Here is a 57,671-nt window from a genome sequence, read left to right as displayed (position 1 = left end):
GATCAGGCATATACCGTATCTTCTTCGCAGGTGTATTGGTATGATGATGGTCCGTTTGGGGGCTGCAGAATTCCATTATCATGGAGGATCCTGTACAAAAAAGATAACGAATGGGTGCCGGTAAAAAACACAACTCCTTATGAAATAGCGAAGGATAAATACAATAGCGTGCAATTTGAGCCGGTAAATACTACAGCATTAAAACTGGAAATACAACTTCCAGAAGAAAATGCATCTGGAATTCATGAATGGATTGTAAAATGAGGAAGTTTCTTTTATGCGGGCTATGCTTCTTTGCACAACAGGTGTACGCTCAACAATGGCATTTTGATTTGTCGTTTACCCCGGCAACACAAACAGTGCATGTTCACTTACAGGTAAGTGGTAATACGGCAGATTCCCTGCCGTTGAAAATGCCGGTTTGGACACCAGGGTATTACCAGTTTATGAACTATGCAAACAATGTAACACAGTTCAAAGCTAGTGATCAGCAGGGGAAAAGTCTTGCCTGGAAACAAACAACTCCGAACTCCTGGTGTGTACAAACAACCGGTATTCCCTTAGTCATAATGGATTATGATGTAAAGGCAAACAGGGATTTTGTGGCTGGTAATTACCTGGATAGTTTGCATGCCTTTCTTTCTCCTGCCGGTATTTTTATGCATACAAAAATCCAGCAACCAGTAAGTATAAGTATCCATCCTTACGATAACTGGAAACAGGTAGCGACGGGCATGGATAGTGATAGTTCCTATACCTATTTTGCACCTGACTTTGACGTACTATATGATAGTCCAATTCTGACAGGTAACCTGGATACATTACCTTCTTTTAAAGTGAAAGGAATTCCCCATTATTTTACGGGGTATAAGATGGTAGATTTTGATCATGTACATTTTATGCATGATCTTAAGAAGATAGTAGAGAGTGCTGTCGATATAATTGGAGAGATCCCATACAAACATTATACATTCATGGGTATTGGTCCTGGCAGAGGGGGTATAGAACATTTAAATACGACGGCAGTTTCATTCACCGGTGAAGGACTTGATAACCAGGAAAACAGGATACGGACTTACAGTTTTCTGGCACATGAATATTTCCATCATTACAACGTAAAACGCATCCGGCCGGTAGAACTGGGACCATTCGACTATGAGAATGGCAGTCGTACCGCACAACTCTGGATCTCGGAAGGCTTTACCGTTTATTATGAGTACCTGATATTACGTCGTGCCGGACTTACTACCGGAGAAGAATGTTTACAACAATTAAGATCTAATCTGCTGGCGTATGAAACAAAACCCGGCCGTCTTTATCAGTCATTAACACAGGCAAGCCTGGATACCTGGTCCGACGGGCCATTCGGGCGCACAGGAGATTCCATCAACAAAACTATTTCTTATTATGATAAAGGACCAATCCTGGCACTGCTACTGGATCTGAAAATAAGGCATGAAACCGGTAACAGGAAGAGCCTGGATGATGTAATGCGTACACTTTATCAACGGTATTACAAGCAGTTGCAAAGAGGATTTACCGAAAAAGAATTTCAGCAGGTATGCGAACAAACAGCCGGTACTTCACTGTCTGCATTATTTGAATACGTATCCACTGTGAAAGCGGTAGATTATCAATCTTATTTTAACTATGCCGGTCTGGTTATGGATAACCATTTTGAGATAAAAAAGATAAGCAATCCGGATAAATTACAGACCGCGATTTATAAAAGTATTTTTTAGGAAGATCGGAACATGATAAACTTCATCTTTTTCAGGTCAGATTCTGCCTAAAATCGGTTACTTTGCACTATCATGTCACTTTTCATCACATCATTAAATTCGGGAAGCAACGGAAACTGCTACTATATCGGGAATGACAAGGAAGCTATCCTTGTAGATGCCGGTATTTCCTGTAAGGAAACAGAAAAGCGCATGCGCCGCCTGGGTCTTCACATGGAGAAAGTGAAAGCCATCTTTATCTCTCACGAACATACGGATCACATCAAAGGCGTACAGGTAATCTCCAAAAAATACAAGCTGCCGGTGTATATCACCAATGATACGCTGCAAAATGGTGGGATCAGCCTGAACGAACAAGTGGTTTTATCTTTTCAGGCATATGTACCCGTTCAGATAGGAGATATTGTGGTAACCGCCTTCCCTAAGTTTCATGATGCCGCAGAACCTCACAGTTTTATCGTAGCCTGCAATGACATAAAGATCGGTGTGTTTACCGATATAGGCGCCCCCTGTGAACACCTCATCAAACATTTTCAGCAATGCCATGCCGCATTCCTGGAAGCGAACTATGATGAAGAGATGCTGGAACAGGGCAGATATCCTTTCTACCTGAAAAAGCGCATCAGTGGCGGACATGGTCATCTTTCAAACAAGCAGGCATTAGAGCTCTTTAAAACGCATAAACCCGCTTTTATGAGTCACCTGTTGTTATCCCATCTGTCCAAAGACAATAACAACCCGGAACTGGTATTTAACATGTTCAGCGAGCATGCCGATGGTACCCGGATCATCGTAGCCTCCCGTTATGAGGAAACGGATGTTTATCAGATCAGTCATACCATGACAGCGCCACCGGTTGCCAGGGTAAAACCTCAACAGCTCTCGATGTTTAACTAAGATCATACGGGAGGCTGACCATCATCATAATTCGGAGTAAACAGGTGCAATAATTTTGCAACATGTACAATCCAAATTATATCACAGCAGCAGAAGCCGTAAAATGTGTAAAATCCGGCAACCGTGTATTTGTTCATGGTAGTGCAGCCACTCCCCTTCATCTTTTGCAGGCACTTCAGCACAGACATGGAGAATTACATGATGTAGAACTCGTCAGCATTACAACACTCGGCAATGTTGATTTCGATAACCCGCTTTACCGCAAAAGCTTTTTTGTAAACTCACTGTTTGTATCTGAGGCCACCCGTTCGGTAGCCAACAGCAACGATGGAGATTATGTACCTATCTTCCTTAGCCAGATCCCGCAGTTATTCAAGACGAATATCCTGCCGCCGGATGTAGCACTGGTGCAGGTATCCCCTCCTGACGAACACGGCTATTGTTCTCTGGGAACATCTGTAGATATTGCCCGGGCGGCAGTCGATGTAGCGAAGTATGTTATTGCACAGGTGAATCCGCAGATGCCACGAACACACGGAGATGGTTTCATCCATATGTCTAAGTTTCATGCTGCCGTATGGCAGATAGCCACTTTACCTGAACTGAATTATTCTTTGCAGGCCAATGAGGTTATGACAAAAATAGGCAGGAATGTGGCTTCCCTCATAGAAGATGGTGCCACCTTACAGCTGGGTATTGGTTGTATTCCCGACCAGGTACTAAAGAACCTTACCAATCATAAAAATCTTGGATTACATACAGAGATGTTATCTGATGGAGTAATTCCATTGATCGAAAGTGGAGTGATCAATAACAGTTTGAAGAAACTGAATATTGGCCGTTCTACTACCGCATTCATGGCAGGTACCCGCAAATTGTACGACTTTGTACATGATAATCCTGCTATCAGAGTCATGGATATCAGTTATGTAAATGATACAAGTGTGATCCGTCAGAATCCAAAGGTGACAGCCATCAACAGTGCGATTGAAATAGACCTTACGGGGCAGGTATGTGCAGATTCTATAGGGACATATCAATATTCCGGTATCGGTGGTCAGATGGACTTTATGCGTGGTGCTTCTTTATCAGAAGGTGGTAAACCTATCATTGCATTACCTTCTGTTACCAATAAGGGAATTTCCAGGATCGTTCCTTTCCTGAAGGAAGGAGCCGGTGTAGTAACTACCCGCGGACATGTTCATTGGGTGATTACCGAATACGGTATAACCAATCTCTTTGGCAAAAGCCTGAAACAACGCGGTAAGGCACTTATAGAGATTGCCCATCCCGATCACAGGGAGCAACTGGAAAAAGCATTCTTTGAGCGCTTTCACAAGACAAACTAATTTGCCGGGTGCATGATGCGTTTGCGGTGTTTCATTCCCCATTTGGCCATTTCCCCAATAATATCTTCCAGGGTTTTGCCATAAGGTGTGAGTTCGTATTCTACTGTTACCGGTTTCGTGTCATGCACCGTTCTTTTCACCAGTTCATTCATTTCCAGATCTCTCAGCTCTTTAGACAGCATTTTAGAGCCCACTCCTTCCACTTCCCGCTGCAGTTCCATAAACCGCCTTTTGCCAAAGCTCAGCGAGCCGATAATCGCTATTTTCCACTTACCACTCAACAGATCCAGCGTATCGTGGATGGCTCTTAACTGTTCTACACAGGCCTCTGGCATTTCTGCAGCCTCAATTTTCTTACTCATAACACCTCAGTTGGTTTCCTTGAAGAAAGTACTTTCATATTGGAAAGCACTTCCAAAAGTAAAGTAAGTTGCCGAAATTTGCAATATTACAGATAAACTGTTTGATGATGAGTACAACAGCAAAAATGAAAGTAGAGATATGGTCGGATGTTATGTGTCCGTTCTGTTATATAGGCAAACGCAAGTTTGAAGCTGCTATGAGCAAGTTCAGTGATGCGGCCGGTATAGAACTTGAATGGAAGAGCTTCCAACTGGATCCCACCATAGAGTCTGGGCATGGCAAAGATCTTTACCAGTATCTGTCTGAAAGAAAAGGTATTCCTTACGAACAGGCAGTACAGATGAATAACCAGGTAGCTTCTATGGCTGCTGATGCAGGTATCACCTTTAATCCTGCCAGCGCAGTGGTCGCCAATTCCTTTGACGCGCACCGTTTAATTCACCTTGCCAAGAAGAATAATTTAGGAGATGAAGCCGAAGAACGCTTATTCAGGTCTTATTTTACTGAAAGCAGGGACTTTGGAGATCATGAAACCCTCACGCAGTTAGGCAAGGAAATAGGACTGGATGAAACAACTGTAAAAGAAACGCTTGCCAGCGGAGCTTTTACTAAAGATGTAAATGCTGATATTAATGAAGCACAGGCATTAGGCATAAGGGGTGTTCCCTTTTTTGTATTTGACCGCAAATATGCTGTTTCCGGTGCTCAGGCATCAGAAACCTTCCTGGAGGTATTAGATAAGTCTTTTGGAGAGTGGAGAAAGGCGAATCCCGCAGCAGCACTTGATATTATAGAAGGCCAGGTTTGCACGCCAGACGGAGAGTGTAATTAATTTATTGAAAGAAGAGGGTACATCATGCTTTGATCCACCCTCTTCTTTATTCTAACTTTTCCATTCCTTAACAATGTTTTCCGGTAGTCCGCACTCAGCTAAAAGTGCTGAAAAGTCTTCTGGTCCTATGCTCCAGTCTACCGAATAAGCCATGAATTTAGGACCTGTAGTAACTTCTTTATTCAGCTTATTGGCATTCAATAAATACGCTACTTTTTTGATCATGGATTCCGCCAGTGAAAAATCTTCCAGCTCTTCTACTTCCTGCATAAAAGCAACCAGTAAACGTTCATGTGTATTTGCTGTAAGGTCGATATAGTCATTACTTTCATCAGCTGCAAGTAATTCCTCTAATCTATCAGCGGATTTTTCTATTTTCTTTTGTTCCTTTTCTGAATAGACGGTTAACACAGGGCTATAATCACCTATTTCCTGGTAGTTAATTTCTAAAATACCTAACGGCTCTGTTAACTCTTCATCTACAAGTGTCTTAATAATATCCGTGGCTATTAATGAAGATACCTGTTCTGAAAGTTGTTGCAGTGTAACGTTTTCCGGTACTTTTACATAATCATAAGAAGTACGTTTATCTCCAAATACATTTATTATTTCTTCCAGTTCGCCGGTTGAATTATAGTTGTACTTTTTACGCAGGGAATACTCGCCTATGCCTGGCATGATGTGCAGGCAATCGGCATTGATGATGCGATCTTCTTTATAATCATATGATTCAATTACACAGATTACGGAAGATGCATCTTTCAGCAGTTTGGCTATGATGGCCGTGCTCGCCATTCCCTTGAACTGGCGCAGATTCACATCATTCAGAATGATTGACTGAAAACTAACTTTTCTGGCACCTTCATATTTCACGCGCTGTATGCAGGATGGAAAGGGAGAGTTCTGCTCGTATTCCACGTATTCTATCAATGAATCTGTATATGTGTAATAGCTTTTCTGCTCTTCAAACATGGAAAAACAGGGCTTACCTGATGCATCCAGTCCGTAAGCATAACTATGTTCCGGACGTTCTTCCGCAGAAAGAGGGCCTTGTGCGGGAAATTTCTCCCTGGTATATTTATCCAACCTAAAACGGAGTGTTTCTGCATATACCATCTTCACGAATTCATCCTCCATCTCCTTTCTAAGTGCATATTCATCGTAAGCAGTTAACCATCTGTCTATCAGATCTTGTTTTAATGCAGGTAATGTCATTCGTAATATTTATAATTGCGAAAGTAAGTTATTCTTAATCGCAAACGCCATCATTCATTCCCATCCTTTCCTTTTGTATATCACCCCACGCACTAAGGCTCTGCAAAACAGGAACCAACGATCTTCCATTCTCCGTTACTTCATATTCTACCCTGGGAGGTACTTCCGGATAAACAATCCTTTTGATCAGATCCTCTTTTTCCAGTTCTTTCAATTGTATTACCAGCATCTTTTCTGAAATATCCGGCATCAATTCCTTTAATTCACTGTAACGTATTCTACGTTGCGCCAGCCGCCAGAAGATCTGCATCTTCCATCTTCCCCTGATCACTGCCAAACCATAACCCATCCCACATTTTGCAATCATCTTTTTTTCGTTGATACTATTGGTAGACCCCTGTTTTCTCATTTCTAACTTTTTTGTTAGTAGTTGAAAATATTCACTGTAATCTTTCTTGTGAAACTACAGTTTTACTTTTATCGCTCAAACAATTCGAAGATATGACAAATAAGAAAATTGTAGTAATTACAGGTGTAGGTAGAAAAGAAGGAATAGGATATGAAACAGCGAAACAGCTGTCCCTTGGCGGTTTTCATGTGATAATCACCGCGCGTAATTTTGAAAAAGCAAATCAGCATGCAAAAGAATTACAGCAGCAGGGATTAGATGTTACTCCACTGGAAATGGATGTGACCAGTGATGAAAGTATATCCGCAGCGGCGACTGTTTTGAAAGCAGATTATGGTAAAATAGATGTGCTGATCAACAACGCAGCGATCATGTTTTTTGATCCGTCCGTAACAACAAATAAGGATCTCAATTCCGTTACGAACGAATTTAATACCAATGTAGTTGGCGTATGGCGTGTTTGTCAGCAGCTGATCCCGCTTATTAAGAACAGCGGACGCGGAAAGATCATCAACATCTCAAGTACGATGGGTTCTTTTACCGCTGAGGGATGGGGTATACTGGATTTTGCAAAAGGACCTGTACCATCTTATTCATTGACCAAACTGGCTGTAAATGGGTTAACGATTAAGATGGCGAAAGAGCTGAAAGATGACCATATTCAGGTGAATGCACTTTGCCCTGGTTTTACTGCGACTTATCCCGGTACCAGTGAAATGGGAGCACGTCCTGTTGAAGAAAGTGTAAAAGGGATCATATGGGCAGTTACATTGCCGGATAATGGTCCTACAGGCAAGTTCTTCAATGATATGCAGGAAGTTCCGTGGTAATGATAATGAAAAGAGGGTGGATCAAAGTTTGATGCACCCTCTTACATTTGTCTCATATATTTATTACATGCAGTACTGATGAATCAGTTTTTCAACCTCATCGCCATACATTTTTGTAAATCCCAGTTTTATTGCTTGTATGCTTATTTAGCAATAACATATTCTTCTCTTGACTTTTGAATTACGCTCATATTGGCCAACGCCCATTCCGACAGGCCAATAAGATGAGGTAAAAGACTGTCGCCGGTAGCAGTCAATTTATACTCTACCCTCGGAGGTATTTCCTGGTACATCTTCCGGGACACCAATCCGTCTTCCTCCAGCTTTTTAAGCGTTACCGTCAGCATCTTCTGGGAAATGTCCCCAATCATCTCGTGAAGCTGGTTAAAACGAGTCGTTCCCTTCTCTCCCAGTGTAGTAATAACCAATACCGCCCATTTGTCGCCAATGCGATCCATCACACTTCTTACAGGGCAGGGAATATTTTTATCAAATTTTTTATAATCTTCTAACATAATAATTAATTGATCTTCAATATTACTTACTCCAAGGTAATTGGCATACCTCAACGTACCTTATTGTTTGATATTCAATAACTTAATATCTTTGACTTACCAAAAGTAACTTAGTACCCCAGGGTATGTAAAGGTACTCACATATGGTCATTCTTAAAAATAAAATAGCTAATTATTATGATTCTTGTAACAGGAGCCTCCGGGCATTTAGGAAAACTGACGATCGATTTCCTGCTGAAAAAACAAACATCCAATACTATTGCCGCGCTGGTAAGAGACACAACAAAAGCTGAAGAGCTGAAGGCAACAGGAATAACACTCCGCAAAGGAGACTATGCTGACTATGCATCACTTCTACAGGCATTTAAAGGAATAGATACTCTGGTACTGGTTTCTTCCGGCTCTATGGAAAACAGAGTAGCACAACATATCAATGCGATTAATGCAGCTAAGGAAAATGGTGTAAAGCATATCATTTATACAAGTATGCTGCAGACATCCGAAAAGTCAAAGTTTACTGCGGGTATTGATCATTTTCATACAGAAGTATATCTTAAAACATCCGGAATTCCATATACAGTGTTCCGCAATACTTTTTATGCAGAAGTCATTCCTATGTTTATGGGTGATGCTCTCACAAGTGGTAACTGGTATTTTAATGGTGGCAACACTCAAGCCAACTTTGCTGCCCGCACAGATATGGCTGAAGCACTGGCTAATGTTGCAGTCAACTCATCTGCTCATGCAAGTAAAGTGTATGAAATCACTTCCGGTAAAACTTATTCACTGACAGAAGTAGCAAGCATCATCAGCAAAATAATAGGGAAAGAATTCAACTATACAGCGATCTCCACGGCAGATCAGGCAGCAGCCATGAAACAAGCCGGGTTACCAGAATATGTAATAGAGTTAATAGGAACTATCGGAGAAACGATTGCTGCAGGGGAAATAGACTTAGTAGATCCTTCACTGGAAACCTTATTAAAAAGAAAACCGCTGGGATTGGAAGAAACACTGACACAGATATTGAAAGTGGCGTAAATAAATAAGGGGGGTGCAATGAATGTGCCCCCTTTCATTTATTCCGATTCTTCTGCAACGGTACGCTCCCGTTCCATCCGTAAGTAAGTAACGTTGATATTGAGAATCTCTTTGGCAGGTATAATTACCAAATCACCAGGCAAACTCACAGCCGTTCCCGGTTCATTGATATAAAAACTGGATTTTTCATTGGGAGTGGAAAGCGGGAAATGATCACTTACAGACCTGCTGCGTAAATCCCTTCTCTTTACCTGGGTTAGTACAATATAACCCAGTTCGGTAGACTTAGTCTGGAAGTAATAATTCTCCAGATAACCCGAATAGATCAACGTAGATTCTTTTGAACTGGTAAGTACATCCAGCAGTATAATATCGAAATTTTTATCTGTAGACTTCCCGTCAAATAATTCGTACCACTCATTGGTTACGCCAAGCAGGGAAATGATCTTATTACTAATCCAGTTATTACTAACCGCAGCCCAGCTTGCCAGAAATGCAATACTAAAAGCCACCAACACATATAGCAGGAAATTGATTACATCCCACCCCATCGTTTTATTTACGATTGGAAAGTCCCTGTTTGAATAGATGATATTCAGAATCAGATCATATTTTACATGAAATCCACATTGATAAATAATGGGAAGTAGCAGAATATGCGTACAAATGGGTACTAATATAAAAAGTAAGATGGTATCTGTGATAGTGAGCGCCCCAAGTAATTCTTTTAACTGGCGATGATAGTTAAGGGCTAACCTGAAAGAAATGGCAGGTATAAAAAGAAGGGTTATCAAAAATGCGCCTATTGCTATGTTCATGTATCAAATCAGGGAAGAGAAACGTTTACCTTACGCACAGTATATTCAATTGCTTTTTTATTGCTGGCTAAGGCCGCCTGAAATTTGACAGGTTCCCCGTTTGAAATAAGCTCACGATTATTAAATACGGCATCCGATAATGCCTTAGCAGCCTTACTGTTACGAAGAAATGCCTCTCCTAGTTTACTGATTCTTGCTTTCATAATACACTAGTTACTATACAAATATAGTAAAATTGTATTTATTAGCAATAGTACTGCTGACATACCGTTGTCACCGCTTACCTGTTTCTTTGTGTTATACAGAAGAAACTATTACTTATCTTATTAATTATCAACACATTAATCAGTGATAAATACATTTAAAGGACAACATTGCGAAACGACTACTACCGGTACCCTGTTAAGACAATTGCACATTAACCTGTCCGAACCAATGCTCTTTGGCATAGGTGAGGGACTTGGGTTCATTTTCTGGAATATGAAAATTATGCCATTCCCTTTTATTGGCGGACGCGTAAAACCAGATATATTAACAGAGAATATTGCAAAGAACCTTCATCTTCAGCTAACCGTAAAAGAAACTTCATCAACGGCAAAAGCCTGGGACAATGTTAAGGAATTAATAGATAACGGGAAAATAGTAGGTTTAAAATTGGACTGCTATCACCTCGAATATTTCACAAACCCAATTCATTTTGCCGGACATTATACAGCTATATATGGATATGATAATAATAATGCTTTTCTGGTAGATACCATACAACAGGGAAGCGAAGTAAAAACATCATTAAAGAGCCTGGCATTAGCAAGATCAGAAAAGGGCCCAATGGCATCTAAAAACATGTATTATACACTGGAGAAAGGGAATAGTGAATTTGACCTGGAAACATCCATCATTAAAGCTATCAGGAATAATTGTCAGGATTATTTAAACCCGCCAATCTCAAATATTGGTTATAAAGGAATTTTAAAAACAAGCACAGAAATAATAAAGTGGTTTAAACAGAGCAAAGATATTGAGAATGAGTTTAAATCAGCCGCCATATTGATGGAAAAAGCAGGTACAGGCGGTGCACTATTCAGAAACCTTTACAGGGATTTTTTACAGGAAAGCTATGGCATCCTGAAAAAAGATAAACTGAGAACAGGATATGAAGCATTTAAAGGAATCGCTGCTCACTGGACAACTGTTTCCGGCTTGTTTGAACGAGTGGCAGAAACCCGCGATTTCAGTTATATTCTAAAGGCATCTGATCTTTTAAAAGTCATAGCAAAAGAGGAAAAAGATACCATGGAAGTACTATCTTCTATTTAACCTGTACCTGGTTATGAAGGGGGGCGGAGCGCTGGAAAGATGCCCACCATCCCCCTATCTTATAGTTATACTTTTTGTTTATATACCAGCAGCCTCAACGCATTAAACACCACCAGAACCGTAGAACCTTCATGCCCTATCACTGCCGGGCCAATACTCGCTATTCCCAACAAAGTCAGCGGGATGAGGACCGCTACCATACCCAGGCTGAGAACCAGGTTCTGTTTGATGATGCCATTGGCCTTCCGACTTAAAGCAATTGCAAAAGGCAACTTGTCTAACCGGTCTCCCATCAGAGCGATATCTGCTGTTTCCAGGGCCACATCAGACCCTGCTGCTCCCATTGCAATCCCTACAGTACTGTTTGCCATTGCAGGGGCATCATTTACGCCGTCTCCTACCATTGCTACCTTTCCTTCAGAAGTAATCAGCTTTCTGATGGATTCCACTTTCTGCTCCGGTAAAAGATTTCCCCAGGCATCGGTCAGCCCAATTTGTTTAGCGATTGCATCTGCTACCTGCTGATTATCCCCCGACAGCATAATCATCTTCTTAATTCCACTCTCTTTCAGGTGCTGTAAGGCGGCCTTAGCTTCTTCCCGGGGCGTATCCATCATAGTGACAATACCCAGCCAGGCTTCATCCCTGCGCACAATCATTGAAGTATTGCCTTCGTTTTCCAGTTGGGTCAGTTTATCGGCAAGGTTAAGCGGGAGTGCCCCATCAAACATGGCGCGGTTCCCTATGCGGACCGTACTATTCTGCCATACCGCTTTGATTCCCTTTCCCTGTACTGCTTCAAGTTGCTGCGCGGGTGCTATTATTTTACCATTCAGCCTTTCATTACCATCTGCTACCAGCGCTTTAGCCAGTGGATGATCACTGAGTGCTTCAACAGCCACCACTGCTTCCAGCAAAGCTTCTTCACTAACACCTTCTGCCGGAATTACATTAGTGAGCCGGGGCTTTCCGATAGTGAGAGTGCCTGTTTTATCAAAAGCCAGGGCCGTCAGCGTGCCCAGGTCTTCCAGCGGGCGACCGCCCTTAATCAGCACGCCCTCTCTTGCTGCACGGGCCACACCGCTTAACACAGCGCTGGGGGTGGATATTGCCAATGCACAAGGACTGGCAGCTACCAGCACCGCCATAGCACGATAGAAACTCTGACTGAATGTTTCGTCCCTCACCAAAAATGCAAAACAAAGCAGTATAACGAAAATCAACACTGCCGGTACATAAATCTTCTGCAGTTTATCCGTAAAACGTTGTGTAGGAGATTTCTGCTTCTGTGCCTCATTCACTAATTTGATTAACCGTGACAAGGTAGAATCTGCAGCTGGTTTTGTTACTTTTATTTCGAGAGAGCCGTTACCGTTAATAGAACCGGCAAATACATTGCTGTTCACCTGTTTTTCAACAGGCATACTCTCTCCGGTAATAGGGGCCTGGTTCACGCTACTGTTTCCCTGTACAATCATCCCATCTGCAGGGATCTTACTATTTGGCTTTACTACAATAATATCTCCCGGTTTCAGTTCTTCAATCCCGACTTCCCTCCCATCTTTCAGCAAGGCAGTTTTAGGTGCCAGCTGCGCCAATGCACTGATAGATTTACGTGCCTTATTCATGGCATAATGTTCCAGCGAATGCCCCAGACTAAAGAGGAAGAGCAACAAGGCTCCTTCTGCCCAATCGCCCAGTATAGCTGCTCCCGCAGCGGCTACCAGCATCAGGGAATCAATATCAAAACTACCGGTTCTGATATTTTCAATGGCTTCTTTCGCGGTATAAAATCCACCGAAAAAATAAGCCCCTATATAAAATGCCAGGGGAATCCAGGTTATCCCCGTGATAAATGACAACACAAAACCTATAACCAGTAATCCTCCGCAGAGAAGACTGAAAATAAGTTCTGTATTCTTTCCGAATATTCCACCATGCTCATGATCATGTGTATGGTTGTGATCATGACAATGTTCCTGTTTTTGTTCCTGCACCATTGTTATAATTTAATGATCATTCTTCCTCTTCCTCACTATTCTTCATCTTCGAATATAAGGCATAAGCTCCTTTTAGCACCACCTCAGTATTTGTTTTATCAAAACCTTGTGGTAAAATAATTTCTGTAAATCCCAGTTCGCTACTCCCCTTTTCAATAGCCACCATTTCATACTTATATTTACCCTTAACAATAAAAATATAAGGCTTTTCATCAAACTGGATAACTGCTTCATCCGGCAATGCATCCACCATAGCATTCCCTGTTTCGATCCAGGCCGTCAGGTACATACCAGGAAGCAGTTGTTTGTCTTCGTTATCGAGGTGGCAATGCACCTGTACCGTACGTTCGTCACTGATCTGCCGGCCAATAAGATGTACTTTCGCAGTGCGTTGTTTGCTTTCATTCGCCAGCGTAAACCTTACCCGCTGCCCATCTTTCAGCTTGGGCAAATCCCTTTCATAAACGGTTAGTTCTGCATGCAGGTGTTCTGTATTCACGATCTCAAACAACTTATCACTCGGATTCACATAAGCGCCTACATTAGTATTTATTTCTGTCACGTATCCGGTGATGGGACTATATAAAGAAATGGTATTCTGAATCCTTCCGGCATCCAGTGCTTTCATATCTATATTCAGCAGTTTCAGTTTTTCGCGGAGACCGTTGACCCTTGCATTGACAGAATAATATTCTGCCTTTGCCAGCTGGTATACTTTTTTCGCATTCACATTTTCTTTGGCCAGTTCTTCTTCTCTTTCAAAATCTGCCTGCAGGTATTCCTGCTGACTTCTATTTTCAAGATAATCCTGTTGTAATTGAATGAGATCCGGATGCTGTAAAGTGGCTACTACCTGTCCTTTCCGGATTGGTGAGCCCTGCAGTAATTCAGTGTTTTTGATAAAGGCACCAAAAGGAGCTGCAATAGTAATCAGGCTTTGAGGAGGAACATCCAGTTTACCGTTTGCTTTGATATTACTGCTGATCTGTTTCAATGCGATTTTACCGGTTTCCACACCGGCGTTTTTATATTGAGCAGGCGTTAGTTCTACAGTGGTGGAAGCCCCTTCTTCATTCGGAGCAGCGCTTTCCGTTTTAGGAGTATTACTACAACCTGCGATGATCAAAAACAGGCAACTATATAAGAGGATTTTCATTTTTTTCTTGATTTAATCATTTCCGATAACACATACAAACAGGGCAATACCAGTAACGTAAGGATGGTAGCAGTAAGCAGTCCGCCAATAACAACTGTAGCCAACGGCTTCTGTACCTCTGCCCCACTACCGTGAGACAATGCCATTGGCAGGAATCCTAAAGACGCTACTGTTGCCGTCATGATCACTGGCCTTAAACGGGTATGCGTACCCTTTAGTACGATATCTTTCAGGCTGGTGAGTCCATCTTTCTTTAAACGGTTGAATTCAGCGATCAGGACTATCCCGTTCAGGACTGCCACCCCAAATAAAGCGATGAACCCCACTGCTGCGGAGATACTGAAAGGCATGTCCCTCAGCCATAAAGCCACGATGCCTCCGATAGCTGATAATGGGATAGCCGTATAAATGAGCAGGCTCTGTTTTACAGAACCGAATGTAAAATACAGCAGTACGAAGATAAGCACGAGCGCCACAGGTACGGCCACTTTCAACCGTGTTCTTGCTTCCTGCAGATTTTCAAAAGTGCCGCCATAGGTAATATAATAACCAGGCGCCATTTTTACTTCTGCTGTTATTTTCTTCTGTAGTTCTTTTACGATACTTTCCACATCACGACCGCGAACATTGAACCCGATGGAGATACGGCGTTTCGCATCATCACGCTGGATCTGGTTAGGTCCCACTTTCATGGATATGTCTGCCAGTTCGGTAATAGGCACCTGTGCCCCGTTGGGAGCCGTGATATAAAGTCCCCGCACATCTTCCAGGTACTGCCTGTTTTCTTTATCCAGGCGAACCACCAGATCAAAACGTTTTTCCCCTTCGTATACGATACCTGCGCTTTTACCTGCAAATGCTGTGTTGATCACATCGTTGATAGCTTCGATATTTAATCCAAAGCGTGCAATCAGGTCCCGTTTATAGTCCACCACTATCTGTGGCAGTCCTGTTACTTCTTCAATGTAGAGGTCTTTAGCTCCCTCAATCTTTCCGGCAACGGCCCCCACCTTTTTAGCATAGGCCGACAGCAGGTCCAGATCTTCCCCATAGATTTTTACAACTACATCCTGACGGGCGCCCGTCATTAGCTCATTAAAGCGCATCTGAATTGGTTGCTGAAAACCATATGTCACACCGGGTAAAGCCTCCAGGGCTTCCGACATCTTTTCTGCCAGTTCATTGGTGCTGGATGCTTTCGTCCATCCGGACTTGTCTTTCAGCACTACAATCAGGTCGCAGGCCTCCACCGGCATAGGATCTGTGGGTATTTCACCACTACCGATCTTACCAACCACTTCCCTCACTTCGTCCGGAAATTCTTTTAAGATAATGCCCGCAGATTTATCTGCCGCACTTATTGTTTCAAAAAGGCTGCTGCCTTTGAGCACCCGCATTTCTACGGCGAAATCACCTTCATCCAGGGAAGGAATGAATTCTGCCCCCAACTGGTTAAATAGCAGCAAACTTGCCACCAGTAACAGCAAAGCTGATAACACGATACTCTTTTTGAACCGTAATGCAAACCTGATAACAGGATCGTACAGCCGGTAAAAGAAATCCATTATTTTATCGGAGAACGTGCGTTTATGAGAGATGGTTTTGTTCAGAAACAGGGCGCTCATCATGGGAATGTACGTGAGCGATAAAATAAAGGCCCCCGTAATGGCAAAGGCAACAGTTTCTGCCATTGGCCGGAACATTTTACCTTCTATACCCGCTAATGCAAGTATGGGCAGATAAACGATCAATATGATAATTTCACCAAAGGCGGCGGAGGTCCGGATACGGCTGGCGGATGTATATACCTCTTCATCCATTTCTGTCTGCGTGAGTTTTGCCCGACTTGCACGTAATCCCAGGTGGTGCATGGTGGCTTCCACAATGATCACAGCACCGTCTACGATCAGTCCGAAGTCGATAGCCCCCAGACTCATGAGGTTGCCAGACACTCCGAAAAGGCGCATCATACAGACAGCAAACAGCATGGCCAGCGGGATCACAGATGCAACGATTAGTCCCGCGCGGAAGTTACCCAGCAATAAAACCAGTACAAAGATAACGATCAGTGCACCTTCAGCGAGGTTGCGGGTGACCGTCTCAATAGCGTTATTCACCAGTTTGGTACGATCCAGGAAGGGTTCTATCAATACTCCTTCCGGCAATGTTTTTTCTATCTGGCTGATCCGTTTTTTCACATCGGCAATAACGGCCGAAGAATTGGCACCTTTCAGCATCATCACAATAGCGCCTACCCTTTCCCCTTCCGTATTACGTGTCATAGCACCATAACGGATGGCATGACCGAAACGGACTTTCCCTACATTTGAGATGAGTACAGGGATACCATTAGCATTATTCTTTACCACTATATTGCTGATATCCTCCAGTTTACTGATCAGCCCTTCACTTCTGATGAAATAAGCATTAGGTCTTTTATCGATATAGGCACCGCCGGTGTTCTGGTTGTTTTTTTCCAGGGCAGTGAATACATCACTGATGCCCAGGTTCATACTGCGCAGTTTTTCGGGATCCAGCGCTATTTCATATTGCTTCAGATAGCCTCCCAGGCTGCTCACATCTGCCACTCCGGGAACACCGAGTAATTGCCTCCGTACAATCCAGTCCTGAATAGAGCGCAGATCCATAGCAGAATACTTCTTCTCATACCCAGGTTTGGTATGGATCACATATTGGTAAATCTCTCCCAATCCGGTGGTAAGTGGCGCCAGTTCAGGATCTCCTACTCCTGCCGGGATCTGTTCCCGGACAGTAGCCAGTCGTTCGCTTACCTGTTGTCTTGCCCAATATACATCCACTTTATCTTCAAATACTACGGTAACCACACTCAGTCCAAAGCGGGAAAAGGAACGTACTTCTGTAATATCCGGAATTGTAGCAATGGTTTGCTCCACCGGGAAAGTAACCAGTCGCTCTATATCCTGTGCAGCCTGTGAAGGAGCGCTGGTAATGATTTGTACCTGGTTATTGGTAATATCGGGCACAGCATCGATGGGCAATCCTCGTAAACTCGAAATACCCCATATAATGAGCGCCAATGTAAACAATATTATGACCAGCTTATTCCGTATGGAAAAGCTGATGATCTTATCGAGCATGCAACTGATTTAATTAAAAGAAATAAAGGGTTTATTTACTGTAATGTAGAATTACGCCCGTGGAGGGTTCCAGCAGGCAAAGCTAACGTTTTGAAGAGAAGAAGGTTGAAACTCAGTATAATGAGGTTCATTGATACTAACAACTGCCATAATCTGCACAGGTTTCTCAAGTATCACGGGAACGGAGCAACTGTGACAGCTGAAAAATGGCGAACAGGCCCCCTGTGGTTCCTGGTGTTTACCACTGCTCATTTCCATATCCGCTGTGCACTTGTCGAAAGCGCAACAGGGAATGACTGCCATAAGCAATACATAAATGGATAATATGAGTGTGATAATTTTCAAACCGGGTCAAAGATAAAATATTCTGCAGTTTTGTGGTGGATAAAAGATTGCAACCATATATCGAACAATACCCGGGATACTGTTCAGACGGTATCCGGACGGCACTCAAACAGCTTACGAAAAGGCTCATCCTACGTTAAAAGACGAAGGATGAACGAAGGATGAGCCTTTTCGTAAGCCGCTTGGAATATCTTTGAAGTATGGATGAGGTATCTTTTGAGTGTAATAAGAATGTTTAAATTTTTTACACTGAATTTAAGAAAATGTAATTCCTCAATCGTGTTGTTACCAAACTTATAAAAAGCCATAATTCAATTTAATTGGGACTTTGGGTGAATAAAATCATTCAGAATTTTCCCCACAGTTTTTAAAAAATACATAATATAATGAAAAACAAACAATTATGGTAATTTTATCATTAAACAATATTCATTCATTGGTGATAAAGCAGCAAGATTTTCAGTATATTTGTAATGTTAAATTATCATACGCAACAACAGCTTGTGATAAATTAAAAAGGAAATATAAATTAAAAAAGAAATGATAAAGAAGGTCGTTATACATGCTGAAAATAGTGCCAAAGCGGCTGCCTTCTTTGAGGAATTAAGCCGCAAGAAAGAAGCAACAAGAAAAAAAATCGAAGAAAAAACAGCTCATCTTAAAGAAAGGTTTAAAAAGAATGGCATTTCAAAATAATCCTTACGATTTCATTTCTGAGGAATTGGAAGAAGGAAATGTTTATCTATTTTATACAAATCTGAATAAACTCTACACCGTATATTTTGATCCTTCTGAATACGCCGATTATCTTGATAAATTTCCATTTTTACTTAGTCATGGCTTCGGATTCGGTTTTTATTTTGAACAGATTTCTGAGAAGACCAAAAAAGGAAACGATGATCGTGTTCTACCAACCATTTTTGAAATAGGTCTTGATTTCTTAAATGAAAATCCTACTAATACTATATTGCTCTATCATTGTGACTCCAAAGATAAAAGGCAAACATACAGGCATGAATTATTTGAGGATTGGTATAAAGCCTTACCACCTGAAAAGGTATACATGCATAGCATTGAAGTTAAAATTGCGCAACCCGATGGAGAACTCATTTCCCATTATTTAGGATTTATCACTAATGCATCCAACCCTAATATTGAAAAAGCCATTTTAGAACTGGAAGATTTTGCAATGGATCTTATCAAAATAAAGAGTTCAAAATAAGGAAGAAGTATTTGCTTCTCCCTGTATTTTATTAAATATCATTCCGTTTTTAAACTCTTTACCGGATTTGCCAATGCCGCCTTTACCGACTGGTAACTTACAGTCAGGAATGCAATAAAAATAGCGATTCCCCCTGCTACTACAAACATCCACCAGCTGATATCAATCTGGTAAGCAAAATTGTCCAGCCACTTGTTCATCAACAGCCAGGAAACAGGGAAAGCAATGATGAGTGCAACGGCTACCAATTTAATGAAGTCTTTAGTGAGCATAGCTACAATGCCGGCGGCACTGGCGCCCAGTACTTTCCGGACACCTATCTCCTTAATACGCTTTTGAGTAGCGAAGGTGGCCAGGCCAAACAATCCTAGACAGGAAATAATAACTGACAGTACAGAAAATATGTTAAACAGTTTACCCATTCGTTGTTCGGTGATGTACAACCGGGCAAGATCTTCATTGATAAACCCCTGTAAGAAAGGGAAATCCGGGAAAAGAGGTTGCAAAAGCTTTCTTACAGCCTTCATGTTACGATCAGTATTTGCGGCAGTAGTTTTCACTACAACGAAGCCGGTAACCCCATTGGCATAGCCATCATATTTTTTCAGGATCAGTGGTTCGATATTCTTTTGTACAGGTTTGAAATTAAAATCTTTCACTACACCAATTATTTCTCCTTCATTGTCACTTACTTTTATTTTTTTCCCAATCGCAGTAGAAAGACTCATACCCATTCTTTTCAACGTCGTTTCATTCACTACATAATTCCTCTTATCTGCCAGATCATCTTTTAAAAAGAATCTTCCGGCCAACAATTGTATTCCGAAAACGCGGATAAAATTTTCATCCACCCACATCACAGGAGCAATCAGTAATATTTGCTGATCCATACCTGGCCAGTCTAACTTCTGTCCTGTGGGGAGATCAGTTGGCAGATGACTGATTAATGTATGTTCAGTAAGCTGTGACTGCTGACTCAGGCTTGTTTTTATTGTTTCAGCGTTCTTTCCGAAGTTTCCAGCATCGGGGATCTGGGTATATAACAGGTTATCCTTGTCAAAACCTATATCACGATGACGGATATATTGCAACTGGTTATATACTACCAGTGTACTCACTATTAAGATTACAGAGATGGAGAATTGTAAAATTACCAACCCATTGCGGAAATAGTTGGTTCGTCCGTGCAGGTTCTTTACCCCCTTCAATACTTTTACCGGTTTGAAGGACGACAGGAAAAGAGCCGGGTAGCTGCCGGAAATGACGCCAACAGCAACTGCAGTTGCTAAGAGTGATCCTATAATTTTAAAATTCAGCAGGTTAATGGAGATGGCTTTTGCAGCAAGCTCATTAAACAAAGGCAATAATAAGAAGGTAAGACCAATACTGATCACCAACGCAATGAAAGATAATAACAGAGACTCACTTAAAAATTGAAATACCAGCTGAAAACGCTGTGCTCCTACTGTTTTACGCAGCCCTACTTCCTTTGCCCGTTGTCCGGAAATAGCCGTGGATAAATTCATAAAGTTGATACAGGCTATCAGGAGAATGAATATGGCCACCAGTGAAAAGACGATCACATACTGATTGTTCCCATTCCCCGCTACATCCATAAATAAATTTGAGCGTAAATGAATATCAGTAAGGGCTTGTAACCGATAAGTGCTTTTTGTGTGTGAGTTATCATTCCGGTCATGCATACTGGTTACCTGTTTTTCCAGTGATGCAATGGCAGCAGGACTTCCATCTGCATGTTCTTCTATCCACAGATAATTATATACATCAAAATTACCCCAGGCTTCATTTGCGTTTCTGTTCTTTTCATATTGCTGTTGAGGCAACAGGAGATCGAACTGAAGATGTGAGTTATGCGGCACATCTTTGAGGATAGCACTCACAGTCAATGGTGCTCCTCCAGCATTATTCTCTACACGAATCACTTTACCCATTGCGTTTTCATTGCTCCCGAAATACTTCTTAGCTGCACTTTCTGTCATCACTATTTCATCCGGACGGGTAAGCATGGTAGCCGGATCACCGTGGGCAACCGGAAAGCTGAACATCCGGAGGAAATTCGAATCCGCATAATAGATATTCTTATCATCAAACTTCTGATGGCCGATTGTGATAATGCTATGTAAGTGTGAGATACTCGTAGCCATTTTAACTGCAGGTATCTCTTTCTTTGCCGTTACTCCCATTGGCAAAGGCGTTACCGCAACACTAAGATCCATCAAATGCGCTGTAACGCGATAAATATGGTCAGCATTTGCGTTAAACCTGTCATAACTCCGCTCGTCTTGTACCCACAGGAAAATAAGAATACTGCAGGCCATGCCTGTAGCCAAACCTATTATATTCAATGCTGAAAATAATTTATGCCTGATCAGGTTGCGAAAGGCTGTTTTTAAATAATTCCGGAACATTGACAGATTGTTTACGGGGAGGGAGCCAAAAAAGGGCCATTTCATAAATAGTTGATAATCAGCAAATATACTAATTAATAATGTCCGGGATTGATACGATAAATGTCCATATTCGAACAAAGGGAGGAAATATATTTTGCAAATTATACCAATTGGTATAATTTTACATCGTCTTAATAGTGATTGATATGAGCAAAGCAGAAAGAACCAGGGAATTCATTGTGGAGAAAACGGCTCCTATATTTAATACCAAAGGGTATGCGGGTACTTCTTTAACAGATATGACGGAGGCCACCGGCTTAACCAAAGGGAGCATCTATGGGAACTTTGCCAATAAGGATGAAGTTGCTTTAGCTTCATTTGATCACAACCTTAAGAAAGTGACCAATATAATTACGCAGGAAATGGCAAAAGAAACTACCATAAAAGGAAAGCTACTCGCGTATGCCAGCGTATATGAAAACTCTCTGAAACTGCCCTTCCCTGTAGGAGGATGTCCTTTATTGAACACTGCTACAGAAGCGGATGATACACATCCGCAACTGAAAGAAAAAGTAGCAGAGGCGATTACAGGATGGAAGAATAAAACCATTGCGCTGATCAAACAAGGGGTTGAAAATAAAGAATTCAAAGCACCGGTAAACGCTGAACAGTTTGCACTCACTATGATCGCTATGATAGAAGGCGCTATCATGATCGTTAAAGCAACAGGGAAATTAAACTACCGCAAACTGGTGATGCAGTCAGTCGAAAAAATGATCCGCGATCTGTAAGTGTTTTTTTACCTAATAATATACCGATTGGTATATTACATAAATATAAAAAGATGAAAACAACAAATAACACCATTCTTATTACCGGCGGTAGCGCTGGTATCGGCTTTGAATTAGCCAAATCATTATCTGAAAAAGGTAATCATGTGATCATTACGGGAAGAAATGCTGACAGACTGGAAAAGGCTGCCGCTAAACTACAAAATGTAACATCGATTGTTTCTGATGTAACCAATGAACAGGACGTTGACAAACTGGTAAGTACACTTAACACACAATTTCCGAAGCTGAATGTAGTAATTAATAACGCAGGCAATGCTTATTTATATAAACTGACAGCCGGCGTGAATGCTGTTGCAAAAGCAAAAGAAGAAATGCAGACTAACTATTTTTCTGTGATCAGTCTGAATGAAAAATTACTCCCGCTGTTGAATAAACAGAATGAAGCAGCTATTGTAAACGTGTCTTCTATTGTTGCTTATGCAGCAAATCATGTCCTCCCGGGATATAGCGCAACCAAGGCTGCACTTCACTCGTACACACAATCTCTCCGTATCACACTGCAGGATACAAATGTTAAAGTGTTTGAATTAATGCCCCCACTGGTGAATACTGATTTCTCTGCAGGAATTGGTGGTGCAAATGGCATTCCTCCTCAGGTTGTGGCAGATGAGTTTTTAACATCCTTAGAAAAGGATGAATACGAAATTCGTGTAGCCGGTACGGCCGACTTCTATAAATTCTTTTTATCTGCTCCGCAGGATGCATTGAATATGCTCAATGCTGATAAATAAAAAAATTTGATCCTTATTATACCGATTGGTATAATAAGGATCCTTCTCCCCTTTCAAGCACCCAACCAATGAACAGAACTATATTGCTGATCACCGTTATTGCAGCTGCAGTAATGGAGCTCATAGATACCTCTATTGTCAACGTCGCTCTATCTCACATGAGCGGGAACCTGGGTGCTACCCTGGAAGACACTTCCTGGGTAATCACTTCTTACGCTATTGCCAATGTGATCATCATCCCCATTACAAGCTTTCTTGCTACCAAACTGGGAAGACGGAATTATTACATCGGATCTATCATTGCATTCACATTCTTTTCATTTATGTGCGGACAAGCATCCAATATCTGGATGCTGATCGTATTCCGTTTTTTACAGGGAATAGGTGGCGGTGCACTGTTATCCGTGTCACAGGCTATCGTATTTGAACTGTTCCCGAAAGAAAAACAAAATGTGGCCAGCGCCCTCTTTGGCATTGGTGTATTTATTGGCCCCACAATTGGTCCTACTTTAGGAGGTTACATCACAGAGTATTATTCATGGCCCTGGATCTTTTATATCAATATACCTATCGGAATCACTGCAGCGGCAATCTGTTATTCCCTGCTGCACGAACCGCTGATTAAACAGCAAGCCGGAAAGGTAGACTGGCTGGGAATCTTTTTACTGGCAATCGGCGTAGGCTCTTTACAAACAGTACTGGAAAGAGGCGAAGTGGATGACTGGTTCGAAGCTAACTATATCATATGCTTGTCGGTAGCGGCCTTCTTTGGATTGCTATTGTTCATCTGGTGGGAGCTGACAACAAAAACGCCGGTCGTTAATTTAAGAGTGCTGAAAAGCAAGAACCTAAGTGTAGCCGCGATCCTCACTTTCGTATCCGGGATCGGGTTATTCAGCTCTGTGTTCCTTACCCCGGTGTTCTCACAGCGACTGCTTAATTTCACGCCCACTCAAACAGGATTACTATTATTACCGGGGGCTTTGCTGGCCATCGGCGGACTAATGATCTCTGCCAGGCTCCTGCAACGTGGCATCTCTCCTGTTGTGATGATCACGTCCGGAATGCTTCTTTTCATGCTGTTCAGCTGGCAAATGTCGCAGCTTAGTCTGGATGCAAATGCTCATGATATAACGGTTTCACTTATCTGGAGGGCTATTGGTCTGGCTGTGATCACAGTGCCACTGGCCTCTCTGGCGGTATCCTCGCTGGAGCCAAAGGATATTCCGCAGGGGGCTGCATTGAATAATATGATGCGGCAGTTGGGAGGCTCCTTCGGACTGGCAATTGTAAATACTTATCTCACACAGCGGAATGCGGTTCACCGCTCAGATCTCGTATCCAATATCACAGTGAATAACCCGCTGACTACCAGTCGGCTGACGGGTTATACAAACCTGTTCATCAGCAAAGGGGCAAATGCCTTTGAAGCGCATAACAAGGCATTACGATTGCTGGATATGAATGTTACCAGGCAATCCAGTCTGATGAGTTTTAATGATGCCTATTTGCTGATAGGGCTTGTATTCCTGCTAGCATTGCCCATTTTATTATTGGCATCAAAACGGAAAGGAAAACAGGTACAGGTAGCATTATCTGATCATTAATTGTTCTGTTTGTCACGGATTATTGGCCAGTTGTCAAAAGATATATAACGAATATGAGAAGATGTGTAATTTGGTGATCAATATAATATATCTATGCAAAAATCCCGTACAGATTACCTTGATCACATTAAAGTACTGCTTACCATACTGGTGATTCTTCATCATGCCTTTGTGTGTTATGGCGCTCCCGGTGGATGGTATTACAAAGAACCTACAACGAATCTTGCAGCATTGATTCCCATGACATTGTTCGTGTCCATCAATCAGTCATTCTTTATGGGTTTCTTTTTTCTGTTGTCTGCTTATTTTACGGAACCCTCTCTTCTGCGAAAAGGAACACGGGTATTTCTGCAGGACCGGTTAAAAAGATTTGGCATACCCCTTATCTTTTATTCACTGGTATTATCACCCTTTATGAGTTTTCTCGTATACAGGTATGGTAAAGATCACCCAATCAGTTATTTTCAATACCTGCAGGTATATGATAACTGGATAGAGTTTGGTGTGTTATGGTTTGTAGCCGCACTTCTACTGTTTACATTTTTATTTGTGGCACTCAAAAATATAAAGACTGGAACCCTTCGGTTACCGGGAACAGGCAAAATTTTGTTATTTGCCATTGGTCTGGGGTTGATCTCTTTCTTTGTCAGAGTGGTTTTCCCGGTGGGCTGGGTATTACACCCTGTGGGTTTTCAGTTCGGTCATTTCCCTCAGTATATCACATTATTCATTATAGGGATCATAGCCAACCGTAATAACTGGACAGAACAGCTGCAATACCGTACAGCCAGGAATTTTGGATGGATAGCCCTGTTGATGATCATCATTGGTTTTCCGGTTATGTTCTATCTTAAAACGATATGGCATGGTACTGGTGAAAACTTCAGTGGCGGATGGACCCGTGAGTCGTTTATGTATAGCATATGGGAACAGGTAACGGGCTTCTCTATCATCATTGCCATGACAGGCATCTTCAAACATAAATTTAACGGACATTCAACCTTCCTGAGCAAGCTGTCCAGAGAAGCTTTCGCTGTATATATTTTCCATCCGTTGCCATTAGTGGTTTCTTCGCTGCTGTTAGTTCATTGGACTGTGGCTCCTGCATTAAAACTGTTGGTTGTAGCTCCACTGGGTGTTATCGGAGCCATTCTGCTTGGAAAACTACTGGTAAGAATTCCTGGGGTTAATAAAATTATTTAAGGTTATTCCTGTCCGGGGAAAGTGTTATTGCTTCGGATTCAGGTGGGTACAGCCCGCAATTACTCACCTGAATCCAAAGCAACAGTAATCAGTAATTTTATATCTGTTATAATTGGAAAGAGCTTATTAATAATACCTAATTTTAACGGAGGAATTAAATGAAAAACAACTACGATAAAATAGCGAGGTATTATGATCTGCTGAGCAGAACTGTCTTTCAACGTTCGCTTATTAATGCACAAACATGCCTGTTGCCTTATATTAAGGAGAACAGCGTTATTCTTATCGTTGGTGGTGGTACGGGCTGGATCCTGGAAGAGATAGCCAAAATAAGACCGGGGGGACTACAGATCACTTATGTAGAGATCTCTGAAGGTATGATAAAGCTATCACAGAAAAGAGATTACAAACAAAATAACGTACAGTTCGTTCATCAATCCATTGAAACATTTACTCCCACTTTTTCTTACGATGTAATCCTCACCCCTTTCCTTTTTGATAATTTCCCTGCCGTTAAAGCAACTGTTATTTTTACTAAACTTCATACAACCCTTAAGTCTGGTGGTAACTGGCTATTTGTTGACTTCGTGTATGATCCCCGGCATGGTAAATTGTGGCAGAAGCTATTACTTAAAACGATGTATACCTTTTTCAGGGTATTTTCGAAGATAGAAGCTTCAGAGCTTAATGATATGGAAGGTCTTTTCAACAGGCATCAATATCTTAAGATTTACGAACAATTCCATTATGGAAGATTTATCTGGTCTGTAGCATACAGAAAAGAAAAATAGCGACTGCACTTCCAGGTCGTAATCCCGGTATTATTATATTGTATCATACCCCAAAAATTGACCTCCATTAAGTACATGTACTTAACTCTACCCGATTTCCCTTTTCCCCCACCTTTTTTCCCTAACCCTTTTATACATTCACATTAAACTTAATCTGTCAAACCATATACCTGATGAAACGTATTCTTTTAAAAACAAGTTTGTTTTTACAGGTTGTTGTGTTGATTGTACCAACCAAACAAAGTAATATTAGCCATCTCAGGAGAAATACCAATTATGTTTTTTAGTATCAGAAGGCTTGTTCTGACAGCCATCCTATTTGTCCGTAGCACAACATCTTTTCCACAGGTATTTTTAGATGCTGAAAAAAGCACTTATCATTTAGGTAACACACTTGAATATTTTGAAGATAAGAGCGCTGCCATCAAAGGCACACAGATAATAACCGGTGAATTTGATAATCAATTCAAAAAAGCGCATACAGAAACACTGAATTCCGGGGTAAGAGATGCCGCCATATGGCTGAAGTTCACATTACGGAACCCTCATCCGGAGCAGTATAACAGCTGGATTCTCGCTTTTGACTATCCTTTATTTGATCACATTACCTTTTACGATAAAAGGACTGATGGACAATGGGTAATACATCAAACCGGTGATATGTTGCCTTACAGTAGTCGGGAAATGCAATACCGGAACTTTATATTCACGCTTACGTTACCGGATACGGTACCACATACCTACTACATCAGGATTGCAACAAGCGGCTCTATGCAGATAGGGTTAACCTTGCAAAAGGAGGCAGCCTTTTTCAGGGATGAACTGTATGCAGAACTGGGCCATGGCATCTTCTTTGGTGCATTGATGATTATGCTTTGTTATAATCTGTTCCTATTCTTCAGTCTGAAAGATAAGGCATACCTGACCTACGTGTTGTTCACACTTATTAACCTGTTATTACAGGCAGCATTCAGCGGGCATATTACCCAATATATTCTGGGAGATGCACCCTACTGGGCTAATACCATTATCCCTCTGCTCTTGTCCTGTTCTTCTATTATAACAGTCCTTTTCTGTATCACCTTTCTGAATACCTCGCGGTTTGCAAAGAAAATACATATCATCCTTATAAGCATCATCATTCTGTCAGCTATCAATTTTTTCCTTTCATTCTTTCTTAAAATGGCTGTCAGTCTCAGCATAGCAGAACTACTCATCATGTTCTCCTGTATCACGGCTGGAGTAGCAGGTATCATTAGCCTTCGGAGAGGAAATAATGCAGCACGGTTTTACCTGGTAGCCTGGGCGTTTCTTATAGGAAGCTGGCTCGTTACAGTACTTCGCAATTTCGGCTTTATTGAAGCGAATTTCTTTACAACAAATTGTGTGAGGATAGCCTTGCTGGTGGAAGCTATTATGCTGGCACTTTCCCTTGCAGATAAATACAATCTCTATAAAAAGGAAAAAGAAGCGGCACAACTGGAAGATTTAAGAATACAAAAGGAAGCAATCCGGGAACTGGAACAAAAGGTAACAGAACGTACTGCCAGACTGAATCAATCATTAGCAGAACTAACAAACGCACAGGCGCAATTGGTACAGAAAGAAAAGATAGCATCTTTAGGAGATCTGACTGCCGGTATTGCACATGAGATTCAGAATCCACTGAACTTCGTAACCAACTTTGCAGAGCTTTCAGAAGAACTGGTCAATGAATTAAAAGCAGGAATATATGATAGTAAGCAGCTTGTTTTAACAGACCACTTAAGTAATAACTTAAGTAAGATCACTCATCATAGCCAGCGGGCAGACTCCATTGTAAAAGGGATGCTTTCACATAGCCGGATTAATAAAGGTGAGAAACGCTATGTAATTCTGAATGCTTTAACAGAAGAATCAATACAAATCGCCCTGCAAAGTTTTAAAACAAAGAATAAAGATTTCGATCTGACACTAACCCGGAATTTTGATCACTCCATCAAACAGTTTCATTGCAATCCACAGGAGTTTGGAAGTGTGCTGATGAATATTTACACAAATGCATTCTATGCACTTCAAAAAAAGATTGAAAAGTCAGGAGAAGACTATCAACCGGAATTGACTATTACAACAAGGAATGCCAAACAATGGATTGAAATTATTGTACACGATAACGGTATAGGAATACATCCTCTGTCTCTTGAAAAAATATTTCAGCCTTTTTTCACTACCAGGCCCACTCATCAGGGAACGGGACTTGGATTATCCCTTAGCTATGGCATTATTGTAAAAGGTCTTGATGGCGAATTAACAGTCAGATCAGAAGAAAATGTTTATGCAGAATTTACTATCCGCCTGCCTCATTGATATTTAGGTGAAAACCCTGTTGAAGTAGTGAAAAGCATAAAAAAGAGAAGCGATTGCTTCTCTTTTTTATTTACCAGGTGTCTGCACCGTGAATTGCTTTCATATATATTGGTTTTAATAGTTAACTAGTTTTCCATTTGTATGCTAATCTCGTATATTCCTGCCATATTTCATTGTCATTTTTTATTTTTCTTCGTTCATGAATAAAAAAGAAATAGTCATCATAAAACTCTAAAAATATTAACCTGAAATATTTCTTGGTAAATAATTCATCCAGCAAATCTTCGCTGATTGCCACTGCTATTGATTCGAAATAATTCAGAACACAGATCAATGATTTTCTGTATTCCGAATTGATACTGTTATCAAACTCCTGCATGAAACTTTCAATATCATTCTTTAATAACTGGTATTCATTTTTTAATTCAAATTCTTTACAAATTTTAGAATAGTCCATCATAGGTGACATATGCCACTCCCTTATCACATTATAAGTTGCTGAGCATTTTCTGACCCGGATATCATGACGATTCTTAATCTGGTTCGACTCGAATGTGAGAATAGAATACATCAGTCCTATTATCACCAATCCGCTGTTAATAATCTTAATGATCTCTGATTTTTTAAGATCAGGTTCTTCCAGGCGTAAATAACCGGCAAGAATTACAAGTAAAATAAAGGCGAGAAATATAATTACAACTCTGAAGGCTGTGGTATTCACAGGTATTGTGGGTAACATGACAATGAAAATTTTATAAATCTAAAATAAGAAATTCTGATTGAACTAATTAAAAAAATTTATCCCCCCAATTTCTTAAGCTACATTAAGGGAATTACTCACTATTTTATACGATATTTGTTGTAACAAACAAATTAAAGCTATGGCCAGTAACATCTTACATAAAGCAGAGACACGTGGACATGCAAATCATGGTTGGCTGGATAGTCACCACACCTTCAGTTTTGCTAATTATTACAACCCTGAAAGAATGCAGTTCGGCGCTCTAAGGGTATTTAACGACGATATAGTGGCCGGTGGCAGAGGATTTGATGTCCACCCACACGACAATATGGAAATTATTAGTATCCCCCTGGAAGGCGACCTGGAGCATAAGGATAACCTGGGCAATACAGAAATCATCCGGCAGGGAGATGTGCAGGTAATGAGTACCGGAACAGGAGTATTTCACAGTGAATACAACGCTAACAAGGACAGGCCGGTATCTTTCCTGCAAATCTGGTTATTTCCCAATAAACTGAATGTAACACCCCGGTACGATCAGATTACGCTGGATCTGGCTAACAGCAAAAACCAGCTGCAGCAGATCGTTTCTCCTGATCCAAACGATGCCGGAACCTGGATTTACCAGGATGCCTGGTTTAATATGGGACTATTTGATAAAGATAAAACCATCACTTACCCGGTTAAAAAGGAAGGAAACGGCGTATACGTTTTCATCTTAAAGGGTTCATTTACAGTAAATGGACAAACACTGAGCAAAAGAGACGGTTTAGGCATTACCGGTACAGACAACATCGGCATCACTTCTCTGGAAGATGGGGCCGAATTGCTGATCATGGATGTCCCAATGCTTTCATAAAACATCAATACTTTCAATAACTTTATATAAATAATAAACAATTTATCTATGTCGAGCAAAATAGCACAAACGAAACACCAGGTAATCGATTTGATCAAACATCGCTGGAGTGCCCGGTCTTTCGCCACTCAACCAGTAGCTGAAAAAGATATGCATACCATTCTTGAAGCCGGTTCATGGGCTCCGAGTGCGAATAACAGCCAGCCTTGGCGTTATATTTATGCTCATCATGGTACCGAAGGATTTAATAAACTGTTGTCTGCCCTTGCTCCCGGAAATCAGCCCTGGGCTAAAAATGCGGCAATACTGATAGCAGGGGTCGGTATTAAGGAATTACCAGATACCCAGCAGAAGAACGCTTATTATATGCATGATATCGGAATGGCTAATTCACTTATCTTGTTACAGGCATCCAGCATGGATATCTACGGTCACGTGATGGCAGGATTTAATAAAGTACAGATAGCAGAAGAGTTGTCTCTTCCTGCCAATGAAGAACCGGTGTGTATAATAGCCCTGGGTTATCTTGCTGACGCAGAACTTCTGGAAGAACCGTATAAATCCAGAGAACTGGCTCCCCGCAGCCGTAAGCCACTGGCTGAATTTACCACTTTACTACACTAAGATATATGCAGATCGATCAACTCAACATTCTGGCATTGGGCCGTAATCCGGAGATCCTGCTGGTGATGAACAGACTTCTGAATGCCCCCCCAAAGTGGCATGGTGTAACTGTAAGTACACCGGAAGAGGCACTGGCAGCATTTGCCAGAGAGTCCTTTCATATAGTGCTGCTGTGTTCCGGAATTTGCCCGGAAGAAGAGGCGGGATTGACAGCACAATTGTTACTGCTTAATCCAGCTGTTATTGTAAAACGGCATTATGGGGGTGGCAGCGGATTACTGAAGAACGAAATCCAATTTGTGTTAGATCGCGAAAACATACAACTGGCACCATGAAGAAGAATATTGCGCATATCCTGGCAGGAAAGGAGAAAAATATTACTCCTACAGAGAAGGTATTACAACCCCTTCCCCATCCTGATTTCAGATTTGCAAATCCATTTATCGTATTGCATCATGGTGGTCCGGCTATGATAACACCAGGCTCGGATAACCGTCTTCATCCACACCCTCACAGGGGATTTGCACCGGTTACCTTCCAGCTGCAGGGGCAGGCGCATCATAAAGACAGTACTGGGAATGACCAGATCATCAATGCCGGAGATGCGCAATGGATGTTTGCCGGGAAAGGAATACTTCATAGTGAAGGGCCATCGGATGAACTACATAAGAATGGTGGAAACATTGAACTTTTGCAGTTGTGGGTGAATGTTCCTGCGGTACATAAATGGGATGATCCCCGCTATCAGTTCATCCATAAAGAAGAGATGCCTAAGATCCTGGAACAGGACGGTGTGAACATCCGTTTAGTAAGCGGAACCTTCGATGGCAAAACAGGACCAGTCAATATTTCTTTTACACCGGTGATTACTGCTGTAGGAGAAATAGCCAACGGCAAAGAAGTAGAATTTGAAGTAACGGAAGACTACTGGACACTATTGTATGTGGTACACGGCCGCGTAACAATAGATGAAATCACTCCTGTGGCAGAACATAATTTAGTTGTTTTTAAAAGAGAAGGCAGCCTGTTTTCCATTGCAGCCAACGAAGACAGTCAGATCCTTTTTCTTTCTGCACAGGTGATCGATGAGCCGGTAGCGGCGAAAGACAACTTTGTAATGAATACAAAGGAAGAAACTGATCAGGCAATAGAAGATTACAAAAATGGAGTTTTCGGAACACTTGATTACTAATATACCTATGGACGAAGTAACATTAAGACTTAATCAAAAGAATCACGGTGCTTTTTATTTAATGCAGAATGGTGAGCAGATGGGAGAAATGGTGATAGGAGTATCTGATAAAAACCTGACCGTATTCCATACAGAGATATCGCCACAGGCTGAAGGCAAAGGCCTTGCCATGAAATTACTTGAAGCTATGGTAACATATGCCCGTGAACACCACCTGATGGTGATTCCTCGTTGTGTTTATGTACATGCACAATTTAAAAAACACCCGGATACGTACGCCGATATCTGGCAAAAAGAAACAGGAGAATAACATGCATACAAAGAATATAGTTGCGGCAGGAAAAGAAATAAAAGCAGCTAAAAAAGTACTGATCATGATCCACGGACGTGGTGCCAGTGCGGAAGACATTCTTTCCCTGGCCAACTACCTGGATGTAAAAGATTTTGCACTGATAGCTCCACAGGCAAATGGTGGTACCTGGTACCCCTATTCGTTTATGTCTGCTCCGGTACAGAACGAACCTTATTTATCTGCTGCCCTTTCAGTATTAAAGGAGATCACAGCAGATGTAATTGCACAAGGCATCGCTCCGGAGAACATTTATTTCCTGGGCTTTTCACAGGGCGCCTGTTTAACACTTGAATTTGTAACCAGGAATGCTACTAAATACGGAGGAGCAGTTGCATTTACCGGTGGATTGATAGGCGACAAAATCTATCCCGAAAATTATACCGGAGATTTTGGAGGTACACCAATATTTATCGGTACCAGCAATCCTGATCCGCACGTACCCGTAGAAAGAGTATTGGCAAGTGAGATGATTTTACAACAAATGAATGCGGCAGTAACCGTAAAGGTATATCCTAATATGGGACATACTGTTAGTCAGGATGAAATAACGCTGGCGAATAAACTGGTCTTCAACAATTAGCCCTTTTTATAGAGCGAACTTTTCACTTTACTTAAGAATTCAGGAGAAACACCGATATACCTGGCAATCTGATGCTGGGGTACACGCTGCACAATTTGCGGGTACTTCTCAATAAATGCCAGGTATCTTTCTTCTGCTGTCTGTGACACATTTGCATAGAACCGCTGTTGCAACACACCTAATGAGCGCTGTACCAGGTGCCGGAACAACCTTTCGAAACGGGGCACCTTCTCAAAAAGGGTAGCTTTGTCTTCGTAGTTGATCATCAGGAGTTCACAGTCTTCCAGCGTTTCAATAAACTGCATAGAGGGTTTCCGCTCCGAGAAGCTGGTCAGATCGCTTACCCACCAGTCTTCCACTGCAAACATCAGAATTGTTTCCACTCCTTCTTTGTCAATATAATAAGTACGTATACAGCCTTTCAGGATGTAGGCCTCAAAGTCACACACCTCTCCTTCCTTTAACAGGAAATGTTTCTTCTTTACCTTTCTGAACTGTAGCAGGGAATGAAACACCTCCAGCTCTTCAGGTGTTAATTGTATATCCCTGGCTACAAACTGGTCAATCCGTTCGAACATAAGCAATCTTAAAGTAATGGTTTTGTCTGCAATATTAAGAAAATGTATTGTATTCAGATTTGATATTGCGGATGAACATGCTTAAGCATTTTCACTGGAATAATGCCTTGCAACAATAATAAGTCCATAAAGTTCAATATTTTATATAAAACATGAAATAAATATAGTTTTTCGATTTTATGGAAACAAAACATTGTTGGCGTAAGTTTGTTATAACTTTAAGTAAATCCATATTCAAAAAAACCAATGCGTTATATGAAAAACACATTTCCAGCATAAGTCAATATATGAATACTTACAGCCCCAAACGAAAAACTGGCGTCTATAGATTCCTTCACCTAATCCCATTCAATTTGCACATTAAGGATCATAGTAAAGCCAGTAAATAAAGTAAGGATAACTTAATAAAATAACTCCAATGAGAATTCTCGTAGCCGAAGACGATCAGTTAATTCTTAAAACATTAGAATTCCGGTTAAGAAAAGATGGTCATGAAGTGATTGCCACACAGGACGGACGTGAAGCATTGCGCAAAATCGATGAATTGTTGCCGGATCTGGTTATTACAGATATTATGATGCCATTTGCATCGGGACTGGAAATTACCAGTGCTGTTAAAGAAAAATATCCTGATAGGATGCATGTTATCGTAATATCAGGTATGGGACAGGAAAATGTGGTGCTGGAAGCTTTTCAATTAGGTGCAGACGATTACATCACCAAGCCATTTAGTCCTGTAGAACTCTCCATACGTGTAAAGAGATTTGCTATTCCGGTTAAAATATAGGTTATATGTTACTGGGAATTAAGTTCACTCATCAACTGACAGGCCATTTCCCAGCCATCCATTACCTCTATATAGTTATTATAGTGTGCCTTGTTCTCATGATATTGGCGATAGCCTTTATAGGTGTATATATCTCTATTAAAAACCGGAAAAGGAAAAAAGATATTAAAAGAAAAAATGTTGCGGACAATTTAATTCAGAGAGTATTATTCTCTGATGAAGAACAAAATAACACTGATAAACCACGTTACAAGGGATATAAGCTGGTGCGGGATGCAAACTTCAGAAGAATTCTAACAGCAGAAATTCTCAGCGCCAGAAAGAATATTTCAGGAGCATCAGCAGAACGGCTTAAGCAGATGTATGAGGAGTTACACCTGGAAAAACATGCATTGCTAAATACAGATAGCCGTTATTGGCATATCAAAGCAAAGGGCCTGCAGGAACTGGCGATTATGGAAATGCGGGATTATGTAGATATAATAATCCCTTATGCAGATCACCCTAACGAATTAGTGCGCATTGAAGCACAAGCCGCCATCGTAAAGCTTCAGGGCTATAAAGGACTTCTTTTTCTGGATACGGTTACATATCCTGTATCTGACTGGCAACAGATAAAATTGCTGCACGAATTATCTAATTTCCAGGAGAATCAATCATTCGTGAATATTGAATCCTGGCTTCAATCAGCAAACTACAGTGTAATTATATTTGCAATGCGGATTGCCAGTAATAATCATCTTTTTAATATTCATGACAATATCATGGCCTGCATGGATCATGAAGAGCCGAGAGTACGGTTGCGTGCCATTCAAACCCTGAATGAAATATATACCGAACATACAACGGATGGCCTAAAGAAAAGATTTGCGTTTGAAACACATCATAATCAGATTGCAATTCTCAAGGTACTTCAGACTATTGGTACTGAGCGGGATGTAACTTTTATGTTTGATTATCTTGATAATGATAATAATGAACTAAGATTAACACTGATACGCACGATTGCAACCATCAGTGATCAAAAACTACAGGCACTTGAAAAATTTCCCCGGATAAAAGAGGCTCCATGGGCAGAGATGATGATGCAAATTAAAGGAGAAATTGAAAAATATGAACTGGCAAACATTAATTTTTGACGCACTCACTTATAGTATGCTTGGTTATTCATTACTGCTGTTACTCTGCTATATTTTAATAGGCGTATATTCTGTTGATGAAATTAAAAGGTACTTAAACAAGAACAGTTTTACAGATTATCGATTGCTTGCCGGCTCTACAGAAGCCCCCACTATCAGCATTCTGGCACCCGCCTATAATGAGGGGGCGACTATAACAGAAAATGTACGTTCTCTGCTTTCCATTCATTACAACAACCTGGAACTGATTATAATTAATGATGGCAGCAAAGACGATACATTATCAAAACTCATACTAGCCTACGATCTATTCCAGATTAATTATTTCTATAACGATCAGATATCAACTAAAAAAATACGCGGCGTATACAAGAGTCACAATAAAGTTTATCGAAAGCTAACCGTCGTTGATAAAGAAAACGGAGGCAAAGCAGATGCGCTTAATGTAGGAGTGAATATTGCTTCAAATAATTATATTGTTTGCATCGATGTGGATTGTGTTTTAGAACAAGATGCTATTCTCAAGCTCGCGAAACCTTTTATGGAGCAAACCAGCAAACGGATAATTGCTACAGGCGGCGTGATCAGAATTGCAAACAGTTGTGAAATTGAAAGTGGCAAACTTGTTAAAGTGAGGTTGCCCGAAAAATTATTACCAAGGATACAAACCCTTGAGTATATCAGGGCCTTCTTACTGGGAAGAATGGCCTGGAGTCGGCTTAACGGGCTGTTACTAATATCAGGAGCTTTTGGGGCTTTTGATAAAGAAATTGTTATCAAAGCTGGTGGATATAATCATAACACTGTTGGCGAGGATATGGAACTCGTAGTAAGAATGCGCCGTTTGATGGAAGAATTGAAACAGCCATATAAAGTTAGTTTTATACCCGACCCTTTATGCTGGACGGAAGCCCCTTCATCATATAAAATCCTGGGCAGACAACGCAACCGGTGGACACGCGGTACCATTGAGACACTTCTTTTGCACAAGGTAATGTTCTTCAATCCAAAGTATGGATTATTAGGAATGTTAAGTTATCCCTACTGGTTCTTTTTCGAGTTTCTGGCACCACTGGTTGAATTTATTGGCTTTTTAACTTTTCTTATATGCTGTATGCTGGGAATAGTAAACTGGTCATTTTTTTTAGTTCTGGCAATACTAATTTTCAGTTTTGGATTTTTATATTCTGTTTTTGCAATCCTGATGGAAGTATTAACCTATAACCAATATAATAATAACAGGGACATATTCAAGCTTGTACTTACTGCCATGATTGAACCTTTTATCTTCCACCCTTTTGTAGTATGGTCTGCTATACAGGGTAATATAGACCTGTTAAGGAATAAAAATTCATGGGGTGAAATGACAAGAGAGGGATTTGATTCAAAACATAAAAAGAAATAACTTGGAAAATAATAAGACAAATCGCAGTCTTAAAACCCGTGTTTTAAACTCAACATTTTCCTTCAGCACCTTTTCTATCATCTGGCTGATCCTTCTTTTAATAACCAGTTTAATTGAAATCATCTTCAATGGAATAACACACGGCCTTTCGGGTCAGGCTGCAGCAATGGTTACCAGGGCTATTATCAATGATCTGATATACTGGTTAAAATCTCTTGCCATACTATATCTGATTTTTGCCATTGTTTTTCTTATCAAAGAAAAATCTGCACGGATACTTTATATAGTCTTTATCATCCTTTCGGTACTCATACAGTTCTTCCTGATCAGATATTTCAATCTATCACTATTACCACTGGGAGCTGATCTGTTTGGCTATTCTGTTTCAGATATCCGTCAAACCGTAGGATCTTCCGGCGCGGTTAGTTTATCGGCTATCGGATTGTTTATTCTTTTTGCAGCCATCACATTTTCGTTACTTAAATGGCTTCCACAAAAAATCCGTATTCCTGCTATAGTTGCAAAACTACTGCCTTTGCTGTCAATATTATTTGTTTTAACCGGTATTTTCAGGTTGGTTGAACAGCCTGCTCTTAAAACAGAGTTTGCCAATAACCTTGTTCTTAATAAATCCGATTATTTTTTCAGTTCCTCTTATAATTATTTTTACCCTTCCGGTTATGAAACTGATATATATGCAGACAATTACATTATTGATTTTGTAGGGAAAGGAGGGAAATCTTCTTCATTCCGGTATGTAGATGAAAGCCATTTCCCATTTTTGCATCAGGATAGTACAGCTGATGTATTATCTCCCTTTTTCACAAAACCCACTACTCCTCCTCATATTGTTATTTTACTTGTAGAGGGATTGGGAAGAGCGTTTACCAATGAAGGTGCATATCTGGGTAATTTTACTCCCTTTTTAGATTCCCTGTCCGGCAAAAGCTTATACTGGAAAAATTGTTTAAGCGCAGGAGGAAGAACTTTTGCCGTCTTACCTTCATTACTTGGATCACTACCATTTGAGAAAAATGGATTCCTGGAAACAGGTTCACAGATGCCCAACACTATATCCTTATTGAACTTATTAAATTTCAATGGCTATCAAACCTCTTTTTATTATGGTGGTGATGCGGAGTTTGACAATATGGGAATGTACCTGCGAAAAAATCATATTGATGAATTGGAGGATATACATTCCTTCCCGGCAGGTTATACAAAACTTCCTGCTGTAAATGGCTTTTCCTGGGGCTATAATGATAAAGAATTATTCAGGCATTATTTAACTACCCGCCCCGATGATACAGTACCTCAGTTAAGTGTTATATTAACCGTTGCGACTCACAACCCGTTTGTAATTAATGAGGAAGAAAAGTACCTGCAGCGCTTTGAAGAAAGAATGACACAGCTGAGCTTCAATGATTCCAGGAAGCAGGAATACAGGGATTACAAATTACAATACGCCAGTATATTATATACTGATGACGCTTTGAAGAGCTTTTTTGAAACATATAAGAAACGTCATGATTTTAATAATACTATATTCCTGATAACCGGCGACCACCGGATGCCGGAGATACCGATGAGTGATAAGATAGATCGCTATCATGTACCATTAATTATATACTCTTCTTTACTTAAACGAACTGCACAGATCAGTGCGGTTTCCTCACATTTTGATATTACACCCAGTTTGCTTGCATTTCTGGAACACAGTTACCAGATCAAAAAGCCTTCACTGGCAAGCTGGATAGGCCAGGGTTTGGATACCAGCAGAAATTTCCAGAGCATAAATTTCTATCCGATGATGCAAACGAAAACAGATTTACTGGATTTTGTGATGGATGAATACCATTTGAATGGCGAACAGTTATTCAAGTTATCTGCAGATTTATCGGAGTTGCCGGTTCAGGATGATGACATGAAAAACAAGCTGAAAAATGCGTTTGATCAGTTTAGGAAACGGAATATGAAGCTAATTGATGGAAGCGGAAAATTAATTCCCGATACAATTATTAACAACTACACAAAAAAACGTCCGTAATTGTATCAGAGTTTCTCTGCTGCTTTATCAGACAGGATATGAGCCATCATAGGCTGATAAAAATTCCAGAAAAAACTCTCTCTTTCTGAAGGGTCTTCCTCATTATAAAAAAGCCATTTAAAATAACTGATTCCCATGAAATAGGAAGTAGTGAGATTTATTGGATTGTCGCAAAAATCACCTGAAAAATAATAGAACTGGTAATCGGTGCTTTTATGCATTAATATTGCGGGAAAAGTTTGAGGTATTCCGTACGTTTTCAATTCGTTGTCTCCACTGCTGTTAGTGCTTATAACAAATCTTGATATTGCATGATTGATTGACAGATCGGGGATCATAATATCGAACCAGAAGGGATACTTAATTACTGAAGGTAGAGAAAGCTTATCCTGCCCATATCTGGCAGTCAGAATATGTGGCATAGGATCTGTCAGGTGCGTACTATCTTCCAGTATAACCACAACATCATTATCATTCACGAAAGCAATACCCGCTTTATGAAATGGCCACGTATTATTATGTCTGGCTTTATAATTACGGATCAGCCAGAGGGGAAGTTCTTTATTCACGGTTGTATCGAAACTGCTAAAATACCTTGCGGTCCATCCGCTCCAATACAGTCCAAAGAGTTTTTCAAACTGATCACGTATATCCACTTTGGTTGGAGAAGCAATTGTATTGAATTCTGTTAGTATCAGTTTGTGCCTGGTTTTCATGTTACGAAGAAAATCTACATCCTGCTGGCTCATTCCTCCATATAATATTCCTGACCGTTCCGTATTCTGGCTTTGACTATACCATTCATTTTTATATATCCCGTAGGTATCCGTAAAATAAACAGCATCAGCATCCTCACTTAATTTCTTCAATTCTTCCGGAGAAAATCTTTCCAATCCTTTTAGCCTGAACTTTTCATTTTCAAGAGGGAAGAATCCAAAATAATCCCTGCTGATGGAATAACTTTTAGAAGATGTTTTAGTAAGCCTGTAATGATTCAGCAACCAGTTCAGGGATATATGTTCTTGTCCGCCAGAGGTTAATACTGTTTTATCAATAATGGCCATTACCATCTTTTTTTTAGGCGTGAACATCCAGCCCAGCCACATCCAGAACGGTAATAAAATGATCAGGAGCAATAAAGGTATTATCAGTTTTTTTCTATTCATTTTTCTAAAATCTTCTTTGATAACCTACACCTATATCAAGTTGAATACCACGGGTATCCCGCTGGTACTCCTGGTAGTCAAGACTGACATTCAGATAAATAACATTTAACTTTTTAAGAGAATAGTGAAATCCGCCAGAGATATTGTGTGATTTCAGCTTATAACTTTTGTTGTTATTAAGGAGAATATTATTCCGCGGATCGTCTGGAGAAATGCCGGTGCCAATACCCAGGCGGAAAAAATCATCGGCTCCACCAAAATAGTATCTGACATTTAAAGAGTACGACTGAGAAACAGCGTTATTAGAAGGAGTGAGAAAAGTCCGTAAGTTTAACCAGTAATTTTTATAGTACTTGCCTAATGAAGCTGTATAAATCCATGTTGCATCCCCAAAGTTCAGATACCTGAACCCCGCTTCAGCTTCAAAACTTGCCGGTAGATTGGCATAAAGGGAAAAACCCGCACGATACCTGGGGAAAACACCCACTGTATTAGAATAGCCCCCGTTTACATAGGCATAGAACGTAGGAGAAATATGCGGATAAGCATCTAATTCTACCTGGGTACCATTTGTGCTGAAACGGTTTGCATAATTAATCCTTGCAATAACAGCACCTATGCCGGTTTGACGCGTATAATCAATGCTAGCCAGATGCCAGGGGTTATCAAACCGTTTATCAAATTTCACGAAGTCGTAGCTAATACCGATTTTATTTTTGGAACTGTTATCCTTAATCCGGTCTGCCAGGGACCTTGCCGCAGTATTCCGGGAATCAATTTTTAAAAGGTAGGTAACAACAGTATTTGCTTCCGCAAAACGACGCATGGCATTAAGCAATTTGGCCTTAAGCATCAGCAGGTCTGTTGACTGTTCATGATACTTTAAACCACTATTACATATTTGCAGGGCGGTTTCATAATTATCATTCCAATACTCCAGATTTCCATAAGCAAAAGAAGCATCCTCATTATCAGGTTCTTTGTTTAATACCTGGGTAAATGCAATGCGGGCGCTGTCAGTTTTTTTCGACCACGTATATAAACGTCCTAAAAATATCCGGATATCTTCATAATCAGGACTGTTAACGAGAGCCTGGTTACAAAGCATTATCGCCTGGGGATAATCCTTCTGATCAAAGGCGGCTGTACGGGCACGTTGAAATAATTCATCAGCCGTATAGGATTGTGCCGATACTACAGAAACAGTGACCATTACAATAAAGATCAACAACTTTATTTTCAGATTCATTTGGGGTGATTCGGTGGATATATGTTATTTTTTTTACACAGGATAAAGCACGCAGTAATTGTCTAATATGTTCATTCTCAATTATTTCACTGAAATGAAGTTACAAAGAAAAACTGATTAACTAACAATACCAGGTACTTAAATCGAATCCATTCAGACACAGGAAGATACCGCTCATGTATATATAAAATAAGGTTATTGTTTTATAGCATATTTTTTGTTGGTATCTTGTACTAAATAAGGTTATAAATGGAATCCTCACCGATTAAAAAAAAAGTCATTTAAAGTGGGCACTCCCCTTGATTATCCTGGGGTCTATCGCATTTTTCCCTGCTTCGGATTGGTCCGATAAGGTGACGGATGCTCTTCAACAGTTTGGCCAGCGCTTTCCACAGGAAAAAGTATACCTCCACCTCGACAAAGATTATTATGCTTCCGGAGAAACGATCTGGTTCAAAGCATACATCATGGTACAGGGGATGCCTTCAGTCGGCGCTACTAACCTGTATGTGGAACTACTGGATAAAAACGGGACAATCGTAATGAAAAAACGCCTTGTGGCAGGTGGAGCTGCTGCAATCGGCGACTTTGAGCTACCGGAAAGCCAGAAGGCTGGTCAGTACCAGCTGCGGGCCTACACTGCCTGGATGCTCAACTTTGATGCAGCCTTTCTCTGTTACAGGAATATAGAAGTCTTCGAGCCCCAGAAACGTAATAATCTGCCTGACAGAAAGGATACTACCATAACACACGATTTTGCAGTACAATTCTTTCCCGAAGGTGGTGATCTGCTGAATGACATTTCTTCCAGGGTAGCATTCAAAGCAATAGACCAGAGCGGTTATCCGGTACCCGTGAGTGGAAAGGTACTGAACAGTAAAGGGAAAACCATCGCTACCATAGAAACTATACACGACGGTATGGGTGCATTCGAACTTACACCCGCTGCTGGTGAAAACTATCACGCAATTGTTAAAACAGCAGGTGGTCTGGAAAAGGATATCACATTGCCTGCATCTAAAGCTACCGGGGCCGGACTTAAAATCTTTAACAGGGGCGTCCGCATTTTCTACCAGGCAGTACTCCCAAATCCGACAGATACCTCCTTAGACCGTATGCTGGTGGTAGCACAAATGCAGCAGCAACTGGTATATAAAGCCATATTAAAAGTGTCCGACGGAAGGATCAGTGGCTTCATCCCTACAGACGGGATTCCTTCCGGGATCTTACAGGTCACTTTGTTTGATGTGAATGGTGTTCCCCTGTCGGAAAGACTGGTATTCGTGCGGAAAAAAGACCAGCTGACCATCAACCTGACAAACCCATATATCAATACAGAAGAGAGACAAAGGAATTCGATTGATATAGAAATCCCGGATACCCTCCATACCAGTTTATCGGTTGCCGTTACTGATGCCGACCAGGTAGTGGAAAATCCGGACGAACATAACATCATCTCCGAACTGTTACTTTCTTCCGATCTGAAAGGATACATCTACAACCCAGCCTGGTACTTCCGCGATAGCACCAAAGAGACCGTGGATGCACTTGATCTGGTGATGATGACCAATGGCTGGAGAAGGTTCAACTGGGCAAAGATCATCAACAATGACATGCCCCAGATCAGGTTCCCCTACGAACAGGGAATACTTATTAAAGGCACCGCCTTTTCGGGTAACGGCCGCGTACCTCTTCCCAATGGCAAAGTAGACATGATCCTCAAACATCCGCTGGATAGCACTACCGACTTTACATCAGTTCCTACCAACGACAGAGGCGAATTTGTGTTAACGGGCGTTCAATTCATGGATACCTTAAACATATATTATAAAGGTGGCGATAAAGATAAAAAGTGGAAAGATGTAACTGTAAAATTCAATTCACATTTCTTTGATAACTCTGCTCCGGTTACTTCTCCCTACCCTTTCCGTATACCGGCAGAACTAGATAAAAGCACCCTTACCCGCTTCCTGACTACCGCATCTGAAAACAACAGGGTGAACAGGGCTATCAGCAACAGAACCATTCTGCTGAAAGAGGTGAATATAAGGGAGAAAAAGATTGCGCCACAGGAAACCACGGAAAAAAGATATACCTCCGGGTTGTTCTCCGGTGGCGATGGCTATACGTTTGATCTCACCCAGGAAACAGTTACGTCCTTTAATGTATTTCAGTATTTACAGTCGAAGGTAGCGGGCCTTCAGATTACAGGGGATTACAGCAATCCTTCATTGAGCTGGCGGGGAGGTACACCCAGCTTATTCCTGAATGAGATGCCTGTGGACAAGGATATGGTAAGCAGTATAAATGTCAATGATATTGCGCTGATCAAAGTATTCCGTCCTCCATTTATGGGCGGATTTGGTGGAAGTCCTGGTGGTGCGATTGCTATCTATACTAAAAAAGGTGGTGATAATAAAGACGAAACGGTAAAAGGCTTTGAGCTTTATAAGAAGGGTGGTTATAATATTGTGAAGGAGTTCTACTCTCCAGACTATTCCGTAAGGAAGGAAGTGCATGCTCTGGCAGACAAAAGACTTACCCTTTACTGGAATCCACGTGTGCAGATAGATTCCGCTACTCATAGGGTAAGGATCTCCTTCTATAACAATGATTTCTCTACACATTTCCGTGTAGTGGTAGAAGGTATTGCGGAAGATGGTCGCCCGGGACGAGTAGAAGAGGTTTATTAAGTCACTTTGGGTTCATGTGGGATTAACTATTTTGGGTCTTATCAAGCGTATGGATATTATTTGATGATATCAACGTTGATTCAGGTGGGATTGCGGACTGTACCCATTTGGTAGCAATTCTATCTGGCATTATCAAGCGTATGGGCTTTAGAATATTATTGGACGATGTCAATCGTGGGTCAACTGCCTGCTGATATTGCCTTGAATCAATTGTTTATTGAGCTTGCATTTTTACTATATATTTTATTGTAAAGGGCTATATCATATTTTTGATATAGCCCTTTTTATTAGGTACAACCATAGCTATTCTTAGGCTATAAGTGAATATCAAAAATGTGATGCGCTGTTTTTAACTCACCTCCAATCATTATTAATTTTAACTTTACCTCCGGATTAGAGTACAATCATATGGATTCTCCGAGGGCGGCACGTATAGCGATCACAATATTCTTCTTTATTTCAGGGTTCGGATTCTCTTCCTGGGCATCAAGAATCCCTGATATTCAACACAAGCTAAACCTGAATGAGGCCCAGCTTGGCAGTATCCTGTTTGCCCTGCCCCTTGGCCTGATCCTCACTTTACCAGTTACCGGCATTCTTTTACAGCGTTACAGTAGCCGTAATATTATGATGGTGGGTGCCCTGGTTTTCAACCTGATGTTAGCCCTGATAGGGTTTGCATCCACTTCCTGGCAACTTGTAATTGTATTATTCTGCTTTGGCTGTTCCAGGAACCTGATGAACATCTCCATGAATGCACAATCCATTGGTGTGCAAACACTCTTCAGCAAATCAATCATCACTACATTTCATGGTGTGTGGAGTCTGGCTGGCTTTGGCGGGGCGCTTATAGGCTTATTAATGGTAAACCTGACAGTTCCTACCTCCTGGCACTTCCTGGCAGTAGGGTTATCTATGGTGGTCCTGGGATTCTTTGCATTCCCTACCAGTCTGCATCAGCCACCTTCTACAAGCAGCGGAAAACGCCTGATCCTTCCAGATAAACACCTGTTGAAATTCGGATTAGTTTCCTTTGCAGTTATGTCCTGCGAGGGGACTATGTACGACTGGAGTGGCATCTATTTTCAAAAAGCCGTACATGCACCTAAAGGGATTGTTACAGCCGGTTATGTTGCATATATGATAGCGATGGCAACCGGAAGATTCAGTGGAGATAAACTTGTGCACAAATGGGGCATTCCCACTATAATAAAGTATAGTGGTCTGCTTATATTCTGTGGCCTGCTGCTGGCAGCTTTATTCCCTTCGCCCATTCCTGCGGGGATAGGATTTATGATGACCGGTGTTGGAGTATCCTGCGTAGTTCCACTGGTATTCAGTATGGCCGGAAGATCCAAAAGCATGGGTAGTGGATCAGCCATAGCAGCAGTATCTACAGTGGGATATCTGGGTTTCCTGATGGTTCCTCCTGTTGTTGGTTTTCTTGCAGAAGCCGCAGGACTTCGCTGGTCATTTGCCATCATTGCCTGCCTGGGGATGGTAATCAGCTGGCTTATCAGCCGGGTTAAAGAAGAAGCGTAAACCAGAATAATCCCTTTGGAGGATTGAACTTATATGCTGCATTAGAGAAGAAGTTTAAACATAACTTAAAATATGAACAAACCGGAATGCATCATTTTTGATTGCGATGGCGTATTGGTAGACAGTGAGGTGATCAACAACAGGGTGTTGCTTGAAATGGCATCAGAGTATGGTGTTAGCATGGACCTTACAACAGCTGTAGAAGAATTTAGCGGGATCAGATTAAAAGAAGGGATTAAGATATTACAGCAACGTGCCAATCGTCCTTTTCCGGACAACTTCGAACAGACTTTCAGGGCAAGGACTTATGAGATTTTTAAAAAGGAAATGAAAGCAGTAGAAGGTGTGAAAACATTACTGGACAGTCTGACCATTCCCTTCTGTGTAGCATCCAGTGGACCTGTTGAAAAGATAAAACTGAATCTTACAGTAACCGGCCTCGTTGGATATTTTGAGAATAGGATCTTTAGTGGATATGATATTAACAGTTGGAAACCTGATCCCGGGATTTTCCTGTATGCTGCAGAAAAAATGGAATTCGCACCTGCTGTTTGTGCAGTGATAGAAGATAGTAAGGCGGGAATTATAGCAGCTAAGAGAGGTGGTTTTAACACATTTGGTTACGCTAAACCGTTTAATGCAAAAGAACTGGAAAAAGAAGGCGCAACCGTTTTCTATCACATGCATGAATTACCCAAATTATTATCATTGGATTGATATCCTCACAATTAGCAGAATTGAATCCAAAGTGATGGGAATCATTTATATCATATGAAGAGTGCCAGCATAATTATTGGACCGATAGATCACCAATCCGGCGAAACGCCCATGATGACTGATTGATACAGGACTTCCCTCCAAATATGGAACTCCATCATCATCCTTGGAAATATCCCATTGCTCCCTTTTTAATGCATCTTCTGTATAGATTTCCAGCGCATCAAACAGCTCAGCTTTTTCAACAGCAATTGTATGAATGCAGTAACCTGATTGCAGGCTCCTAAAAGGATAGACATGTCCCTCATATGTGACAGTGCCTGCTGTTACTGAACAATTAAACTTAAGTGGTGCGTAGGTTCTTACCCGTGTGTGGCGGTGTACAATCTTATAGACAGCCTCTTTACAACTCCACAACAGCCATACTGCGGTTGTTGGATCTGCAGAAGCAAGTATAAAAGACTGTTCATCCGCAGTAAAGATTTTATTTAAATACCCCTGGCGTTGCCAGTAACTTTCCCGTTCTGCAAGGTGGAGATCAACAATATCGTTGCCGATCATTGTCCGGCGAGTTTTGATTGTATGATTTCTATAGCGGCCTTTACATTCAGCATCCTCTCCATTGAATCATTATCTACCACGATGTTGAATTTTTCTTCCACATCGAGGATAATATCCACCAGGTTAGCAGAATTGATCTGAAGATCGTTTACGAAATCTGTGTTCTCACTGATGTTATTTAATGCCTCTTCATTTTTCGTATACGGTTTCACTATTTCTTTAATTGCTGCAATTAAGGTTTCTTGATCCATCTATTTATATTTCTTTAAAATTATACAGGCATTTACGTCGCCAAATCCGAAACTGGCTTTGGCAATCAAATTTAATTCTTTATGTATGAGCTGTTGTGGTATTTTTTCTTCATCTACAATAGCACTGATCTCCGGATGCAGATCTTCACAATTGATATTGGGAAACAGGAAGCCTTCATGTAACTGTAAGACTGCCGCCACCAGTTCAATACTGCCGGAAGCACTAAGGCAGTGGCCTATCATAGACTTTAAAGCATTGATATAAGGAAAATCTTTCCCTTTGCGGTTCAGTGCTATACTCCAGTTCTCAATTTCAAGCGTATCTTTCCCTGTGGCTGTCAGGTGACCGTTGATCGCATCAATTTCATGAGCGTCCACTCCTGCATATTGCAATGCCCCTGTAATACAACGCTGCACTGCCAAGCTGTTCGGAGCTGTCATGGTACCATCACCGCGCTGACCGCCGGAGTTGACATATCCGCCCAATACTTCTGCGTAGATTTTTGCATTGCGATCCAGGGCACTCTCCAGCGATTCCAGAAGCAGAGCTCCGGCACCGCTGCCAGGGACAAAACCGCTGGCCGTTGCACTCATGGGTCTTGAACCCGCAGCAGGATGATCATTATGTTTGAAAGTACACACTTTCAGGGCATCAAAACCGCCCCAGATATATGGTCCGCTATCACTGGTACTGCCGGCAAGCATACGCTTTGCCTGTCCGGATACAATACGTTCGTATGCCATCAGCAAACTTTCGGCACCTGTGATACAGGCCGATGAGTTTGTAGTGACCTGATTGCCTAATCCCAGCTTCCCCCCCAGCCAGGCGCTGATACCGCTGGCCATTGTTTGTGGAACGACGGTGCTACCCAATCGACGCACCTGGAGGTCATCTACTTTATAAATGGCTTCTCTTAATTTGTCTACTCCTGCTGAACCCGCACCGAAGATAGTACCACTGTCCCAATCGGGTTCACCTGTATTGTTGATGGGTAACTGCGCATCTTTCCAGGCATCCATACCGGCAATCAATCCGTAGAGAATACCGTTGCTGTTAAAGTTTCTGAGTTCCAGTGGTTCCAGATAGGATAGTTGCAGGTTTTCAGGAACATCGGGTTTACCCGTGATCTGGCAGGAGAACTGCAATGCTTCCAGTTGTGGATCATGACGGATTCCTGAAATGCCTTTTTTAATGGCATCCTTAAAGACCGGGATCCCTACTCCGTTGGGAGCAGCAACCCCTAATCCTGTGATGACAACTCTCTTACGCATTTGTAGGTCTGGTAATGATCATTCCGGAAATAATTCCACTGCAAACCTCTTTTCCCTCACTATTATTCAGTTTCACTTTACATTTCAGCTTACCGAACCGAAAGTATACTTTTTCAGATATTACTGTCACTTTTTCGCCCGGAAAAACCGGTAACCGGAAATGCACTTCTGAGGAAGTCAGGGCAAATGATCTGCCTTTACAGGTTTCCATATCTGCTGTAATGTAAATACCGAGGCACACAAGGCCTATTTGTGCCATTACTTCTGTGAGCAGCACACCCGGCGTAACAGGATATTTTATGAAATGCCCCTTATAGCACTCCATCTCAGGGTGAAAGGTGTAGTGGCCTGTGGCTCCTTCATTATCAATATGATCCAATGCATCTACAAACAGAAAAGAGGGGCCATAAGGCAGACATTCTAATACTTCTTCTTTAGTCATGAATTATTAACTGATATGTGATCCTCCATCAACAGGAATAATGGTACCGCTGATCCATGCAGCTTCATCTTTACATAAAAGATACACAACATTGGCAACATCTTCCGGTGTGGTTAAACGGTGAAAAGGATTTCTATTTTTATCGTGATTGATTAATTGTTCACTTCCCGGAATCATCTGTAAAGAGCGCGTATCTGTAATTCCTGCCTGAATACAGTTGGCCCGCAGCCCCTTTGGCGCATATTCCAGTGCTATATTTCTTGTAATAGCTTCCAATGCTGCTTTAGCAGCAGATACAGCAGCATAGTGTTTCCATGCTCTGTTACTTCCCTCACTGGTAAAAGAAATAATGCGGGCATCAGCTGCGAATAACTGACTGTTCACTATCCCCTGGGTCCAGTCATAAAGACTGAATGCCATTCCTTCCATTGTAAGTCTGAAATCATCTATGCTCAGAATAGGTCCGCTTTCAGATATCATTGCTTTCAGATTACCCCGTGCTATGCTATGCAGCAGGCACCTGACTCTTCCGGCATCTCCCATCTGTTCTTTCAGCTGTACCAGGATCTCTCCACGTTTCTCCGCATTAATGGCATCTGCATTAAAAGAGATCAGGCGAACGCCGGTAGCCCTCACCGAATCAAAGGCAGCATTGATCTTTTCCATATCAATGCGTGGATCGCGGTGAACGATACAGATGTTCATACCATGTGCCGCCAGCTTGCGGGCAGCTGCGAGTCCGAGACCACTGCTACCACCAAGGACAACTGCCCAGTACTGATGAACTTCAAATTCTTTTACCATTGCAATAAGATTCTCTGTGCAGAAAAACCCGGACCGAAGCTCAGCATCAGGCCTTTCTGACCGGTAGGTAACTTCATATCCATAAAACGTTCCAACACATATAATACAGTAGCACTGGACATATTACCGTATAAACGTAATACTTCTTTTGTATCATCAATATTTTTCCCCTGCTCACCGAATAAGGCTTCCACTGTCTGGATGATCTTTCTGCCGCCGGGATGGAAGATCAGATGATCCACCTCCTGGATGGTCATTCCATGTTTTGCCAGGAATGGATGCACAATATCCGGAAAATGTGCGGCAATCCGATCAGGTACTTCCACATCCAATACCATTTGTAAGCCTGTATTGGTAAGTTTAAAGCCCATCATATGCTCTGCATCAAAGAAATGGTACATTCCTTCCGCAATAATTGCTGGTCCCTGGTCCGCTTCATGTGAGGACAGAATCACACAGGCGGCACCATCTCCAAAGATGGCTGCACTCACAATATTCGCCATAGAGAAGTCTTCCAGCTGGAAAGTAGCGGTAGGAGATTCTACTGCGATCACCGCCGCCCGCTTTCCCGGATTAGCTTCCAGAAACTTTTTGGCATAGATCATTCCGGATACGCCTGCGGCACAACCCATTTCTGTTACGGGCAGGCGCACAATATCCTGGCGCAACTGCAAGGCATTGATCAGATAGGCGTCCAGAGATGGAATCATGATACCGGTGCAACTCACGGTGATGATATAGTCCAGATCCTGCGGCTGAAGACCGGCTTTATTCAGGGCATCTCCCAGACATTTTTTACCCAATAGGATCACTTCACGGACATAGATATCATTTTTCTCTTCAAACGAAGTGTTACTAAAAACCTCTTCGGGACTCATAATCGAATAACGCTTATCTACTGCTGCGTTCTCGAAAATCTTTTTTACTTTCCTTACAAAACGGTCTTCCTGGCCGGATAACCAAAAATCCAGGAAAGGCATAATCTCGTCTGTTGTTCTGGAATACTGAGGTAAGGCTTTCGCTACGGCTTGTATTTTAACACTCATAAATTTGAAATTATCCACTGGTAACGGAAAGCCCATTTCCACCTGAGGGTATAATGTACGATATTTAGACTTTCTGACAATTCAAGGATCTCCTTTCTTTTGAATCCCCGGAGAATAGAGGTCAATCCATCTTCCCGTGAAATCTTTCCCAGCCGGAACACAACAGATATCAGATGAAACAATCTGTAAGCCAATGCACTACGGTGCAGATCATTGATAACAATACCTACTGTTGCGTTACTGAGAAACCGGTTCATCAGCTGCAGGATCTCCCCCGTTTTAAAGTGATGTAATGTAAGGGTACACAAAAGGATATCATAGGGCATCCTGTCAAAGGCCTCATCCATCACATCTATACATTCGTAACTAATCTCCGGATAGTTTGCAGACAGGACTGTAGCATGCCTCACCGCAAAGTTATTGGCATCAATGCCCCGCAGTTTCAGTTGCAGTCCATGCTTCCTTCCATATACTGCCAGCTCCCGCAGCATATCGCCATTCCCGCAGCCAATATCAGCAATCACTATTTCCTTTCCGGCAGGCACTTTATTCAGCAATACCGCTACGCCACTCAGAGTAGCCTTATTACCTCCTAACAGGCGGTTGATCTGTGCAATTTCGTCCAGGTTTTCCCGTAGCTCCTCTCCTTCCAGCAGAAAATCATCCATGATCTCAGGAGCAAGTGTCCTTTCACGGGTGTTTATAAACATCAGCTATTTACTTTTAAAGGTCTTCCATGTGTTTGTTTGATGATCACCGGCAGCAACGCAGGGAACAATACCAACCCCTTCATCACAGCAGCCGAAAGCCGGTCTTTCCGGAATAAGGCGGAGAGTATTTTACCAGCTCCTATCCTTTTACCGAACTCTTTTTTCCAGGCTTTGGTATAGTTATTTTCCAGTATGCTACGGGAAGGAATGTTTCCTTCAAAAAACTGCAATACCTGTTCCGAAGCTATTTTGGCGCTGTGAATAGCCATAGCCATTCCATTTCCGCAAAGCGGGTGAATTAAACCAGCCGTGTCGCCCGTCATCAGGATATGACGATCTACCTTTTCTTTTTCTGCAAAGGAAACCTGACTGATGGTTAAGGGACGTTCAAATAAAGGTTCACTGTTCTCAAATATCTGCTGCAGGTGTTTATTTCTATGCAGCACTTCCTGCCGGTGTGTATCAATATTTTTAAACTGTTTAAAGGTATCATAACTCACCAGGTAACAGATATTGATGATCTCATTTTCCACTTTCGAAACGCCGCAATAACCGCCCCGGAAGTTGTGCAATGCCACCAGCCCGTCGGGGAAGCTACCCCGGTAATGGCCTTTTATAGCCAGCCAGGGAGAGCGTTCCTTTAAAAAGGACCTGTCCAGTTGCTGATCCAGTGCGGCACGTTTGCCATATGCGCCAAATACAAAACGCGCTGTCAACATCCCATGATCTGCTGTGCTGACTATAAAGCGGTTATGCTCAAAAACAATATCCGTAACCGTATCTTCCAGTAATTCGCAACCATTATTCACTGCCTGTTCCATAAGGAACTGGTCGAGCGCATACCTGCTGATGCCGAAACCACCCATTGGCAAAGGGGTTTCCACCATTTTGCCGGTAACGGCAGAAATGCTCACGCGATCTATCTGTGCGGGTTGCAGCACAGCAGGATCTGCCCCTAACCATTGCAGGTAAGGCAATACTTCGTTGGAGATATACTCTCCGCAAACCTTATGTCTGGGGAATTGATGCTTCTCGACAACAATAACGTGCAAACCTGCACGAGACAGATGAATAGCACTGGTTAGTCCGGCCAGCCCCCCTCCGACTACAATGACATCGCTTACCGGCTGCATATCCCCTATTTAAATGTGACAGTGAACATTCCGGTACAATATTAAACAATACAACCAAATAATCTAGTACCAGTATATAGTGGGTATTTTTTTTACTTTCCTGATACTTTAAGGTGGGTATAAAAATCCTCCCCAAAGCGCTTATAATCACAATATTCCCCTATTTTCAGGTGGCGCAGTATTTGTTTATGTATAAATGACCTTAAAACTGATGATATGATAAATACAATGCGGGCAGGCCCCCGGACACCGGGGAAACCATCTGATAATGATATAGATGTAAATCAAAACGATCACATTTCTTCTCAGGTTGAAGAGGAAGAAAAGGATGATACAAAAGAAGAGGATGCTAATATTGGCGGACAAAAGTTCGAAGAAAACGATATTACAGATGAGGATGCGGAGAATTTGAACCACATAGTCAATCCACAGTAAGGAACAAATAGTTAGTATTCCATTGATTTCATAGCCGTCTTTTTATAACTGGTAAAGTTCAGTCCGGAGAGATTTTTAAAGAATTTACTGAAGTGGGCGATATCCTCAAATCCCAGGCTATAGGCTATTTCCTTCATGCTGGCACCAGAATACGCAGCCAATCTCTTGGCTTCCAGTAGTACCCGCTGACGAATATGATAGCTGGCCGGAAAGCCTGACGCTTTCTTCACGATTTCATTCAGGTGATTGGGAGAAATATTTAGTTCTTCTGCATAATCGGAAACCATTTTATGCTCCATATATTTCTTCTCAACAATAGCAAAAAACCTGTTAACCAGTTCTACCCTTCTGGGAGATGCAATGTCTGCCATACGGGGTTCATACTGCCTTGTTAAATAAATTAAAAAGATCTTCAACAGGCCCTTCAGAATCTCAGACCTGAGCAGGAAGAAGTTATCATACTCTTTCATCATTTTCAGCAACAGGTCTTCCATTTCTGTTTTCATTTCCTCACTCACTTTAATGGCGCGGGAACAGGCATACTTTTGCCGGGAAATTAACGTAGGGGTTCCTTCCGGCATTAAAAGAAAGTCGGGCGTAAAGGAAAGCACATACCCCCGCAGATCATTGTTTGCCCTGAACTGGTGTAATTGTCCGGGGCTAAGGCAATACACGTGGTTGGAAGTTAAATCCATGCATTCAAGATCTATCAGGCAGGTGCCCGCTCCTTCCTTTACCCAGACTATTTCAAAATAGTCGTGACGATGAGGGACGTTATCGTTTGCTTTCTCCATTTTCTCTGCCCATTCTATTGCATGAATTTCAAAAGAAGGCATATCCAGCTGGCTGCCGGGCGACTGAGCTAAAGTTGTCATTCCTGAGGGTTTAGTTGTATTAGTTACAAAATGGGCTTTTAATAACAAGGCTCAAATTCGGCATTACCGCGTTTTCATGGGATTTTGAATTTTTCCTGCCTTGGAAAGGCAAAACACATACCATCCATACAATCAACTAATAATCAATCAATTAATAAAACAAACTATTCTTTTTATTCACTGAATGACGTGAAATCACTAATCCGGTTCACGTTATTTAGTAAATACCACAGGCTGGAATTTTCATTATTTTCACAGCAATAAGGTTACTCCCATAATAGCACGGAATTTTAATCCTGATCCTTTAAAAGCACAGGTCTGCAGTTGCGGATTCGATTTTTTTATATTCTAAACATGAAAAGAACCAGAAAGGACACGCCAAATAAGAGCCAGGAGAGTACTACTATAAATGTCGATAATGCAATTACTCCTGCCGGGAGCAGGAAACAATTAATGAGTAATATCAAAAAGGAATTAAAAAGGATTATTAGTTTTGATTCCTCTTACGTATTAGTATATACAGAGGGTTATATACACTATTCATGTTTTACAGAAAACATGCATCCTCTTATAAAAAATGCCCTGCATAAAAATACCTTCTTAAGTCAGGCTCCCTTAAAACAATCTATCCCTTTCATTATAAAGTATAACAATGCAAATGAGGTATTATCTTCCAATATTCCCCTATCATTATTACATAAAGAAAATGGTTTTAAAAGCACCTGTATTATTCCGCTGAAAGTAATGGATATACTCATAGGATTTTTAGCGGTAGATTCCTTTGATGAAGATCATTTTACGCCTTTACATACAGGCATGTTTGAACAGCTGGCAGCTACTTTTTCCCTCCAGTTATGTAATGTACTGCTGCATGAAAAATTGCTGATCGCAAAAAACAATCAGGATCCCTATCAGGAAGAAGAAACATCTGAAATATATCATTTTGAAGAGATCATTGGCCGGAGCAAAAGCCTGCAGGAAGTGTTCAGAAATATCAATCTCGTAAGCCGTACTGATACAACTGTTTTGCTGCTGGGAGAAACAGGTACCGGGAAAGAACTTATCGCAAAAGCCATTCATAATTTATCCACCAGGAAAACGAAGCCACTCATCAGATTAAATTGTGCTGCACTCCCGGCCCAACTGATAGAATCCGAATTATTCGGTCATGAAAGAGGCGCCTTTACAGGTGCTATCGATAAACGGATTGGTAAATTTGAAGTGGCCGATGGCAGCACCTTGTTCCTGGATGAAATAGGCGAACTTCCTCTGGAATTACAAGCTAAATTATTACGTGTTTTGCAGGAGAAGGAAATAGAGCGTTTAGGTAGTAATAAGGTGATTAAGATCAATGTGCGGATCATTGCTGCCACCAATAGAAACCTTGAACAGGAAGTGGCTGCCGGCAGATTCCGTTCGGATCTTTACTTCCGCATTAATGTATTCCCTGTTCAAATTCCTCCACTGCGTGAGCGGAAAGAAGACCTTCCCCTTCTGGCTGCCCACTTCTTAAAGAAGATGGAAAAAAAACTGGACAGGGAGTTCAGGGGAATCAGCAATCAGGTATTACAGCAACTGACTGACTATGAATGGCCGGGAAACATCCGTGAACTGGAACATATGATTGAACGTAGCGCAATTGTAAGCAGAGGAAATTTTATACAGGAGCTGAACATACCAGCAGGTACACAATCAAAACCTTCTCCAACAACTCCGGATTTTACCCTCAAAACCTGGGAAGAACATGAAAAAGAATACATCTTATATGTACTGATGAAATGTAACGGCAGGGTAAGTGGTGCAAGAGGAGCCGCACAGGTATTAAATATCCCTCCCACCACATTGGAATCAAAAATGAAAAAATTTGGTATTAAAAAACAACATTACCTTCCCGATAACCCCGGGACAATTGAATAATTACGATTAACGATATTTCGTGAGGATGGTGGTAATTAAACGACATATCGCGTTTTTACGGCCCTTTTAAATCATACAAATAGGTGATTATCATTTAATTATACTCAGGCACGCAATTAGTCTTTATATGGCCAAACTGTCAACTCATGAAGTATCCTGAATATTTCCCCCTGCTAAGATTTGAAAATAACACAACGGATCTTCCTTTCCGTATTATCAGGTTCCGTTGGACAGAAGGTGCGATTAAAATGCATAATGAAGTGCCGCATATGCAGGATTACATAGAACTCATCTGGATCACCAATGGCAATGGAAAACTGACTGTTGATCTGAAAGAGTTTACCCTTACGGAAAACAGTTTGTGTTGCATCACTCCCGGACAAGTGCATCAACTGAAAGGAAATGATCAGCTGGAAGGGTATCTTTTCCTCTTTACGGCATCTTTCCTATACAAGAATGACCATGAATTTGACCCGATGCACCATTCCGGATTTTTTGATACCTTTTCAAAATCAAACAATATCAAAATCGAAAAGGATATTTCGACAGAGATGTATGAGATTACCCGGAAGATGATGAAAGAATGTGATAATGGCTACCTGTTTAAAGCAGAAATACTCAGGCGTTACTTTAAAATTTTCCTTATTTACCTGACAAGACAATTTCCTGACGTGCTTAAAACCACTCTGCAATCCCGGAATATTGAGCTGGCAGAAAAGTTTAAGTCCCTGCTGGAAAAGAACTTCATCACCCTGAAAAAAGTAATAGACTATGCCCAATTGCTTTCTGTAACCCCTAATTACCTGAATGAAATAGTCAAAAAGATCACAGGTTATCCTGCCAGTCATCATATCCGGCAGAGGGTTGTACTGGAGGCAAAACGGCAGGCTGCCTATTCGGATATATGTATGAAAGAAGTAGCCTGGCAACTGGGGTTTTCAGACATTGCCCACTTTAGTAAGTTCTTCAAAAACACCACTGGTGTTAATTTCTCGGATTTCAAAAAAGAATGCCACATTATGCCATCATGAACAAAATAGTTAGCTTTGAGGTTGAAAAATAATGTTTGTTTTTTATGGATGGTCAGAACAGAAAGGATATATACCCGGGGTTAGAAGTAGCTATAATCCTGAAAAAAGATCAACGCAGTGGTAAGTTAACCTATGGAATTGTAAAGGATATCCTCACTTCTTCTCCTTTTCATTCACGGGGTATTAAAGTACGCCTGGAAGACGGACAGATTGGCCGTGTGGCAGAAATAGGCCCGGAGGAATAAACGGGCACGTGATTTGAAGATTCTGTAATTTAGCGTGGTTTATTCAAATAACCTTAACGACAACAAGAACATTCCATAAATATTACATATGGCTTTTATAGATTATTATAAGATCCTTGGGGTGGATAAAAAGGCTTCAGACACAGAGATTAAGAAGGCTTACC

The 57,671-nt window shown here is 41.4% G+C and carries 58 protein-coding genes (2 of these 58 cut by a window edge); 34 read left to right on the top strand and 24 right to left on the bottom strand.

Annotated elements, in window-relative coordinates:
• From BM176_RS13105 to BM176_RS13090, 4 genes are all read left to right on the top strand, one after another.
• Nucleotides 1-264 carry the 3' portion of a glycoside hydrolase family 127 protein gene (locus BM176_RS13105; protein ID WP_090103669.1) on the top strand. 2,142 nt of this gene lie to the left of the window's left edge, so 264 of the gene's 2,406 nt are visible here — the last part of the coding sequence; the start codon falls outside the window, past its left edge; its stop codon occupies nucleotides 262-264.
• The gene (locus tag BM176_RS13100) at nucleotides 261-1,742 is read left to right on the top strand and encodes a M61 family metallopeptidase (RefSeq protein WP_177230391.1); all 1,482 of its coding nucleotides are present in this window, start codon (nucleotides 261-263) and stop codon (nucleotides 1,740-1,742) included. The genes BM176_RS13105 and BM176_RS13100 overlap by 4 nt, the downstream gene beginning before the upstream one ends.
• Nucleotides 1,743-1,814: 72 nt before the next feature.
• Nucleotides 1,815-2,639: an MBL fold metallo-hydrolase gene (locus BM176_RS13095; RefSeq protein ID WP_090103665.1), complete on the top strand. Its 825-nt coding sequence runs from the start codon at nucleotides 1,815-1,817 to the stop codon at nucleotides 2,637-2,639.
• A 62-nt stretch (nucleotides 2,640-2,701) separates the two neighbouring features.
• Nucleotides 2,702-3,988: an acetyl-CoA hydrolase/transferase family protein gene (locus BM176_RS13090; protein ID WP_090103663.1), complete on the top strand. Its 1,287-nt coding sequence runs from the start codon at nucleotides 2,702-2,704 to the stop codon at nucleotides 3,986-3,988.
• Here BM176_RS13090 and BM176_RS13085 read toward each other — a convergent pair.
• Entirely contained in the window at nucleotides 3,985-4,350 is a 366-nt protein-coding gene (locus BM176_RS13085) for a winged helix-turn-helix transcriptional regulator (protein ID WP_090103661.1), read from the bottom strand. The two genes, BM176_RS13090 and BM176_RS13085, sit on opposite strands and share 4 nt — an antisense overlap.
• A 125-nt stretch (nucleotides 4,351-4,475) precedes the next feature.
• Here BM176_RS13085 and BM176_RS13080 point away from each other — a divergent pair, with 125 nt between their 5' ends.
• Nucleotides 4,476-5,183: a DsbA family oxidoreductase gene (locus BM176_RS13080; RefSeq protein ID WP_090104882.1), complete on the top strand. Its 708-nt coding sequence runs from the start codon at nucleotides 4,476-4,478 to the stop codon at nucleotides 5,181-5,183.
• Between the two features lie 51 nt (nucleotides 5,184-5,234).
• Here the strand turns inward: BM176_RS13080 and BM176_RS13075 are convergent, their stop codons facing one another.
• Both BM176_RS13075 and BM176_RS13070 read right to left on the bottom strand, forming a co-directional pair.
• Nucleotides 5,235-6,398: a hypothetical protein gene (locus tag BM176_RS13075; protein WP_090103659.1), complete on the bottom strand. Its 1,164-nt coding sequence runs from the start codon at nucleotides 6,396-6,398 to the stop codon at nucleotides 5,235-5,237.
• A 34-nt stretch (nucleotides 6,399-6,432) separates the two neighbouring features.
• Nucleotides 6,433-6,807, bottom strand: a complete 375-nt coding sequence (locus BM176_RS13070) for a winged helix-turn-helix transcriptional regulator (protein WP_090103657.1) — start codon at nucleotides 6,805-6,807, stop codon at nucleotides 6,433-6,435.
• 92 nt (nucleotides 6,808-6,899) lie between these two features.
• Here BM176_RS13070 and BM176_RS13065 point away from each other — a divergent pair, with 92 nt between their 5' ends.
• Nucleotides 6,900-7,637, top strand: a complete 738-nt coding sequence (locus tag BM176_RS13065) for an SDR family NAD(P)-dependent oxidoreductase (RefSeq protein WP_090103655.1) — start codon at nucleotides 6,900-6,902, stop codon at nucleotides 7,635-7,637.
• A 143-nt stretch (nucleotides 7,638-7,780) separates the two neighbouring features.
• Here BM176_RS13065 and BM176_RS13060 read toward each other — a convergent pair whose 3' ends face one another.
• On the bottom strand, nucleotides 7,781-8,152 hold the full coding sequence (locus BM176_RS13060; protein WP_090103653.1) for a winged helix-turn-helix transcriptional regulator: 372 nt from the start codon (nucleotides 8,150-8,152) through the stop codon (nucleotides 7,781-7,783).
• A 177-nt stretch (nucleotides 8,153-8,329) separates the two neighbouring features.
• Here BM176_RS13060 and BM176_RS13055 point away from each other — a divergent pair, with 177 nt between their 5' ends.
• Nucleotides 8,330-9,193, top strand: a complete 864-nt coding sequence (locus BM176_RS13055) for an SDR family oxidoreductase (RefSeq protein ID WP_090103651.1) — start codon at nucleotides 8,330-8,332, stop codon at nucleotides 9,191-9,193.
• 38 nt (nucleotides 9,194-9,231) lie between these two features.
• On the opposite strand, the gene BM176_RS13050 is transcribed toward BM176_RS13055, so the two are convergent.
• Both BM176_RS13050 and BM176_RS13045 read right to left on the bottom strand, forming a co-directional pair.
• Nucleotides 9,232-10,011 (bottom strand): hypothetical protein, encoded by a 780-nt coding sequence (locus tag BM176_RS13050; RefSeq protein WP_090103649.1) that lies wholly within the window; start codon nucleotides 10,009-10,011, stop codon nucleotides 9,232-9,234.
• An 8-nt stretch (nucleotides 10,012-10,019) separates the two neighbouring features.
• A complete protein-coding gene (locus tag BM176_RS13045; protein ID WP_090103648.1) occupies nucleotides 10,020-10,214 on the bottom strand; it encodes a hypothetical protein in 195 nt (64 codons plus the stop codon).
• A gap of 145 nt (nucleotides 10,215-10,359) precedes the next feature.
• On the opposite strand from BM176_RS13045, the gene BM176_RS13040 reads away from it, so the two are divergent.
• Nucleotides 10,360-11,328, top strand: coding sequence for a BtrH N-terminal domain-containing protein (locus BM176_RS13040; RefSeq protein WP_218162200.1), 969 nt, complete (start codon nucleotides 10,360-10,362; stop codon nucleotides 11,326-11,328).
• Nucleotides 11,329-11,393: 65 nt separating this feature from the next.
• On the opposite strand, the gene BM176_RS13035 is transcribed toward BM176_RS13040, so the two are convergent.
• Genes BM176_RS13035 through BM176_RS32165 form a run of 4 tightly spaced genes read right to left on the bottom strand, consistent with a single transcriptional unit; the run spans nucleotide 11,394 to nucleotide 17,948 of the window.
• A complete protein-coding gene (locus BM176_RS13035; RefSeq protein ID WP_090103646.1) occupies nucleotides 11,394-13,328 on the bottom strand; it encodes a heavy metal translocating P-type ATPase in 1,935 nt (644 codons plus the stop codon).
• A gap of 16 nt (nucleotides 13,329-13,344) precedes the next feature.
• The gene (locus tag BM176_RS13030) at nucleotides 13,345-14,484 is read right to left on the bottom strand and encodes an efflux RND transporter periplasmic adaptor subunit (RefSeq protein WP_090103644.1); all 1,140 of its coding nucleotides are present in this window, start codon (nucleotides 14,482-14,484) and stop codon (nucleotides 13,345-13,347) included.
• A complete protein-coding gene (locus BM176_RS13025) occupies nucleotides 14,481-17,603 on the bottom strand; it encodes an efflux RND transporter permease subunit (protein ID WP_090103642.1) in 3,123 nt (1,040 codons plus the stop codon). The genes BM176_RS13030 and BM176_RS13025 overlap by 4 nt, the downstream gene beginning before the upstream one ends.
• A gap of 51 nt (nucleotides 17,604-17,654) precedes the next feature.
• A complete protein-coding gene (locus BM176_RS32165; protein WP_369823741.1) occupies nucleotides 17,655-17,948 on the bottom strand; it encodes a DUF6660 family protein in 294 nt (97 codons plus the stop codon).
• Between the two features lie 540 nt (nucleotides 17,949-18,488).
• Between BM176_RS32165 and BM176_RS32455 the strand changes: the two genes are divergently transcribed.
• Both BM176_RS32455 and BM176_RS13020 read left to right on the top strand, forming a co-directional pair.
• Nucleotides 18,489-18,644 carry a hypothetical protein gene (locus BM176_RS32455; protein ID WP_177230390.1) on the top strand — a complete coding sequence of 52 codons (156 nt, stop codon included), beginning with the start codon at nucleotides 18,489-18,491 and terminating at the stop codon, nucleotides 18,642-18,644.
• Nucleotides 18,628-19,170 carry a DUF6169 family protein gene (locus tag BM176_RS13020; protein WP_090103640.1) on the top strand — a complete coding sequence of 181 codons (543 nt, stop codon included), beginning with the start codon at nucleotides 18,628-18,630 and terminating at the stop codon, nucleotides 19,168-19,170. The genes BM176_RS32455 and BM176_RS13020 overlap by 17 nt, the downstream gene beginning before the upstream one ends.
• A 38-nt stretch (nucleotides 19,171-19,208) precedes the next feature.
• Here the strand turns inward: BM176_RS13020 and BM176_RS13015 are convergent, their stop codons facing one another.
• Nucleotides 19,209-21,644, bottom strand: a complete 2,436-nt coding sequence (locus BM176_RS13015) for an ABC transporter permease (RefSeq protein WP_090103639.1) — start codon at nucleotides 21,642-21,644, stop codon at nucleotides 19,209-19,211.
• Between the two features lie 143 nt (nucleotides 21,645-21,787).
• On the opposite strand from BM176_RS13015, the gene BM176_RS13010 reads away from it, so the two are divergent.
• The 6 genes from BM176_RS13010 (at nucleotide 21,788) to BM176_RS12985 (ending at nucleotide 29,113) form a co-directional block, all read left to right on the top strand.
• A complete protein-coding gene (locus tag BM176_RS13010; protein WP_090103638.1) occupies nucleotides 21,788-22,372 on the top strand; it encodes a TetR/AcrR family transcriptional regulator in 585 nt (194 codons plus the stop codon).
• A gap of 53 nt (nucleotides 22,373-22,425) precedes the next feature.
• The gene (locus tag BM176_RS13005; protein WP_090103636.1) at nucleotides 22,426-23,166 is read left to right on the top strand and encodes an SDR family oxidoreductase; all 741 of its coding nucleotides are present in this window, start codon (nucleotides 22,426-22,428) and stop codon (nucleotides 23,164-23,166) included.
• A gap of 68 nt (nucleotides 23,167-23,234) precedes the next feature.
• Nucleotides 23,235-24,773, top strand: a complete 1,539-nt coding sequence (locus tag BM176_RS13000; protein ID WP_090103634.1) for a DHA2 family efflux MFS transporter permease subunit — start codon at nucleotides 23,235-23,237, stop codon at nucleotides 24,771-24,773.
• A gap of 93 nt (nucleotides 24,774-24,866) precedes the next feature.
• Nucleotides 24,867-25,976, top strand: a complete 1,110-nt coding sequence (locus BM176_RS12995; protein ID WP_090103632.1) for an acyltransferase family protein — start codon at nucleotides 24,867-24,869, stop codon at nucleotides 25,974-25,976.
• Between the two features lie 158 nt (nucleotides 25,977-26,134).
• Nucleotides 26,135-26,767 (top strand): class I SAM-dependent methyltransferase, encoded by a 633-nt coding sequence (locus tag BM176_RS12990; RefSeq protein ID WP_090103630.1) that lies wholly within the window; start codon nucleotides 26,135-26,137, stop codon nucleotides 26,765-26,767.
• A gap of 276 nt (nucleotides 26,768-27,043) precedes the next feature.
• Nucleotides 27,044-29,113 (top strand): sensor histidine kinase, encoded by a 2,070-nt coding sequence (locus tag BM176_RS12985; protein WP_090103628.1) that lies wholly within the window; start codon nucleotides 27,044-27,046, stop codon nucleotides 29,111-29,113.
• Between the two features lie 121 nt (nucleotides 29,114-29,234).
• Here the strand turns inward: BM176_RS12985 and BM176_RS12980 are convergent, their stop codons facing one another.
• Nucleotides 29,235-29,852, bottom strand: coding sequence for a DUF4760 domain-containing protein (locus BM176_RS12980; RefSeq protein WP_090103626.1), 618 nt, complete (start codon nucleotides 29,850-29,852; stop codon nucleotides 29,235-29,237).
• A 142-nt stretch (nucleotides 29,853-29,994) separates the two neighbouring features.
• On the opposite strand from BM176_RS12980, the gene BM176_RS12975 reads away from it, so the two are divergent.
• From BM176_RS12975 to BM176_RS12950, 6 genes are read left to right on the top strand one after another with little or no spacing between them, the layout of a single operon-like run.
• Complete coding sequence (locus BM176_RS12975; RefSeq protein WP_090103624.1) at nucleotides 29,995-30,714, top strand: pirin family protein; 720 nt, start codon at nucleotides 29,995-29,997, stop codon at nucleotides 30,712-30,714.
• Nucleotides 30,715-30,762: 48 nt separating this feature from the next.
• Nucleotides 30,763-31,338 carry a nitroreductase family protein gene (locus BM176_RS12970; protein WP_090103623.1) on the top strand — a complete coding sequence of 192 codons (576 nt, stop codon included), beginning with the start codon at nucleotides 30,763-30,765 and terminating at the stop codon, nucleotides 31,336-31,338.
• Between the two features lie 5 nt (nucleotides 31,339-31,343).
• On the top strand, nucleotides 31,344-31,673 hold the full coding sequence (locus tag BM176_RS12965) for a hypothetical protein (RefSeq protein WP_090103621.1): 330 nt from the start codon (nucleotides 31,344-31,346) through the stop codon (nucleotides 31,671-31,673).
• Entirely contained in the window at nucleotides 31,670-32,530 is an 861-nt protein-coding gene (locus tag BM176_RS12960; protein WP_090103619.1) for a pirin family protein, read from the top strand. Before BM176_RS12965 ends, BM176_RS12960 begins: the two co-directional genes overlap by 4 nt.
• Nucleotides 32,531-32,537: 7 nt before the next feature.
• Nucleotides 32,538-32,840 (top strand): GNAT family N-acetyltransferase, encoded by a 303-nt coding sequence (locus tag BM176_RS12955; protein WP_090103617.1) that lies wholly within the window; start codon nucleotides 32,538-32,540, stop codon nucleotides 32,838-32,840.
• Between the two features lies 1 nt (nucleotide 32,841).
• Nucleotides 32,842-33,462, top strand: a complete 621-nt coding sequence (locus BM176_RS12950) for an alpha/beta hydrolase (RefSeq protein WP_090103615.1) — start codon at nucleotides 32,842-32,844, stop codon at nucleotides 33,460-33,462.
• On the opposite strand, the gene BM176_RS12945 is transcribed toward BM176_RS12950, so the two are convergent.
• Nucleotides 33,459-34,040 (bottom strand): Crp/Fnr family transcriptional regulator, encoded by a 582-nt coding sequence (locus BM176_RS12945; RefSeq protein WP_090103613.1) that lies wholly within the window; start codon nucleotides 34,038-34,040, stop codon nucleotides 33,459-33,461. The two genes, BM176_RS12950 and BM176_RS12945, sit on opposite strands and share 4 nt — an antisense overlap.
• A gap of 418 nt (nucleotides 34,041-34,458) precedes the next feature.
• Here BM176_RS12945 and BM176_RS12940 point away from each other — a divergent pair, with 418 nt between their 5' ends.
• Genes BM176_RS12940 through BM176_RS12925 form a run of 4 tightly spaced genes read left to right on the top strand, consistent with a single transcriptional unit; the run spans nucleotide 34,459 to nucleotide 39,418 of the window.
• Complete coding sequence (locus BM176_RS12940) at nucleotides 34,459-34,827, top strand: response regulator transcription factor (RefSeq protein ID WP_090103611.1); 369 nt, start codon at nucleotides 34,459-34,461, stop codon at nucleotides 34,825-34,827.
• Nucleotides 34,828-34,832: 5 nt separating this feature from the next.
• Nucleotides 34,833-35,966, top strand: a complete 1,134-nt coding sequence (locus BM176_RS12935) for a HEAT repeat domain-containing protein (protein WP_143097795.1) — start codon at nucleotides 34,833-34,835, stop codon at nucleotides 35,964-35,966.
• Complete coding sequence (locus BM176_RS12930; protein ID WP_090103608.1) at nucleotides 35,941-37,371, top strand: glycosyltransferase family 2 protein; 1,431 nt, start codon at nucleotides 35,941-35,943, stop codon at nucleotides 37,369-37,371. Before BM176_RS12935 ends, BM176_RS12930 begins: the two co-directional genes overlap by 26 nt.
• A 1-nt stretch (nucleotide 37,372) precedes the next feature.
• Nucleotides 37,373-39,418 (top strand): LTA synthase family protein, encoded by a 2,046-nt coding sequence (locus BM176_RS12925; protein WP_090103606.1) that lies wholly within the window; start codon nucleotides 37,373-37,375, stop codon nucleotides 39,416-39,418.
• A 5-nt stretch (nucleotides 39,419-39,423) separates the two neighbouring features.
• Here BM176_RS12925 and BM176_RS12920 read toward each other — a convergent pair whose 3' ends face one another.
• Together BM176_RS12920 and BM176_RS12915 are read right to left on the bottom strand one after the other, a co-directional pair.
• Complete coding sequence (locus BM176_RS12920) at nucleotides 39,424-40,584, bottom strand: hypothetical protein (protein WP_090103604.1); 1,161 nt, start codon at nucleotides 40,582-40,584, stop codon at nucleotides 39,424-39,426.
• Between the two features lie 4 nt (nucleotides 40,585-40,588).
• Nucleotides 40,589-41,833 (bottom strand): YaiO family outer membrane beta-barrel protein, encoded by a 1,245-nt coding sequence (locus tag BM176_RS12915; protein ID WP_090103602.1) that lies wholly within the window; start codon nucleotides 41,831-41,833, stop codon nucleotides 40,589-40,591.
• Between the two features lie 299 nt (nucleotides 41,834-42,132).
• Here BM176_RS12915 and BM176_RS12910 point away from each other — a divergent pair, with 299 nt between their 5' ends.
• The 3 genes from BM176_RS12910 to BM176_RS12900 all read left to right on the top strand — a co-directional run bounded on the left by BM176_RS12910 (nucleotide 42,133) and on the right by BM176_RS12900 (nucleotide 46,785).
• Complete coding sequence (locus BM176_RS12910; RefSeq protein ID WP_090103600.1) at nucleotides 42,133-44,526, top strand: MG2 domain-containing protein; 2,394 nt, start codon at nucleotides 42,133-42,135, stop codon at nucleotides 44,524-44,526.
• A gap of 408 nt (nucleotides 44,527-44,934) precedes the next feature.
• Nucleotides 44,935-46,068: an MFS transporter gene (locus BM176_RS12905; RefSeq protein WP_090103598.1), complete on the top strand. Its 1,134-nt coding sequence runs from the start codon at nucleotides 44,935-44,937 to the stop codon at nucleotides 46,066-46,068.
• A gap of 72 nt (nucleotides 46,069-46,140) precedes the next feature.
• Nucleotides 46,141-46,785 carry an HAD-IA family hydrolase gene (locus tag BM176_RS12900; protein WP_090103596.1) on the top strand — a complete coding sequence of 215 codons (645 nt, stop codon included), beginning with the start codon at nucleotides 46,141-46,143 and terminating at the stop codon, nucleotides 46,783-46,785.
• A 45-nt stretch (nucleotides 46,786-46,830) separates the two neighbouring features.
• Here BM176_RS12900 and BM176_RS12895 read toward each other — a convergent pair whose 3' ends face one another.
• The 8 genes from BM176_RS12895 to BM176_RS12860 are packed head-to-tail and all read right to left on the bottom strand — an operon-like array spanning nucleotide 46,831 to nucleotide 53,004.
• Complete coding sequence (locus BM176_RS12895) at nucleotides 46,831-47,346, bottom strand: 4'-phosphopantetheinyl transferase family protein (protein ID WP_090103595.1); 516 nt, start codon at nucleotides 47,344-47,346, stop codon at nucleotides 46,831-46,833.
• Complete coding sequence (locus BM176_RS12890) at nucleotides 47,343-47,597, bottom strand: acyl carrier protein (RefSeq protein WP_090103593.1); 255 nt, start codon at nucleotides 47,595-47,597, stop codon at nucleotides 47,343-47,345. Before BM176_RS12890 ends, BM176_RS12895 begins: the two co-directional genes overlap by 4 nt.
• Nucleotides 47,598-48,869 (bottom strand): beta-ketoacyl-[acyl-carrier-protein] synthase family protein, encoded by a 1,272-nt coding sequence (locus BM176_RS12885; RefSeq protein ID WP_090103591.1) that lies wholly within the window; start codon nucleotides 48,867-48,869, stop codon nucleotides 47,598-47,600.
• Nucleotides 48,862-49,311 (bottom strand): 3-hydroxyacyl-ACP dehydratase FabZ family protein, encoded by a 450-nt coding sequence (locus tag BM176_RS12880; protein ID WP_090103589.1) that lies wholly within the window; start codon nucleotides 49,309-49,311, stop codon nucleotides 48,862-48,864. The genes BM176_RS12885 and BM176_RS12880 overlap by 8 nt, the downstream gene beginning before the upstream one ends.
• A 6-nt stretch (nucleotides 49,312-49,317) precedes the next feature.
• Nucleotides 49,318-50,115 carry an SDR family oxidoreductase gene (locus tag BM176_RS12875; RefSeq protein ID WP_090103587.1) on the bottom strand — a complete coding sequence of 266 codons (798 nt, stop codon included), beginning with the start codon at nucleotides 50,113-50,115 and terminating at the stop codon, nucleotides 49,318-49,320.
• Nucleotides 50,109-51,161 carry a type III polyketide synthase gene (locus tag BM176_RS12870; protein WP_090104880.1) on the bottom strand — a complete coding sequence of 351 codons (1,053 nt, stop codon included), beginning with the start codon at nucleotides 51,159-51,161 and terminating at the stop codon, nucleotides 50,109-50,111. Before BM176_RS12870 ends, BM176_RS12875 begins: the two co-directional genes overlap by 7 nt.
• Nucleotides 51,158-51,871, bottom strand: coding sequence for a methyltransferase domain-containing protein (locus BM176_RS12865; RefSeq protein WP_090103585.1), 714 nt, complete (start codon nucleotides 51,869-51,871; stop codon nucleotides 51,158-51,160). Before BM176_RS12865 ends, BM176_RS12870 begins: the two co-directional genes overlap by 4 nt.
• Nucleotides 51,871-53,004 (bottom strand): NAD(P)/FAD-dependent oxidoreductase, encoded by a 1,134-nt coding sequence (locus BM176_RS12860; protein ID WP_090103582.1) that lies wholly within the window; start codon nucleotides 53,002-53,004, stop codon nucleotides 51,871-51,873. Before BM176_RS12860 ends, BM176_RS12865 begins: the two co-directional genes overlap by 1 nt.
• Nucleotides 53,005-53,220: 216 nt before the next feature.
• Between BM176_RS12860 and BM176_RS12855 the strand changes: the two genes are divergently transcribed.
• Entirely contained in the window at nucleotides 53,221-53,439 is a 219-nt protein-coding gene (locus BM176_RS12855) for a hypothetical protein (RefSeq protein ID WP_090103580.1), read from the top strand.
• Between the two features lie 11 nt (nucleotides 53,440-53,450).
• Here BM176_RS12855 and BM176_RS12850 read toward each other — a convergent pair whose 3' ends face one another.
• Nucleotides 53,451-54,314, bottom strand: coding sequence for an AraC family transcriptional regulator (locus BM176_RS12850; protein ID WP_090103579.1), 864 nt, complete (start codon nucleotides 54,312-54,314; stop codon nucleotides 53,451-53,453).
• 354 nt (nucleotides 54,315-54,668) lie between these two features.
• Between BM176_RS12850 and BM176_RS12845 the strand changes: the two genes are divergently transcribed.
• From BM176_RS12845 to BM176_RS12830, 4 genes are all read left to right on the top strand, one after another.
• A complete protein-coding gene (locus BM176_RS12845) occupies nucleotides 54,669-56,231 on the top strand; it encodes a sigma-54 interaction domain-containing protein (protein WP_090103577.1) in 1,563 nt (520 codons plus the stop codon).
• Between the two features lie 146 nt (nucleotides 56,232-56,377).
• The gene (locus BM176_RS12840; protein WP_090103575.1) at nucleotides 56,378-57,262 is read left to right on the top strand and encodes an AraC family transcriptional regulator; all 885 of its coding nucleotides are present in this window, start codon (nucleotides 56,378-56,380) and stop codon (nucleotides 57,260-57,262) included.
• Nucleotides 57,263-57,306: 44 nt separating this feature from the next.
• Nucleotides 57,307-57,507, top strand: a complete 201-nt coding sequence (locus BM176_RS12835) for a YwbE family protein (RefSeq protein ID WP_090103573.1) — start codon at nucleotides 57,307-57,309, stop codon at nucleotides 57,505-57,507.
• Nucleotides 57,508-57,595: 88 nt separating this feature from the next.
• Nucleotides 57,596-57,671, top strand: partial view of a DnaJ C-terminal domain-containing protein gene (locus tag BM176_RS12830; RefSeq protein ID WP_090103571.1) — the start only. It continues 812 nt past the right edge of the window; 76 of the gene's 888 nt are visible here — the first part of the coding sequence; its start codon is at nucleotides 57,596-57,598; the stop codon falls past the right edge of the window.

Source organism: Chitinophaga sp. CF118 (assembly GCF_900112615.1).
Classification (GTDB): domain Bacteria; phylum Bacteroidota; class Bacteroidia; order Chitinophagales; family Chitinophagaceae; genus Chitinophaga.
The sequence above is the reverse complement of the archived record's forward strand: the minus strand, read 5'-3'. Positions and strand labels throughout refer to the sequence as shown.

Excerpts from the sequence above, each read along its gene's own strand:
- BM176_RS13100 (WP_177230391.1), top strand. The coding sequence starts at position 261 with ATGAGGAAGTTTCTTTTATGCGGGCTATGCTTCTTTGCACAACAGGTG.
- BM176_RS13060 (WP_090103653.1), bottom strand. The coding sequence starts at position 8,152 with ATGTTAGAAGATTATAAAAAATTTGATAAAAATATTCCCTGCCCTGTA.
- BM176_RS13020 (WP_090103640.1), top strand. The coding sequence starts at position 18,628 with ATGGCATTTCAAAATAATCCTTACGATTTCATTTCTGAGGAATTGGAA.
- BM176_RS12965 (WP_090103621.1), top strand. The coding sequence starts at position 31,344 with ATGCAGATCGATCAACTCAACATTCTGGCATTGGGCCGTAATCCGGAG.
- BM176_RS12885 (WP_090103591.1), bottom strand. The coding sequence starts at position 48,869 with ATGCGTAAGAGAGTTGTCATCACAGGATTAGGGGTTGCTGCTCCCAAC.
- BM176_RS12915 (WP_090103602.1), bottom strand. The coding sequence starts at position 41,833 with ATGAATCTGAAAATAAAGTTGTTGATCTTTATTGTAATGGTCACTGTT.
- BM176_RS12845 (WP_090103577.1), top strand. The coding sequence starts at position 54,669 with ATGAAAAGAACCAGAAAGGACACGCCAAATAAGAGCCAGGAGAGTACT.
- BM176_RS13025 (WP_090103642.1), bottom strand. The coding sequence starts at position 17,603 with ATGCTCGATAAGATCATCAGCTTTTCCATACGGAATAAGCTGGTCATA.
- BM176_RS12850 (WP_090103579.1), bottom strand. The coding sequence starts at position 54,314 with ATGACAACTTTAGCTCAGTCGCCCGGCAGCCAGCTGGATATGCCTTCT.
- BM176_RS12840 (WP_090103575.1), top strand. The coding sequence starts at position 56,378 with ATGAAGTATCCTGAATATTTCCCCCTGCTAAGATTTGAAAATAACACA.
- BM176_RS12875 (WP_090103587.1), bottom strand. The coding sequence starts at position 50,115 with ATGGTAAAAGAATTTGAAGTTCATCAGTACTGGGCAGTTGTCCTTGGT.
- BM176_RS12975 (WP_090103624.1), top strand. The coding sequence starts at position 29,995 with ATGGCCAGTAACATCTTACATAAAGCAGAGACACGTGGACATGCAAAT.
- BM176_RS13035 (WP_090103646.1), bottom strand. The coding sequence starts at position 13,328 with ATGGTGCAGGAACAAAAACAGGAACATTGTCATGATCACAACCATACA.
- BM176_RS13065 (WP_090103655.1), top strand. The coding sequence starts at position 6,900 with ATGACAAATAAGAAAATTGTAGTAATTACAGGTGTAGGTAGAAAAGAA.
- BM176_RS12955 (WP_090103617.1), top strand. The coding sequence starts at position 32,538 with ATGGACGAAGTAACATTAAGACTTAATCAAAAGAATCACGGTGCTTTT.
- BM176_RS12985 (WP_090103628.1), top strand. The coding sequence starts at position 27,044 with ATGTTTTTTAGTATCAGAAGGCTTGTTCTGACAGCCATCCTATTTGTC.
- BM176_RS13070 (WP_090103657.1), bottom strand. The coding sequence starts at position 6,807 with ATGAGAAAACAGGGGTCTACCAATAGTATCAACGAAAAAAAGATGATT.
- BM176_RS13005 (WP_090103636.1), top strand. The coding sequence starts at position 22,426 with ATGAAAACAACAAATAACACCATTCTTATTACCGGCGGTAGCGCTGGT.
- BM176_RS12960 (WP_090103619.1), top strand. The coding sequence starts at position 31,670 with ATGAAGAAGAATATTGCGCATATCCTGGCAGGAAAGGAGAAAAATATT.
- BM176_RS12920 (WP_090103604.1), bottom strand. The coding sequence starts at position 40,584 with ATGAATAGAAAAAAACTGATAATACCTTTATTGCTCCTGATCATTTTA.
- BM176_RS13015 (WP_090103639.1), bottom strand. The coding sequence starts at position 21,644 with ATGAAATGGCCCTTTTTTGGCTCCCTCCCCGTAAACAATCTGTCAATG.
- BM176_RS12865 (WP_090103585.1), bottom strand. The coding sequence starts at position 51,871 with ATGTTTATAAACACCCGTGAAAGGACACTTGCTCCTGAGATCATGGAT.
- BM176_RS12995 (WP_090103632.1), top strand. The coding sequence starts at position 24,867 with ATGCAAAAATCCCGTACAGATTACCTTGATCACATTAAAGTACTGCTT.
- BM176_RS12940 (WP_090103611.1), top strand. The coding sequence starts at position 34,459 with ATGAGAATTCTCGTAGCCGAAGACGATCAGTTAATTCTTAAAACATTA.
- BM176_RS13080 (WP_090104882.1), top strand. The coding sequence starts at position 4,476 with ATGAAAGTAGAGATATGGTCGGATGTTATGTGTCCGTTCTGTTATATA.
- BM176_RS12905 (WP_090103598.1), top strand. The coding sequence starts at position 44,935 with ATGGATTCTCCGAGGGCGGCACGTATAGCGATCACAATATTCTTCTTT.
- BM176_RS12935 (WP_143097795.1), top strand. The coding sequence starts at position 34,833 with ATGTTACTGGGAATTAAGTTCACTCATCAACTGACAGGCCATTTCCCA.
- BM176_RS12950 (WP_090103615.1), top strand. The coding sequence starts at position 32,842 with ATGCATACAAAGAATATAGTTGCGGCAGGAAAAGAAATAAAAGCAGCT.
- BM176_RS12980 (WP_090103626.1), bottom strand. The coding sequence starts at position 29,852 with ATGTTACCCACAATACCTGTGAATACCACAGCCTTCAGAGTTGTAATT.
- BM176_RS13055 (WP_090103651.1), top strand. The coding sequence starts at position 8,330 with ATGATTCTTGTAACAGGAGCCTCCGGGCATTTAGGAAAACTGACGATC.
- BM176_RS13045 (WP_090103648.1), bottom strand. The coding sequence starts at position 10,214 with ATGAAAGCAAGAATCAGTAAACTAGGAGAGGCATTTCTTCGTAACAGT.
- BM176_RS12990 (WP_090103630.1), top strand. The coding sequence starts at position 26,135 with ATGAAAAACAACTACGATAAAATAGCGAGGTATTATGATCTGCTGAGC.
- BM176_RS13095 (WP_090103665.1), top strand. The coding sequence starts at position 1,815 with ATGTCACTTTTCATCACATCATTAAATTCGGGAAGCAACGGAAACTGC.
- BM176_RS13075 (WP_090103659.1), bottom strand. The coding sequence starts at position 6,398 with ATGACATTACCTGCATTAAAACAAGATCTGATAGACAGATGGTTAACT.
- BM176_RS13030 (WP_090103644.1), bottom strand. The coding sequence starts at position 14,484 with ATGAAAATCCTCTTATATAGTTGCCTGTTTTTGATCATCGCAGGTTGT.
- BM176_RS12900 (WP_090103596.1), top strand. The coding sequence starts at position 46,141 with ATGAACAAACCGGAATGCATCATTTTTGATTGCGATGGCGTATTGGTA.
- BM176_RS12970 (WP_090103623.1), top strand. The coding sequence starts at position 30,763 with ATGTCGAGCAAAATAGCACAAACGAAACACCAGGTAATCGATTTGATC.
- BM176_RS13085 (WP_090103661.1), bottom strand. The coding sequence starts at position 4,350 with ATGAGTAAGAAAATTGAGGCTGCAGAAATGCCAGAGGCCTGTGTAGAA.
- BM176_RS12870 (WP_090104880.1), bottom strand. The coding sequence starts at position 51,161 with ATGAGTGTTAAAATACAAGCCGTAGCGAAAGCCTTACCTCAGTATTCC.
- BM176_RS12835 (WP_090103573.1), top strand. The coding sequence starts at position 57,307 with ATGGATGGTCAGAACAGAAAGGATATATACCCGGGGTTAGAAGTAGCT.
- BM176_RS12930 (WP_090103608.1), top strand. The coding sequence starts at position 35,941 with ATGAACTGGCAAACATTAATTTTTGACGCACTCACTTATAGTATGCTT.
- BM176_RS12945 (WP_090103613.1), bottom strand. The coding sequence starts at position 34,040 with ATGTTCGAACGGATTGACCAGTTTGTAGCCAGGGATATACAATTAACA.
- BM176_RS12860 (WP_090103582.1), bottom strand. The coding sequence starts at position 53,004 with ATGCAGCCGGTAAGCGATGTCATTGTAGTCGGAGGGGGGCTGGCCGGA.
- BM176_RS12895 (WP_090103595.1), bottom strand. The coding sequence starts at position 47,346 with ATGATCGGCAACGATATTGTTGATCTCCACCTTGCAGAACGGGAAAGT.
- BM176_RS12855 (WP_090103580.1), top strand. The coding sequence starts at position 53,221 with ATGATAAATACAATGCGGGCAGGCCCCCGGACACCGGGGAAACCATCT.
- BM176_RS32455 (WP_177230390.1), top strand. The coding sequence starts at position 18,489 with ATGATAAAGAAGGTCGTTATACATGCTGAAAATAGTGCCAAAGCGGCT.
- BM176_RS13050 (WP_090103649.1), bottom strand. The coding sequence starts at position 10,011 with ATGAACATAGCAATAGGCGCATTTTTGATAACCCTTCTTTTTATACCT.
- BM176_RS13000 (WP_090103634.1), top strand. The coding sequence starts at position 23,235 with ATGAACAGAACTATATTGCTGATCACCGTTATTGCAGCTGCAGTAATG.
- BM176_RS12880 (WP_090103589.1), bottom strand. The coding sequence starts at position 49,311 with ATGACTAAAGAAGAAGTATTAGAATGTCTGCCTTATGGCCCCTCTTTT.
- BM176_RS13090 (WP_090103663.1), top strand. The coding sequence starts at position 2,702 with ATGTACAATCCAAATTATATCACAGCAGCAGAAGCCGTAAAATGTGTA.
- BM176_RS13010 (WP_090103638.1), top strand. The coding sequence starts at position 21,788 with ATGAGCAAAGCAGAAAGAACCAGGGAATTCATTGTGGAGAAAACGGCT.
- BM176_RS12890 (WP_090103593.1), bottom strand. The coding sequence starts at position 47,597 with ATGGATCAAGAAACCTTAATTGCAGCAATTAAAGAAATAGTGAAACCG.